The 57671-nt window shown below is 38.1% G+C and carries 55 protein-coding genes (2 of these 55 only partly in view); 46 read left to right on the top strand and 9 right to left on the bottom strand.

Going from position 1 to position 57671, the window contains the following annotated elements; all coding sequences use genetic code 11:
- Positions 1-582, bottom strand: the 5' portion of a protein-coding gene (locus H5126_RS06040) for an SDR family oxidoreductase (RefSeq protein ID WP_182719996.1). Its footprint begins 99 nt before the window's first position; only the first 582 of its 681 coding nucleotides appear in the window; its start codon is at positions 580-582; its stop codon lies off the left edge, out of view.
- 275 nt (positions 583-857) lie between these two features.
- On the opposite strand from H5126_RS06040, the gene H5126_RS06035 reads away from it, so the two are divergent.
- Positions 858-1712, top strand: a complete 855-nt coding sequence (locus H5126_RS06035) for a mechanosensitive ion channel family protein (RefSeq protein ID WP_101216298.1) — start codon at positions 858-860, stop codon at positions 1710-1712.
- 86 nt (positions 1713-1798) lie between these two features.
- Here H5126_RS06035 and astB read toward each other — a convergent pair whose 3' ends face one another.
- The 3 genes from astB to H5126_RS06020 form a co-directional block, all read right to left on the bottom strand.
- The gene (astB, locus tag H5126_RS06030) at positions 1799-3145 is read right to left on the bottom strand and encodes an N-succinylarginine dihydrolase (protein ID WP_182719995.1); all 1347 of its coding nucleotides are present in this window, start codon (positions 3143-3145) and stop codon (positions 1799-1801) included.
- A 638-nt stretch (positions 3146-3783) separates the two neighbouring features.
- Positions 3784-4890 (bottom strand): L-dopachrome tautomerase-related protein, encoded by a 1107-nt coding sequence (locus H5126_RS06025; RefSeq protein WP_154902981.1) that lies wholly within the window; start codon positions 4888-4890, stop codon positions 3784-3786.
- Positions 4891-4935: 45 nt separating this feature from the next.
- Positions 4936-5370 carry a MarR family winged helix-turn-helix transcriptional regulator gene (locus H5126_RS06020; protein ID WP_024595413.1) on the bottom strand — a complete coding sequence of 145 codons (435 nt, stop codon included), beginning with the start codon at positions 5368-5370 and terminating at the stop codon, positions 4936-4938.
- Between the two features lie 123 nt (positions 5371-5493).
- Here H5126_RS06020 and H5126_RS06015 point away from each other — a divergent pair, with 123 nt between their 5' ends.
- The 5 genes from H5126_RS06015 (at position 5494) to H5126_RS05995 (ending at position 10955) form a co-directional block, all read left to right on the top strand.
- Positions 5494-5922, top strand: coding sequence for an organic hydroperoxide resistance protein (locus H5126_RS06015; protein WP_182719994.1), 429 nt, complete (start codon positions 5494-5496; stop codon positions 5920-5922).
- A 175-nt stretch (positions 5923-6097) separates the two neighbouring features.
- A complete protein-coding gene (locus H5126_RS06010; RefSeq protein ID WP_182719993.1) occupies positions 6098-6454 on the top strand; it encodes a metalloregulator ArsR/SmtB family transcription factor in 357 nt (118 codons plus the stop codon).
- 20 nt (positions 6455-6474) lie between these two features.
- A complete protein-coding gene (locus H5126_RS06005; RefSeq protein ID WP_182719992.1) occupies positions 6475-7485 on the top strand; it encodes an ArsJ-associated glyceraldehyde-3-phosphate dehydrogenase in 1011 nt (336 codons plus the stop codon).
- A gap of 24 nt (positions 7486-7509) precedes the next feature.
- A complete protein-coding gene (gene arsJ / locus H5126_RS06000) occupies positions 7510-8727 on the top strand; it encodes an organoarsenical effux MFS transporter ArsJ (protein WP_182719991.1) in 1218 nt (405 codons plus the stop codon).
- A gap of 107 nt (positions 8728-8834) precedes the next feature.
- Positions 8835-10955 carry a methyl-accepting chemotaxis protein gene (locus tag H5126_RS05995; protein WP_182719990.1) on the top strand — a complete coding sequence of 707 codons (2121 nt, stop codon included), beginning with the start codon at positions 8835-8837 and terminating at the stop codon, positions 10953-10955.
- 104 nt (positions 10956-11059) lie between these two features.
- Here the strand turns inward: H5126_RS05995 and H5126_RS05990 are convergent, their stop codons facing one another.
- Positions 11060-11647, bottom strand: a complete 588-nt coding sequence (locus H5126_RS05990; RefSeq protein WP_004334521.1) for a TetR/AcrR family transcriptional regulator — start codon at positions 11645-11647, stop codon at positions 11060-11062.
- A gap of 112 nt (positions 11648-11759) precedes the next feature.
- Between H5126_RS05990 and H5126_RS05985 the strand changes: the two genes are divergently transcribed.
- On the top strand, positions 11760-12302 hold the full coding sequence (locus tag H5126_RS05985; protein ID WP_024595406.1) for a carboxymuconolactone decarboxylase family protein: 543 nt from the start codon (positions 11760-11762) through the stop codon (positions 12300-12302).
- Positions 12303-12364: 62 nt separating this feature from the next.
- Here H5126_RS05985 and H5126_RS05980 read toward each other — a convergent pair whose 3' ends face one another.
- The gene (locus H5126_RS05980) at positions 12365-12895 is read right to left on the bottom strand and encodes a hypothetical protein (protein WP_182719989.1); all 531 of its coding nucleotides are present in this window, start codon (positions 12893-12895) and stop codon (positions 12365-12367) included.
- A 51-nt stretch (positions 12896-12946) separates the two neighbouring features.
- Between H5126_RS05980 and H5126_RS05975 the strand changes: the two genes are divergently transcribed.
- Positions 12947-13318, top strand: coding sequence for a DUF1294 domain-containing protein (locus H5126_RS05975; RefSeq protein WP_182719988.1), 372 nt, complete (start codon positions 12947-12949; stop codon positions 13316-13318).
- 64 nt (positions 13319-13382) lie between these two features.
- Here H5126_RS05975 and H5126_RS05970 read toward each other — a convergent pair whose 3' ends face one another.
- Complete coding sequence (locus H5126_RS05970) at positions 13383-13739, bottom strand: PEGA domain-containing protein (RefSeq protein ID WP_182719987.1); 357 nt, start codon at positions 13737-13739, stop codon at positions 13383-13385.
- Between the two features lie 170 nt (positions 13740-13909).
- Positions 13910-15883 carry a serine/threonine-protein kinase gene (locus H5126_RS05965; RefSeq protein ID WP_182719986.1) on the bottom strand — a complete coding sequence of 658 codons (1974 nt, stop codon included), beginning with the start codon at positions 15881-15883 and terminating at the stop codon, positions 13910-13912.
- Positions 15884-16376: 493 nt separating this feature from the next.
- On the opposite strand from H5126_RS05965, the gene tagH reads away from it, so the two are divergent.
- The 33 genes from tagH (at position 16377) to H5126_RS05800 (ending at position 53377) form a co-directional block, all read left to right on the top strand.
- The gene (gene tagH, locus H5126_RS05960) at positions 16377-17687 is read left to right on the top strand and encodes a type VI secretion system-associated FHA domain protein TagH (RefSeq protein WP_182719985.1); all 1311 of its coding nucleotides are present in this window, start codon (positions 16377-16379) and stop codon (positions 17685-17687) included.
- 15 nt (positions 17688-17702) lie between these two features.
- Entirely contained in the window at positions 17703-18167 is a 465-nt protein-coding gene (tssJ, locus tag H5126_RS05955; protein WP_024595400.1) for a type VI secretion system lipoprotein TssJ, read from the top strand.
- 15 nt (positions 18168-18182) lie between these two features.
- Positions 18183-19511, top strand: a complete 1329-nt coding sequence (tssK, locus tag H5126_RS05950) for a type VI secretion system baseplate subunit TssK (protein ID WP_024595399.1) — start codon at positions 18183-18185, stop codon at positions 19509-19511.
- Positions 19512-19532: 21 nt separating this feature from the next.
- A complete protein-coding gene (gene tssL, locus H5126_RS05945; RefSeq protein ID WP_182719984.1) occupies positions 19533-20813 on the top strand; it encodes a type VI secretion system protein TssL, long form in 1281 nt (426 codons plus the stop codon).
- Between the two features lie 9 nt (positions 20814-20822).
- Positions 20823-24335, top strand: a complete 3513-nt coding sequence (tssM, locus tag H5126_RS05940) for a type VI secretion system membrane subunit TssM (protein ID WP_182719983.1) — start codon at positions 20823-20825, stop codon at positions 24333-24335.
- On the top strand, positions 24317-25045 hold the full coding sequence (gene tagF / locus H5126_RS05935) for a type VI secretion system-associated protein TagF (RefSeq protein WP_182671928.1): 729 nt from the start codon (positions 24317-24319) through the stop codon (positions 25043-25045). Before tssM ends, tagF begins: the two co-directional genes overlap by 19 nt.
- Positions 25038-25835, top strand: a complete 798-nt coding sequence (locus H5126_RS05930) for a PP2C family serine/threonine-protein phosphatase (RefSeq protein WP_024595081.1) — start codon at positions 25038-25040, stop codon at positions 25833-25835. The genes tagF and H5126_RS05930 overlap by 8 nt, the downstream gene beginning before the upstream one ends.
- Before the next feature lie 220 nt (positions 25836-26055).
- A complete protein-coding gene (gene tssA / locus H5126_RS05925; RefSeq protein WP_154902980.1) occupies positions 26056-27171 on the top strand; it encodes a type VI secretion system protein TssA in 1116 nt (371 codons plus the stop codon).
- Positions 27172-27187: 16 nt separating this feature from the next.
- Complete coding sequence (gene tssB, locus H5126_RS05920; RefSeq protein ID WP_024594566.1) at positions 27188-27691, top strand: type VI secretion system contractile sheath small subunit; 504 nt, start codon at positions 27188-27190, stop codon at positions 27689-27691.
- Entirely contained in the window at positions 27688-29178 is a 1491-nt protein-coding gene (gene tssC, locus H5126_RS05915) for a type VI secretion system contractile sheath large subunit (RefSeq protein WP_182711778.1), read from the top strand. Before tssB ends, tssC (H5126_RS05915) begins: the two co-directional genes overlap by 4 nt.
- 37 nt (positions 29179-29215) lie before the next feature.
- Positions 29216-30742: a type VI secretion system contractile sheath large subunit gene (tssC, locus tag H5126_RS05910; protein ID WP_182711777.1), complete on the top strand. Its 1527-nt coding sequence runs from the start codon at positions 29216-29218 to the stop codon at positions 30740-30742.
- Positions 30743-30744: 2 nt separating this feature from the next.
- Entirely contained in the window at positions 30745-31512 is a 768-nt protein-coding gene (locus H5126_RS05905) for a type VI secretion system accessory protein TagJ (RefSeq protein ID WP_182719982.1), read from the top strand.
- A gap of 17 nt (positions 31513-31529) precedes the next feature.
- The gene (gene tssE / locus H5126_RS05900) at positions 31530-32015 is read left to right on the top strand and encodes a type VI secretion system baseplate subunit TssE (protein ID WP_024594570.1); all 486 of its coding nucleotides are present in this window, start codon (positions 31530-31532) and stop codon (positions 32013-32015) included.
- The gene (gene tssF, locus H5126_RS05895) at positions 32012-33838 is read left to right on the top strand and encodes a type VI secretion system baseplate subunit TssF (RefSeq protein WP_182719981.1); all 1827 of its coding nucleotides are present in this window, start codon (positions 32012-32014) and stop codon (positions 33836-33838) included. The genes tssE and tssF overlap by 4 nt, the downstream gene beginning before the upstream one ends.
- A complete protein-coding gene (gene tssG / locus H5126_RS05890) occupies positions 33835-34824 on the top strand; it encodes a type VI secretion system baseplate subunit TssG (protein ID WP_024594572.1) in 990 nt (329 codons plus the stop codon). Before tssF ends, tssG begins: the two co-directional genes overlap by 4 nt.
- 22 nt (positions 34825-34846) lie before the next feature.
- Positions 34847-37450 carry a type VI secretion system ATPase TssH gene (gene tssH, locus H5126_RS05885; RefSeq protein WP_182716264.1) on the top strand — a complete coding sequence of 868 codons (2604 nt, stop codon included), beginning with the start codon at positions 34847-34849 and terminating at the stop codon, positions 37448-37450.
- Positions 37451-37700: 250 nt separating this feature from the next.
- Positions 37701-38180, top strand: coding sequence for a type VI secretion system tube protein Hcp (locus H5126_RS05880; protein ID WP_024594574.1), 480 nt, complete (start codon positions 37701-37703; stop codon positions 38178-38180).
- A 73-nt stretch (positions 38181-38253) separates the two neighbouring features.
- Positions 38254-40131: a type VI secretion system Vgr family protein gene (locus tag H5126_RS05875; RefSeq protein WP_182681464.1), complete on the top strand. Its 1878-nt coding sequence runs from the start codon at positions 38254-38256 to the stop codon at positions 40129-40131.
- A gap of 7 nt (positions 40132-40138) precedes the next feature.
- The gene (locus H5126_RS05870; protein ID WP_024595245.1) at positions 40139-40495 is read left to right on the top strand and encodes a hypothetical protein; all 357 of its coding nucleotides are present in this window, start codon (positions 40139-40141) and stop codon (positions 40493-40495) included.
- Positions 40496-40530: 35 nt separating this feature from the next.
- A complete protein-coding gene (locus tag H5126_RS05865; protein ID WP_024595244.1) occupies positions 40531-40821 on the top strand; it encodes a PAAR domain-containing protein in 291 nt (96 codons plus the stop codon).
- Positions 40822-40823: 2 nt separating this feature from the next.
- Positions 40824-41852 (top strand): hypothetical protein, encoded by a 1029-nt coding sequence (locus H5126_RS05860; RefSeq protein ID WP_024595243.1) that lies wholly within the window; start codon positions 40824-40826, stop codon positions 41850-41852.
- Complete coding sequence (locus tag H5126_RS05855) at positions 41849-42700, top strand: hypothetical protein (protein WP_182719980.1); 852 nt, start codon at positions 41849-41851, stop codon at positions 42698-42700. The genes H5126_RS05860 and H5126_RS05855 overlap by 4 nt, the downstream gene beginning before the upstream one ends.
- Complete coding sequence (locus tag H5126_RS05850; protein WP_182719979.1) at positions 42700-47409, top strand: RHS repeat-associated core domain-containing protein; 4710 nt, start codon at positions 42700-42702, stop codon at positions 47407-47409. Before H5126_RS05855 ends, H5126_RS05850 begins: the two co-directional genes overlap by 1 nt.
- 2 nt (positions 47410-47411) lie before the next feature.
- Positions 47412-47834, top strand: coding sequence for a hypothetical protein (locus H5126_RS05845; protein ID WP_182719978.1), 423 nt, complete (start codon positions 47412-47414; stop codon positions 47832-47834).
- Positions 47834-48253: a tol-pal system YbgF family protein gene (locus tag H5126_RS05840; RefSeq protein ID WP_182719977.1), complete on the top strand. Its 420-nt coding sequence runs from the start codon at positions 47834-47836 to the stop codon at positions 48251-48253. The genes H5126_RS05845 and H5126_RS05840 overlap by 1 nt, the downstream gene beginning before the upstream one ends.
- A 51-nt stretch (positions 48254-48304) precedes the next feature.
- Positions 48305-48661 carry a hypothetical protein gene (locus H5126_RS05835; RefSeq protein ID WP_182719976.1) on the top strand — a complete coding sequence of 119 codons (357 nt, stop codon included), beginning with the start codon at positions 48305-48307 and terminating at the stop codon, positions 48659-48661.
- Positions 48662-48670: 9 nt separating this feature from the next.
- The gene (locus H5126_RS05830; RefSeq protein ID WP_182719975.1) at positions 48671-48970 is read left to right on the top strand and encodes a hypothetical protein; all 300 of its coding nucleotides are present in this window, start codon (positions 48671-48673) and stop codon (positions 48968-48970) included.
- Positions 48971-48973: 3 nt separating this feature from the next.
- Entirely contained in the window at positions 48974-49747 is a 774-nt protein-coding gene (locus H5126_RS05825) for a ChaN family lipoprotein (RefSeq protein ID WP_182719974.1), read from the top strand.
- Positions 49741-50319: a hypothetical protein gene (locus H5126_RS05820; protein ID WP_182719973.1), complete on the top strand. Its 579-nt coding sequence runs from the start codon at positions 49741-49743 to the stop codon at positions 50317-50319. The genes H5126_RS05825 and H5126_RS05820 overlap by 7 nt, the downstream gene beginning before the upstream one ends.
- Positions 50320-50389: 70 nt before the next feature.
- Entirely contained in the window at positions 50390-50656 is a 267-nt protein-coding gene (locus H5126_RS05815; RefSeq protein ID WP_182719972.1) for a hypothetical protein, read from the top strand.
- 82 nt (positions 50657-50738) lie between these two features.
- On the top strand, positions 50739-51518 hold the full coding sequence (locus H5126_RS05810; protein WP_182719971.1) for a hypothetical protein: 780 nt from the start codon (positions 50739-50741) through the stop codon (positions 51516-51518).
- A gap of 237 nt (positions 51519-51755) precedes the next feature.
- The gene (locus tag H5126_RS05805) at positions 51756-52187 is read left to right on the top strand and encodes a DUF4198 domain-containing protein (protein WP_253188801.1); all 432 of its coding nucleotides are present in this window, start codon (positions 51756-51758) and stop codon (positions 52185-52187) included.
- A 23-nt stretch (positions 52188-52210) separates the two neighbouring features.
- On the top strand, positions 52211-53377 hold the full coding sequence (locus H5126_RS05800; RefSeq protein ID WP_182719970.1) for a lipase family protein: 1167 nt from the start codon (positions 52211-52213) through the stop codon (positions 53375-53377).
- A 14-nt stretch (positions 53378-53391) separates the two neighbouring features.
- On the opposite strand, the gene soxR is transcribed toward H5126_RS05800, so the two are convergent.
- On the bottom strand, positions 53392-53853 hold the full coding sequence (gene soxR, locus H5126_RS05795; RefSeq protein WP_182693756.1) for a redox-sensitive transcriptional activator SoxR: 462 nt from the start codon (positions 53851-53853) through the stop codon (positions 53392-53394).
- A gap of 77 nt (positions 53854-53930) precedes the next feature.
- Here soxR and H5126_RS05790 point away from each other — a divergent pair, with 77 nt between their 5' ends.
- The 5 genes from H5126_RS05790 to H5126_RS05770 form a co-directional block, all read left to right on the top strand.
- Positions 53931-54404 (top strand): flavodoxin family protein, encoded by a 474-nt coding sequence (locus tag H5126_RS05790; RefSeq protein ID WP_182674961.1) that lies wholly within the window; start codon positions 53931-53933, stop codon positions 54402-54404.
- A gap of 65 nt (positions 54405-54469) precedes the next feature.
- Positions 54470-54982 carry a DsrE family protein gene (locus tag H5126_RS05785; protein ID WP_024595603.1) on the top strand — a complete coding sequence of 171 codons (513 nt, stop codon included), beginning with the start codon at positions 54470-54472 and terminating at the stop codon, positions 54980-54982.
- Positions 54983-54990: 8 nt separating this feature from the next.
- A complete protein-coding gene (locus H5126_RS05780) occupies positions 54991-55626 on the top strand; it encodes an SGNH/GDSL hydrolase family protein (protein WP_182720007.1) in 636 nt (211 codons plus the stop codon).
- Positions 55627-55704: 78 nt separating this feature from the next.
- Complete coding sequence (locus H5126_RS05775; protein ID WP_182719969.1) at positions 55705-57243, top strand: EAL domain-containing protein; 1539 nt, start codon at positions 55705-55707, stop codon at positions 57241-57243.
- A 56-nt stretch (positions 57244-57299) separates the two neighbouring features.
- On the top strand, positions 57300-57671 hold the 5' portion of the coding sequence (locus H5126_RS05770) for a hypothetical protein (RefSeq protein ID WP_182719968.1). It continues 150 nt past the right edge of the window; only the first 372 of its 522 coding nucleotides appear in the window; the start codon lies at positions 57300-57302; its stop codon lies off the right edge, out of view.

Raw genomic sequence — 57671 nt, 5'->3', positions numbered from 1 at the left:
GTCAGGTCTTGCTTCATCAGTAAAAGGGGTATTTACAGCGCCAGGGGTGATGGTTGTACAACGCCCATCCCATTCACTAATTTCTTGTGCTAGGTTTTGAGAAAAACCGTAAGTAAACCATTTGCTTGCACCGTATATAGAGCCTTTAACAGCTCTGCGACCAGTTGCTGAGCTAGTAATAATAAAGTGTCCTTTGCTTTGGCGTAAATGCGCAAGCGTTAGTTTTGCAGTCCACAGTAGGGCTTTGATGTTTATGTCGATCATGGTGGACCACTCATTGGGGTCGCCTTTTTCAACTCCTAAAGTGTCTAGCCCTTTACCTGCATTAGCAAAGGCAACATCCAAACGACCAAATTTTTCAATGCCTTTAGCAACAACGTTTTCAAGCGCGGTAAAGTCTGTTGCATCTGCGGCTACGCTAATGGCGTTATCTGAGCCCAACGACTCTACTAATTCAGTTAATTTATCTTCGCGTCTAGCGGTAAGTATTACTTTATGACCATTGTTAACCAGCATTTTTGCGGTTGCTTCGCCAATACCACTTGAAGCGCCGGTTATGAGTACTATTTTCTCTTTTCCCATAGATAACCTCTTTTGTGAACATTGTAAGCTTAAAATAACCATACCAATAAACGATTAACCTATATTGAATAGGCGCTATAAATTAGCCGTAAATAGGCGGGCTTTACGTATCAAAAACCATAGTTTTAACGGTATTTTTAAAGTTGAAATAAGTGATTAAAAAAGATAGGTTTAAATTTTTTATTCTATATACTCGCGCCACTTCTTTTGAAGTCGGTTTTTATTAGATTTAACCATTATTTTGCTGAGTTTCAGCCACATTTATCGGAACAAACATGAAAGATAAGCTTTTAGCGTTTTGGCAAAGCCATTCAGAAACAATCATCACTTTAGGGTACAAAGTGATTTTAGCGTTGGTGATTTTAGTTGCGAGTGCCTTAATTGCACGCTCGGTTAAAAAAGCGATTAAAAACTCTAAATCTCCATTAAAAAGAGTAGATAGTACGCTACTCCCACTTTTATCGAGTATTGCTGGTTATTTAGTTTATATAATTGGCGGGCTATTTATTTTAGATATTTTTGGCGTTAATACGGCAAGCTTAATTGCGCTAATGGGCGCTGCGGGTTTAGCGATTGGTTTAGCCCTTAAAAATACGCTGAGCAATATTGCTGCGGGTATTATGCTGCTAATACTCAGACCTTTTAAAATAGGCGACTTTGTTGATGCCAGTGGCACGCTTGGTACTGTGAGTGAAATCAACCTGTTTACCACTATTTTTAAAACCACCGACGGTCTTTATATAGCATCGCCTAACGGCAAAGTATGGGGTGGCAATATTAAAAACTTTACCCGTAATGGCAAAAGACGGATGGACATAGTGGTGGGTATTTCGTATGCCGACTCTATTGATGTTGGCTTAAATGTACTTAAAGAATTAGCCGCATCAGAGAGCCGATTACTCGCAGAGCCTGCACCTAAAGTAATGGTGACATCAATAGGCGAAAGCGCAGTAAACATTCAATTACGTGCGTGGGCTGTTAATGGTGATTATTGGCAAACCGTGTGGGATTTAAATAAACGTGTTAAAGAAGCAATTGAAGGCGCTGGGCTGAGTATTCCGTTTCCGCAGCGTACGCTGCATTTATCGGAGTCGATGGCGTCGGCAATAACTGTTAACAAAGATGCTTAAATATGTATTAACATAAACATAAACACGAATAAAAATAGCGAGCCTTTGCTCGCTATTTTTGTATTAGCCTTTGTGCTGACGAGGTATTAACCTTCTAATTGAAAGTCGTACACTGAGCCTAAATTAAGTAGCTGCGTTAGCTCATCAAGTGCTTGGTAGCTTTCGGTGAGTAGGGCTGAATCTGCAAAGTCACTTGCGCCTAATTTGTCGCGGTAGTTACGTTTTGCCCAGTCACACAGTTGTGTGTATTTAGTATCGGTTAAAATAACCTCTGGGTTTACTGCAGCAAGTTCTTGCTCGTTAAGGGCTACACGTAAACGCAAGCAAGCTGGGCCGCCGCCATTTTGCATACTTTGGCGTAAATCAAAAAACTGCACTTGGTTTACTGGGTTATCAGCCATAATCATTTCTTCAATGTAGGCGTTAACCGCGCTGTTGCGTTTACACTCTTGTGGTGCCACTAACAGCATTGAACCATCTTCAAGGCTCACTAACTGGCTATTAAATAAGTAACTACTTACAGCATCGGAAATACTTACTTTGTCGGTAGGTACTTCAATAATGTAAAATTCTTTATTGCCTACATACGCTTCGCGAATATCTTGCAGTGCCAGAGCTTGGTTTAAAAATGCTTGCTGGTGGCACAGTAATACATTGGCGTTACCTACTGCAATTACATCATTATGAAACACACCTTGGTCTATTACGTCTGGGTTTTGCTGTAGTAAAATTTGGCTTGAATCTTTTAAGTTATGTAAACGACAAATTGCTTCTGAGGCTTCGAGTGTTTGCCTTGCAGGAAATTTAGCTGGTTTTGGTAATTGGCTGTTAAACGCGCTGGCACCAAATACAAACATTTCAAGGCCTTGCTCGCCGTGGCTGTCACAAAAACGAGTATGGTTTGCTGCACCTTCGTCGCCAAAAAAGCCTTGGTCGGGTAAATGGGTATGGTGCGCAAAGTATTTGTCGTTATTAAACATCGCTTTTAATAAGCGCGTAGTGGTTGCAGGCTCTAATGAACGATGAAACTTATTATTTAAATTAGCTGAAGTAAAATGTACTTTGCCGTCGGTTGTATCAGGAGATGGCGATACCGTAGCGGCATTGGCTGTCCACATTGCAGACGCTGAATAACACGCGCGTAATAAAATTGGGTCAGCTTTAAATGCTTTATGAATTACCTGTGCATCATTACCGGTAAAGCCTAAGCGGCGCAGTACGTTTAAGTCGGGGCGCGCATGAGGGGCAAATACACCTTGGGTTAGGCCTTTGTCGTGCATGGCTTTCATTTTTTCAAGGCCTTGAAGCACTGCCTCTTGAGGATTTGAAAAGCTTGCTGCGTTATTTAACGAAGCAACATTACCATACGATAAACCAGCGTAGTTGTGAGTAGGACCCACTAAGCCATCAAAATTAACTTCCAAAGCGTGCATACACGTTCCAACTAAAAATTTTCAATAGGATGCAACAATACAACGCATTAGGGCTGCTTGCAAAGTTATAAACGCAGTGTTTTTACTAATTTTTTCGACGTTTTTAAATGTGGAGTTTATTACAAGGAGGTTGTTTTTATATTGAACGATTAATTTGAAGTTTAATTAAAATGTACACATAAATTTCATAGTGTGCAAAAGCTTAGCCTAAAGTAGGTTTTTACATTTAAGCTTTATGCCAAGCCTTTACACAATACGATGTTACTTAACATAGACGCGCTCTTTGTCAGCGGTGGTATGGGTATTTGTTGGATCATTAACTTGCCAAACGCTAATGTCTAAACGCCATAAAAGGTAAAGGGTATGGTATAAGTTGAGCATGGTTTTTCCTTGGTATTTTCACTGAACACATCAGTTTATTGGAAGAAGTATGCCAACATTAACTTGAATATTTTATGAATATAAATCAGGTATTTAGTATTTAAGTGTAAATACATACTTAAGGATTAGCACCAAAGAGGTGAAGTATTTTTAAAATATGCACCAGTGTGGTGTGTTTTTAACAAAAAAGCCCTGCAACTATTAGGTCACTTAAATGTGCAAGGCTTTTTAAAAAATGTAGTCACTTAAAAAGAAAATTAGCGGCCTACTTTTCCTTTGACTAAAGGCTCGAACGACATTACTTTAAACTTACCGTGGCTTTGATTTTTGCCATTATTAAGTACAGGCGAATTATGTAAGTCGTCAACGGTAAAGTATATTTTATGATCGGGTCCGTAGCTAAAGCCATCAGGCCAGCTCAAACGTTCGTCTTTAAATAATACTTCGTAGTCGCCAGTGGGTTTAACTACGCCAATTGCGCCATTGGTTATGTCGGTTACATATACGTTACCGCCGCCATCAACAATAATACCATCTGAAATTGGCTTAGTGCCGTAACGCGTAACTTTGTCTTCAAGCGCTTTACCCGAAAGGCTCTCGTTATTTATATCGCTGGTGGCAATGCGGTAAACTGACGTGCCCGACATTGAGCCAAAGTAAAGCCAGTCTTCGTTAGGGTCAAGCGTAATAGGGTTGACACCTAAGCGGGCTGGTTGTCCGCCAAGGCTCATTATGCGCCCATCAATAACCATATCGATATTTTCGGCGGTGGTGTAATGGCTATTTTGTAACACTCTGCGTGCGACACCTGTTTTAAGGTTTACCGTAATAATAGCGGCTTGGCTGCCTTGGGCTGTGTCGGCAATGTATACAACGCCATGTTTATTATCGATGACTAAATCGTTTAAAAACGAGGTGTCGGTAATGGTTGGTTTAGCCAGATAAATGATTTTATGTAGTTGCTCTTTGTTTGTATCCCAACCTACTAAGCGCCCAGCGTGATCGGGCCCTGAGGTGTCGAGCATCCATAATACACCATCGCTTGATACGTTTATGCCAAGTACGTCGTAAAAACCTTTACCGTTATTGTACGCGTATGCCCACTCTTCATTAGGATAGGGCTTAGTTGTACCATCGCTTAAAAGCTCCATAATTTTTTGCTTTTGGCCAAAAAAGCCATGCACAGATAAAAACTTTCTGCCCGATGGGGTAATAGCAATGTTGCCCGGAGGGTGCTGCGCATCAAATGTGGCTACTGTTTTTAAATCAGCATTTTGATTATCGGTATTAGCAGATACGGCGTTGCTACCTAAAAGAGCCGTGCTACACGCCGCTGCTAATAGTAGTTTTTTAATATGAGTCATTTTTAAAACCTTTTAAAACACGTTTATTGTTTAAAAATTAAGAGCCTAATCGGCTAAGTCGTTTACTACTAAATCGAGCAGCTGCATCAACTGTTTCGCTTGTGTTGCATCTACACTATCAAATTTACATAAAATATTTTTAGGAATATCGGCTGCTTTTAACTTAAGTGATTGGCCATGCTTGGTTAGCTGAACTAGGCGTTTGCGTTTGTCGTGCTCATCTTTAATAACAGCCAGTAATGATTTGTCGCTCATTTTTTTGAGTATTTGGGTCATTGCACCGCCATCTATCGCGGTTTTATCTATTAGCTCTGCAATTGTTATTTCGTCTTGCTCCCACAGCGCCATCATTACTACGTATTGCGGATAAGTTAAATTTAGCTCGTTTAAAGGCTCGCGATACGCACGCGCAATGCTGTTAGATGCCATATATAACCGATGACATAACTGATTTTTTAACTTTAATTGCTCAAACGGCATAACGTTATCCTTTATTTCGATACATGGCATTTTAATTTGCATGCAAAGTATTTGCAATCTCTAATTACTTGTTCTATTATTTTGCATACAAACTAAATTAATTACTAAACTTTGGAGTTCATTATGAATGTATTACAAAACGTAGCTTATACAGCAAAAGCAACTGCAACTGGCGGCCGCGAAGGCGTAGCTAAATCTGATGATGGTCGTTTAGATGTAAATTTATCAACACCTAAAGGTTTAGGCGGAGACGACGGTCAAGGTACTAACCCTGAGCAATTATTTGCCGCAGGTTATGCCGCGTGTTTTATTGGCGCACTAAAATTTGTAGCAGGTAGCGAAAAAATAGATTTACCAAGCGACACACATATTGACTCACGAGTATCTATTGGCGCGATTGAAGGCGGTTTTGGTATTGCAGTAAAACTTGCTGTATCACTAGGTGATATGGATAAAGCTGCAGCGCAGGAGCTTGTAGATAAAGCGCACCAAGTATGTCCGTATTCAAACGCAACACGTGGCAATATTGAAGTAGAGCTTTCAGTTATTTAATTAATTGCTAAGTTAACTAATTCTGTAATAGCCCAGTGGTTTTGTCACTGGGCTTTTTTGTGCGTGGAGTTTAATAAAATGAGTCGTTAAATAAATATACAAAAAATCATATATTCACTATTCCATATGTTCTGTTTTTGTTTTATTGTATGTGCAATAAAACTGCGAGGACAATATGGAACAATTCAACCCACTTCAATTTTATAAATGCCTAGCGGACGATACGCGTTTAAAAGCAATGCTGCTCATTAGCCATCAAGAAGAGCTATGTGTATGCGAACTGGTTACTGCACTTGAGCTAAGCCAGCCTAAAGTGTCTCGCCATTTAGCGCAGTTAAGACAATGCGGATTGTTGAGCGGCCGTAAACAAAATCAATGGGTTTATTACAGTATTAATAAAGCCCTACCAGAGTGGGCTAAAAATGTATTAACGCAAACGCTTACTGCTAACCCTTCATTTTATGAAAACGATTTAACGCGCTTAAATGTTATGGGTAATCGCCCTGAACGTATTACTAGCTGCTGTAACTAACTTATTAAAGGTATTTAATTATGACTATTAAAGTAGGTATTAACGGTTTTGGCCGTATGGGACGTTTAACTCTGCGTGCAGCAGTTGATTGGCCAGAAATAGAGTTTATTAAAGTAAATGATGTAGCGGGCGATGCTAAAACCCACGCACATTTAATTGAGTTTGACTCAGTACACGGGCGCTTAGCACAACAGGTTTCTAGTGATGATAATAGCTTTAGTGTGGGTAAACACACGATTGCAGTTACCAACAACAAAACCATAAACGAAACTGATTGGTCTGATTGCGATGTAGTAATAGAAGCCAGCGGTAAAATGAAAACCACAGAGCTGTTAAATCAATATTTAGCGCAAGGTGTTAAGCGTGTTGTGGTAACCGCACCTGTAAAAGAAGACGGTATTTTAAATGTAGTAGTGGGTGTAAACGATGATCTTTATAACCCAAGTGAGCATAAAATTGTTACAGCCGCCTCGTGTACTACTAACTGTTTAGCGCCAATAGTAAAAGTACTGCAAGAAAAAGTGGGTATTAAGCACGGCTCAATGACAACGATTCACGACATTACTAATACCCAAACGATTATTGATGCCCCTCATAAAGATTTACGCCGTGCGCGTTCGTGCGGTACAAGTTTAATACCTACTACAACCGGTAGTGCAACTGCTATTACGCATATTTTTCCTGAGCTTAAAGGTAAATTAAACGGCCATGCCGTGCGTGTACCTCTTACTAACGCATCAATTACCGATTGTGTTTTTGAGCTCGAGCGAGGTGTTACACAAAGTGAAGTAAACACGTGGTTTAAAGACGCTGCAAATAACGAGCTACAAGGTATTTTAGGCTACGAAGAAAAGCCGCTTGTATCTATAGATTACAAAACAGATCCGCGCAGCTGCACTATTGATGCGCTTTCAACCATGGTAATTAACAACACTCAACTTAAACTATACGCTTGGTACGATAACGAGTGGGGTTATGCAAACCGTACTGCTGAGCTAATGCTTAAAGTTGCACAAAGTGATTTGGTTTAATCTCGTTTAAAAAGGTTTAACGCTATGTTTGCGCAGTTGGCTAACTTACCGAGCTCTATAAAACAATATTTAATAATTACTGGTAACTATTGGGCATTTACTTTAACTGATGGTGCGCTACGCATGTTGGTGGTGCTGTATTTTCATCAGTTAGGTTATGGCGCATTTGCGATAGCCATGTTGTTTTTGTTTTATGAAATATTTGGGGTGATCACCAATTTAGTAGGTGGTTGGCTTGGCGCGCATTTAGGGTTGAACAAAACCATGAATGTAGGGCTTGGGCTACAACTTGTCGCTTTAGCCATGCTTTGCGTGCCAGGGGATTGGCTAACCGTTGCCTATGTTATGGCAGCGCAAGCACTGAGTGGCATAGCAAAAGACTTAAATAAAATGAGTGCAAAGAGCGCCATTAAGTATTTAGTACCACAAGACGATGCAGGGCAAAGCCAATTATATAAATGGATTGCTATACTTACGGGCTCTAAAAATGCTTTAAAAGGGGTGGGCTTTTTTTTAGGCGGCTTATTACTAACTGTATTTGGTTTTGTAGGTGCACTAATAAGCCTAATTGCATTACTTAGTGTTGCGTGGGTTATTAGTTTATTTTTTTTAAAAGGCGATATTGGTAAAGCTAAAAACAAACCTAAGTTTAAAGAATTATTTTCTAAATCTCGTGCAATCAACTTACTTAGTGCTGCGCGTTTATGTTTGTTTGCGGCGCGCGATGTATGGTTTGTGGTTGCATTGCCGGTTTACTTAGCCGCTCAGTTCAACTGGGATCACTGGTGGGTAAGCGGCTTTATGGCTTTGTGGGTTATTGCTTATGGGCTGGTGCAATCGCAAGCTCCGCGCATAACTGGGCAAAGCGATTCAAATTCACACTCAGTCAAAAAAGCATATTGGTGGGTTGCTTTATTAAGTGGCGTAACCTGTATTTTAGCGTTGTTGATGCAATTGGATATAGCGGTACATTTTACGCTTGTAATAGGCTTACTTATTTTTGGTGGAGTATTTGCTGTAAATTCATCGCTGCATAGTTACTTAATAGTAAGTTTTGCTAAAAATGATGGGGTGTCACTAGACGTTGGCTTTTATTATATGGCCAATGCGATAGGGCGTTTGCTTGGTACGGTGCTTTCTGGTTGGGTTTTTCAAGTATATGGGCTTAGTGCGTGTTTATGGGTAAGTGTGTGTTTATTAGTTTTAGCCGCAATTACAACAGCACGGTTAGCTAAACTTTAAAAAACCCAACGTATTGTATTAAATTCAATTTGTTTAACGATATTCATAGCTTCGTTGGTTAGATCTACTAAACTGTATCAGTAGTTTTAATTTAAAGGGTGTAATGAATGCGAGAAATATCGTTAGCAAAAAAGTTACTCTGGCTTAGTGTCGGTAGTATATTTATAACTGTACTAGTGTTATCAGGCGTTTTGTGGTGGCAGTTATCATCAAGTAATAAGCAGTTAGCGACTAAATCTGAAGAGTACATTACTGTAGAAGTAGAAGAAAAGCTTAATGCTCATGCAGCTGGATACGGAGAAAAAATTGCAGGCTTTATTAATGAAGCTTACCGCATTCCTTATTCATTAGCGGCTTTATTAGGTGACGCAGCCAAAAGCGAAACCCTGAGCCGCGATACAGTAGTAAGTATTAACCGCTCGATGTTAGAGCAAAATACTCTGCTTTCTTCTATATATTCGCAATTTGAGCCTAATGCTTTTGATGGGCAAGATTCGAGCTTTAAACAAGGTTACAAACATTCGGTTAATGGTAATGGCACCTTAGAGGTGTATATTACTCGCGACCAAAACGGCGTAATTGAACAGCAAAAAGTAGCTAATGCTGCCGATAAATATATTACCTCTTTAAATGAATTTGGTATTCGTGAAGCGCATTGGTATTTGTGTGCAAAAGACACGCTTAAGCCTTGTATTATGGAACCGTATTTATACGAAATCCCATCGGGCGACTCAGTAATGCTAACTTCGTTAACTGTGCCTATTTTAAAGTCAGGTCAGTTTATTGGTTTAGCTGGCGTTGATTTAACGCTCCCAACTTTTCAGGGCTTAACCGAAAAGCTGTCGAGCGAGCTTTACAACGGCCAAGCAAAAGTAACACTTTTAAGTGATATAGGTTTAATTGTAGGCAGCAGTCACTATAAATCTAAATTAGGCCGCCCATTTAAAGAAGTGGTTAGTAGCAACACTTACAGCGAGCTTGTTAAATTTAAAGGTCAACATGGCCTCTTTAAAACGCCTCGCGAGTATTTAGTTAACTACCCAATTAATATAAAACTAGCTAACACTCAGTGGTCATTAATCATAGAAGTACCTACAGATCTAGCACTTGCAGGGCCTGAAGCGCTAGAAAAAAACATGCAAGAGACAGCAACATCACTCAGATTTATTATTTTAATAACAGGCTTAGTAATTGCTGTGGTTGCTTTTGTTATTATGAAATTAGTAATAGCAGGTGTAATAGCGCCGCTACAACAAATTCAACAGCGGGTTGATAACCTCGCAAGTTCTGAAGGTGATTTAACACATACATTGCATGTTGATAGTCACGCAGAGCTTATTGCATTAGCTGGTGGGTTTAATCGATTTTTAGCAAAGCTACGTGATTTAATTTCTGAGCTTAAAACGGTGTCTGATCAAACCAAGCAGCAAGGCGAAATAGCACAACACATAGCTATTGATACAAAGCACAATGTGCAATCTCAATTTCAAGAAATTGAAAGTGTGGTAACGGCTATGAACGAAATGAGCGCAACAGCACTTGAAGTCGCCAGAGCATCAGAGCAATCAGCCCAACAAGCCGATGAAATAAATAGCTTGGTAGTGAGCAGTGAGTCGAGCTTATCTTCAGCGATGACGCAAGTTAAAACGATGTCTGAAGAAATTAAAGAAGCTAACCAAGCCGTTGAAAAAGTTGCTTCGCGTAGTAAAGATATTACGCAAATATTAGATGTAATTCGTACTATTTCAGAACAAACAAATTTACTTGCACTTAACGCTGCTATTGAAGCTGCGCGCGCTGGTGAACATGGGCGCGGCTTTGCTGTTGTTGCCGATGAAGTACGTGCACTTGCTTCTAAAACGCGTTCATCAACAGATGACATAAGCCAGTTAATTGATAGCTTATTATCTGAAGTGGGTAATGCGTCTACCGTTATTGAAAAAGGCGTAGTACGTGCGCAAAATGCTGTTGATGAAACATCAGTAGCTTTTGATGCTCTGCACAGTGTTGTCGTTAAAGTTGATGAAATAACCAATCAAATTACACATATTGCAACCGCGGCTGAAGAACAAAGCTTAGTGACCGAAGAAATTAACCGTAATTTAACGCTTATATCTGATGCCGCCTCGCAACTTGCTGACTTATCTACACAAGCAGGGGATAGCAGCGAAGCGCTTAATGCACTCGTTGCCCAGCAAGATAATGAACTTAATAAGCTTAAAACGTAACTTACAAATTAAGTTTTAAGCACAAAAAAAATGGCCAGTTAATACTGGCCATTTTTATTTAGTAGAATAAATGTAACTTGTTGAGAATGCTCGATAACTGCTATTTATAACTTTTTAATCAACATAAACATTTGGTTGATCATTGGCTCAGCAAATTGCTCTACATTAGGACGATTAAAATAACCGCGTAAACCTGTAAATTGCACTTGAAAAAAGCGCGCATATTCAACAGCGGTCAACGTGTTACTTAACTCACCTTTGTTTATTGCTTGGTTAAATAATTGCGTTAAATAAGCTTCAAATTGAGCCGTTAAATCTAAGCTTAGCTCATACAGGTTTGAATCTTTTTCTGCAAACTCGCTGTTTGCTTTAACTAGCATACAAATAGCGCTTGGACTGCAATCTTTTGTTTTAATTACCACGTTTTCAACAAACGCACGTAATCCACCAAGTACTGTATCGGCACTTGATAAAAACCCTTCTATTTGGGTTTTCATTTGTACGGTGTAATCTTTCAGCGATTCGCAGTATAGGCCTTCTTTAGAGCCAAACGCAGAGTAAATACTACCTGGGCGCATATTAACGGCTTCTTGTAAGTCACGCGTTGAGGTTGCATGAAAACCTTTTTGCCAAAATAGCTGACTAGCAACGCGAACTACATTCTCGCGTTCAAATTTAACCTTATTAGCCATATCATTCTCAATCAATTTGAACATTTGCTCAATTTTAACTTGAACAGTCGCTCAAAATCAAATACTATGTGTCTCGAAGTTACTTAAAACTATTAATTATTAGGAGCTAACCATGGCCGAATTTACTTTATACACTCAAGAAAACGCACCAGAAGAAGCAAAACCGTTACTAGCTGATTCAGTAGCAGCATTTGGTATGCTTCCTAACTTACATGCAGTAATGGCTGAAGCACCAACATTACTTAAAGGTTACCAAGTACTGCATGAGTTGTTTCAAAAAACATCATTCAACGCAGAAGAGCTAACAGTAGTATGGCAATCAATTAACGTAGAGCACGACTGTCATTACTGTGTTCCTGCTCACAGTGGTATTGCAGCGGCAATGAAGGTTGATCAAGGTATTGTTGACGCACTTGTTAACAAAACACCACTTGAAAACCCTAAGCTAGAAACTCTTCGTGAAACTACACTTGCAATGACACGTGAACGTGGCGTGATCAGCGATGAGCAAATCGAAAAATTTTTTGCCGCAGGTTACGCTAAGCAGCAACTACTTGAAATTATTGTAGGCTTGTCTCAAAAAGTAATGAGCAACTACACTAATCACCTTGCTGATACACCAGTAGACGCTGCATTTAAAAAATACGTAAAATAAATACGGTTTTATAAATGACAAAAGGCAGCCTAGGCTGCCTTTTTTGTGTTTATAAATCACAGCTATTTAAATTTAACCGTTTTTATACTGCGTGTATAAATACGTTTTTCGGGCTTTGTCCACTCACCCTTTTTAAGGTAAGAGGTCGATACAATAAATTTATCGTCCTTTAGTTCACTCATCGATTTAACCTTTGTAATACCATCTTGGCTACCAGTTACATCTTCATAAGCTACAAATTGAGTGGGGCTGAGGACTTTCATAGTCCCTTTTGTATAAAACCCTGCTGTTGTGAAATAGTAAAATACCAAAGACTCTTTTTTACTGTCGTAAAAAATCATCGACTCGCCGCCATACTCACCTTCATTAATAGAGTGCTTGGTATGTATCGCTTTACCGTTTAAAGCACGCTCCCAACGGCCAACATCTTGTATTTTTTTAGCACCTTCAGGTACTTTAAAGTCAGCCTGCCAAGTTCCTAAATAGGGCTTAAATACGGCAAGGTCTTTATCAAGGTTGGTGGATGTATCGGATGCATAGCTACTAAATGTTAATAAGCATAAGACTAAGAATATCGCTTTAAAATATGTCATAATTTGGCTCTTGTTTTTGTAATACCAATGCCAAGTATAGGCGATAATTAATTGATAAAGAAAATATTAATCACATTCTCATTACTTTATTTAGCCGCCTTTTGGCAGGCTTACCTACTGCAATACTTACCTGTTTATATACCAATATATGTACCTGGTTATATAAGTGTATTAAGTGCTATCACTTTTTTAATGTACGCGTGGGATAAGCGACAAGCTAAGCGTTCTTCACATAAAAAAGTAAACCGCACGCCAGAGCGCACACTGCAACTACTTGCATTATTTGGAGGATGGCCGGGGGCATTACTTGCTCAACAATTACTTCGCCATAAATCGCAAAAGCGGCGTTTTATAGTGGTGTTGTGGTTATGTATTTTAATAAATGTAGGGGCTGTGGGGAGTTTATTATATTATTTGGTGTAGTTTAAAATTATGCCTTTAACACATGTGAAATGTTTAAAGGCATAATTAAAGTTTAGATACTGGACTAGTTAGCCGATTCAGTTGCTGCTACTTCATCTAAATTTACTGTTAAAATTGTCTTTTTATCGACTACAACCCACTTGCGGTAAGTTAAGTAACCTGGCTTGCTTACTTCAACGTCGTACTTACCTTCTTTAAGTTCAATGGCATCTTGGTACACAGGCGCAATGTTCATAATGCGTACGCGTGCATCACTAGGATTAGTGATTACAGTTAATGAAATAGGTGCTACAGCTTCGACAATTTCTTCTTGTACTTGAACTGCTTCTTCTTTTGCAAGTTGCTGCGTTTCATCTACAGACGATGTAGTTGAACAACCACTTAGTATTAGTAATGCCGCTAGTGCGCTTATCTTTTTCATAGGTACTCCATAAACTCATTTAAATAGTGATAATTACGAAAAATCTTGGAGGAGTTTATGCAAAATAATCGCTCAACCCGTCGTCCTTGACCTTCGTTTGTTAAAACAAAACGTTTGTTAATTTAATATATTTTTAGTTATTTGGTGATGCTCTCGCAATAAATCGTTTTTTAAAGCATTACATTATCAAGAGACTGAGTAATAGCTTCGCTTCTTTCAACTAGTTGCTCTGCTGTACGGTACATCTTTCTTTTCATTAACGTATTTGCCATAGTGATATAACGTCTAGATAATTCTTGTTTTAAAGAAACGAGTAATGAAAAGTCTTTAGGTAATGTTGCAGACTCGGTATTGATTAATTCTTCAAAATCTAATAAATCTCTGTACTCTTCAATCGTCTCTAGTTTTTGTGTATATCTATCAAATCTAGGACCGTAAAATACGACGGCATCTTCAGTAGGAAAATCAGCTGGTTCACCTAGGTTTACTTTCTTTTGGTAAAGCGTTAAAGCATCTATCGCCGACTCTCTTTTTAGAAGGTCTGCAAAGCCAAGTTCATTTTTTTGATTATTGGTGAAAATAGCTTTACCAACATTAAGTAAAGATTTTTGCGTGATAACATCATCTTCTTCAATCGCTTTATCTAAGGCAAGTTTATAGTTATCAAAATGCACTTCAGACGGGCGATAAACGTAGGTGCTATCGACTACACTTAAATCATTGATTAATTGTGGAATACTATTATTGTCCAGTTCACTATAGCGAGATTGCTCAAGTAACAAATCAATACGAGAAGTAATATCTGAAATTATTGATTGACGCTCTCTTAAAATGCTTTCGAGTTGTACCGATAGCTTTTCTGAATCTGGGTAATACTCCAAGGCTTTACTATAAACATTAATTGTTTCATCAAAGTCTTTAAACTTGTTAGCGCTTGTATTGATTTGATTCGCTCTGTAATCAAAACTTTGTAGAATATTAGCTTGATTAGATCTTAATAATCCCTGTTTTAATACCTCGTATTGGGGTGGGATTTCTGCAAGCTTGTTTAGAATCTCCGGCCCATCCCAAGACATCCATGTTTCTACTTGTTGGTTAATTGCTTTTGCATTATCTAATTTTGCTTCAAGCTGCTTTATATTATTTGTATTTGATAGATAGTACTGACTAGCCAAAAGGGCTAACACAACAGTACTGGCTGCAAGTGCTATTGCCGGTTTAAAGTTACTTTGAAGCTTATCTAAAACAGGCTTTAACGAATCAGTTCTTTTTGCTGCATCTAAAGAAATTGCTTTATTAAGTGTGCCCCATAACCATAAAGGGCAGTTACTAGGACGTTTTGCCGATGTATCTTTAGGGAGTGTGTCTGCTGCAACACGATTATATGGATGCTTGCTACTTAATAACTCTAGGGCAATACACGCATAAGAAAAAACGTCATCTTTAACGGATGCTGCAGCACCTTTTAATTGTTCAGGACTTGCATAGGTTGGCGTATAACCTCCTACAGTGCCTAGGCTTGATTCACTATTAACTGCATAGGCATCTTCAATGGTTTTGTGTTTAGCAATACCAAAGTCAAGTACCTTGAGGCTACCATTTGAATCGAAGATTATATTCGATGGCTTTAAATCGTTATGAATGACGCCACGAGAATGGGCATAAATTAAAGCATCGGCAAGTTGATTAAGAATCACGCTCGCTTTTTTGAAAACCATTCCAGAGGGTTTGTTGCGTTTAATTATTTGCTCTAGCGTTTCGCCTTCTACTAATTCCATGGTTACGTAATGTAAACCGTTATCAGAACCTGCAGAATATACTTTTACAATATTTGGATGGGAGAGCTGTTGTGTTTTAGTTGTTTCATCCTTAAGAAGTGAAATAGCTTCTTCAGAATGAGAAAACTCTTCTAATAATACTTTAATCGCTACGAAAACTTCAGGACGACTCGCACTCTCTAAAAATAAATCTCTGGCTCGGTAAATGTAACACATACCACCTTGGCCAATAAGTTCTTCAACTAAGTAGCGATCCGAAACTTTTTTACCAATAAGGTTTAATTTATTTATTGCTTTTGACGTGCGAAGATTTGAGTCAAGCGAAGCTATCTGCGTTTTATCATTAGAACTGTTGACACCGCTCATTATAAATCCTTTTATTGTGTATATTAAAATAATCGCAAAGGTGAGTTTTTTATTTTTATCAATTCTCCCTTTGATAAGCGTTGTATTTTTACAAAAATTAGCCAACTTAGCAATGTTTCTAAAGCAGAACTTTCGTACAAAACTTTAAAAAATTAAGGGCTTTTATATTAATTATTGAAATATCGTTTATTTACTGTTTATTTTTATAAACAGTGTAAGCCTACAGGCATTGTTTTGTAACACTTCTAGGGGCTTAAAATGAATAAAATGTAATGCTAATTATTAAATAGCAATTTTTTAAATGGGAACATACAAAATATTTTTTGTAAGCTTTGAAAGGGCTTTTTTATAGAGGTTTTGTTTAATTTAATTTATTTAAATTTGAGCTTTTGTATGGTTGAGTATATTTTTATATATTAATTTCAATGTTGACAATAGTTTCTCTTCTACTTTATCCTAATGAGAATGTAGATTTATGGGACTAACTTATCAAATGGAACTGATACTAAACATCACTAGTTATCATAGACTCTCTCCAGAAATTGAAGCAACTAAAACAGTAAAAGACTCTCTAATATTTGGCCGTTCAGAAGCATGTGATTGGCATTTTCCTGATCCTGAAAAAATCATTTCTAGTAAGCACGGACGCATAGTTAAAGAGGGCGACTCTTTTTATGTTTACGATACATCTACAAATGGTACTTTTGTAAATTTTGGTGTAGCTCCATTAGGTCAAGGCAATAAACAACGCTTGTCAAATAGTGATACGATCACTGTGGGTGATTTTCAGATAGAGGTAAAATTAGCGACTAATGAAAAAACACCTGACACCGATTATGGTAATTCAAGCGCTGCAGCTAGTATTAGCAAAGAGCCAGAAAGCTCTTATCAGCATCCTACGGAGCATTTTTCTGAGCCAGAACAGTACTTTAATGAATCAATAATGGATGAGTCTATGCCTGCAGTTTCTATGACTCAGGCCAGTGACCTTAATTCAGCTAACCAAATACCGGAAAACTGGGATGAGCTTGCTCACTTAATGAACCCAGAAGCTGTAACTCAACAAGCACCCGTTGTAAGTAAGCCACAACAAAAGCCAGCTGTTGAGCAGCAAACTTCAGTTAATACACCAGTATTAGATACGCCTGTAACTAAACCTCAAGCAGTAAAACCTGTTCATAAACCAGTAGTGCAAAAAAATCCAACATCGCTTAGTGAAGATACCGCTTTAACTGATGCTTTTTTAAACGGGCTGGGGGTTAAAGCTGAGTTACAAAATTCATTAAACTCACAAGAACTTTGGTTTGAAATGGGCCAAGGGTTAAATCTATTACTGACCGAGTTGATGGAGTCTCTTCGCCAAAGAGCGCTTGTAAAAAACCAATTGCGTTTAAACCAAACGATGTTTCAAACTCAACAAAATAACCCAATTAAGTTTTCGGCAGATATTGATGACGTTATTCAGAATTTATTCATCAGAAATAGTGCAAGCTTCCTGTCGTCTCAAGAATCAATCAAAGAAAGCTTTGTTGATACGCGAAGACATGAACATGCTTTATTAGCAGGAGCTGACGGCGTATTAAAAGGGATGTTAGAGCAAGTTTCTCCCCAACATATAAATCAACAAATAAATGATAATTCTAACGTATTAAAAATCATCCCTGGTCAAACAGAGGCTAAGTGCTGGAAGCTATACAAAAATTTATATGATGAGTTATCTCATGATGTAAATAGTAAGGGAGCTATGGCGTTGTCAGATGATTTCTTAAAAGCATACAACGATAGAATTAAAGAATCGTTCTAGAAAGGAAAGTAGATAATGAACAAATTTAAGCTCTTTTTAATGAGTTTCAGTTTACTGTTTTTAGCCATGGGTTGTTCAACTGTTAATAAGTTTGTGCCTCCTTCTACGGATCTAAAAATTAATGTGTCTAAAAATGTAAATCCAGACACGTCAGATAGACCTTCACCGGTAGTAATGAAAATTTTTGAGCTTAGCTCGAGAACAATTTTTGATACTCAGGATTTCTTTAGCCTGTATGAAACACCTGAAAAACTATTAGGCCCGGACTTATTAAAAAAAGATGAATTAGAATTACAGCCAAACTCTGTTCAAAAATATAAAATGAGCTTAAACCGCAATACACGATATGTTGGTGTTGTTGTCGCGTACAGAAATATCGATCAAGCACGATGGAGAGCTGTAATCGAAGTTGACCCAACTGGCTATGACGATATAGATGTAAATGTTGAAGCAATTGCTACATACATGAGAGAGCAGTAAAAAAGGATTTGTACAATGAGTGATAACACTCGTGTTGCCTGGACCGAAGGAATGTTCTTAAGGCCGCAACACTTTCAGCAGTCAGATAAGCATTTTTCGCATTTAATTAAGCAAATTTGTAATGGGAATTTAGCAGATCCTTGGGGCATACTTGATATAAGTATCGATACTCAGCTATTAAGCTCAGGCCAATTTGCTATTGAGTCATTGTCAGCTATTACCCCTGATTTGCTACCTATCGATATGCCTCAATCTACCTCTTTGCCTGAGCCTTTAGTGGTGGGCAAAGATGTTTATGATGAAATAATTTATTTAGCGGTTCCTGCACTAAAAGCCAGTGGTATTAATATTTCATCTTTAGATGAGGATATTGTTACGCGTTATAAACTAAACGACTTATCTGTAAGTGATGACTCTTTAGGTGCACAAGCTCAAGAAATTATTCAAGTAGCTAAGGTATTTAGTAAGCTAGTATTGTCATCAGACGACCATGCAGGCTATATATTATTGCCACTTGCACGCATTGTTGAAGTTAGCAGTGAAGGTCAAATTAAGCTCGATCCAAAGTATATACCAGCATCGTTAAAAGTCGGTCAGTGTAAGCCATTACTTGGTTTAGTGAGAGAGATTGGCTCAATGATCAAGCAGCGCTCAGAGAGTATTGCTGTTAGATTGTGCCAAGGTTATGCGGGAAGTACCTCTGTAGCTGATTTTATTATGCTGCAAACATTAAACAAGTATGACGCTGTTTTTGAAAACTTATTATCAGTTAATAATCTTCATCCAAGCGTTCTTTATACTCGTCTAATAGAGCTTGCTGGTGAGTTATCTACTTTTAGTACAGTAAACAAAAGAGTGCCTAAATTACCTAAGTACGATCATAAAAACTTAGGCCCGGTATTTAGTGAAGTAATAAACTTTTTATACCAATCTTTAAGTCATGTAATTGAGCAAACTGCTACGGAAATAAAGTTAGAGCAAAGCAAGTTTGGTATTTCTTTTGGTGCGCTCAAAGACAAATCAGTACTTAGCTCAGGTCAATTTGTATTGGCTATTAAAGCCAGTGTTCCTCACGAGGAGCTTCGTAAGATATTACCTTCTCAAATTAAAATTGGTAGTGTTGAGACAATCCGAGATTTAGTAAATAATCAAATCCCAGGTATTACAATCAGTAACTTACCAACGGCACCGCGTCAAATTCCTTACCATGCAGGTTTTCATTATTTTGAATTAAATAAACATGGCGAGCATTGGGCAAAACTTCATTCAAGTGGTGGTATTGCTATTCACTTGTCAGGAAATTACCCCGAGTTACAACTAAGCCTGTGGGCAATAAGAACTTAACTTTTAAAAGGAAGAGTTTCAATGGACGAAACCATTATAAAACCACGTCCTGGTCGATTAGGGCGTGATGCCTCAAATAATCCTCAAGTAGATAATGATCCAGACAAAACAGTCATGTCTGTTGAGCCTGTTGCAAGTAGTATTCCTAGTAATGCAAAGGTTTCTATATTTAGAAACCCATTAATGGAAGCCGCAACAGACTGTTTCTCTTTGGTTATTTCAATTAGAAAATCAGTTGAGATGACTAACTTAGCTGCGTTAAAGCATCGATGTGTAGAGGCTATCAAACGTTTTGAAGTCGAACTACGTAATCAAAATTTACCAAAAGATGTAATCAAAAACTCTCGTTATTGTTTATGTGCAATTTTAGATGAATCAGTTTTAAACTCTAAATGGAGTTCTATGGAATGGGCTGACGAAAGCTTGCTTTCGACATTTCATAAAGAAACTTTTGGCGGTGAGTACTTTTATACTTTACTCGATAATGCATTGGCCCAGCCTGAGCAACACAAAGCCTTTTTAGAGCTGCAATACCACTGTTTAAATTTAGGTTTTAAAGGTAAGTACAGACTAGATACTGTGGGTGACAATAAAGTAGAAGAATACCGCTCACAAATGTATCACTTATTAAATCAATTAGATGGGCCAATCAATAATAAGCTTTCTCCTAACTGGAAACAAAGAGTAGCCGCTGGCGTAGAATTAAGAAATCAGGTGCCATTGTGGGTTATTTTTTCTGTTTTAGGCTTACTTTTACTTACCGTTTATTTATTTATAAATATGAAGCTAAATGATGATGTTATGGCTGTTAGTGACAAGCTTGCTATCATTCATCCTGTAGCTGAAGACCAAGCAGTAGATAAAAAAGATCAGCATTTACTTGTACTAGAGCAGCTATTACAAACTGAGATTCAAATGGGGATTGTGACGATAAAGAAAAATATCGATAGGATCAGAATCTCTATTAATAGTGAGAGCCTTTTTAATCAAGGTGACTCTAAATTATTACCTTCATTTCAGCCTATTTTAGAAAAACTAGCGTTAAGCCTTGAAGGAACTAAAGGACGTATTTTAATAACCGGCCATACAGATGACACACCAATTAGAACTGATAAGTACCCTTCTAATTGGCACCTTTCTTTAGCGCGCGCAACTCAAGTTGCAAACTCTATGGCTAAAAGTACAAACCTCAGTGGGCGTTTATGGCCCGAAGGTAAGGGCGCAGCAGAGCCTATTGCCAGTAATTCAGATTCAGCTTCTCGGTCATTAAACCGACGAATTGAAATCGATTTATTATTTTAAGAGGCTGAAATGAGTTTTTCACAAAAAATAAAAAAAGTGACCTACGCACTTACATCTCGTACGGCAATGCTAATTATCGGCTTTTTAGCTTTATCATTATTAATTTGGTTTGGCGGCCCATTAATCGCGATAGCTGACTATGTACCACTACAAAGTATTGCAGCAAGACTGTTTACTATTATATTGGTTTTATTGGTTTTCTCTGTGTCTAAAATTTATCGTCTTGTGCAACAAAGCAAACGAGACGAAAAAATGGCTGATGAGTTAATTGATAGTAATAACGATACAAATAGCTCTGAAGTAAATGAAGAAATTACTACGCTTAAAACGCGAATGAACGAAGCTATCGATCTTTTAAAAGACGTAAAGCTGTTCAAAGGTAAAAATATTTACCAGTTGCCATGGTACATAATGATAGGCCCACCAGGGGCTGGTAAAACTACCGTTATTCATAACTCAGGACTTGATTACCCGCTAAAAGACAAGCTAGGTGTTGACTTGGTTCATGGGGTTGGCGGTACTCGTAATTGTGATTGGTGGTTTACCAATAAAGCAGTTTTAATTGATACAGCTGGGCGCTACACAACGCAAAGCAGCCATGCAAAGCATGATTCACGTGCATGGGAAGGCTTTTTAGGATTACTTCGTAAGTACCGTCCACTTAGGCCTATTAATGGTGTAATGATCAGTATGGGTATTTCTGAGCTTATGAGCCAGACCAAAACTGAGAGAAACCTACATGCTCGCGCTATCAAACAGCGCTTACAAGAGCTGCAAAGCCAATTAGGTATGACCTTTCCTGTTTACGTTATTTTTTCTAAAGTTGATTTAATTGAAGGTTTTAGAGAGTTTTTTGGCGAATTAACAGAAGAAGAGTGTGAGCAGGTTTGGGGCGTAACCTTTGAACTTGATTTAGATAAAGACACACAAGTAGATGCTTTCAACAAAGAATTTCACTCATTAATCTCTAAATTAACTGAAATGTTAAATCGTAGATTAATTAATGAAAGAAACGAAGAAATTCGCGCTAAGATATTTGAATTCCCTAGGCAGCTTCGTGTTTTACAAGGTGTAGGAGATGCTTTTTTAAAAGAAATATTCACTCCTAATGCATACGAAGAACTACCAATGTTTCGTGGTGTTTACCTCACAAGTGCAACGCAAGAAGGTACGCCATCTAGTTTTTTAAACGAAGCAAACGCAGGCGAATCTGGATACATTAACCAATCTAAAAGCTTTTTTATAAAGAATGTATTAGAAGGTGTAATTTTTCCAGAGCAAAACTTAGCAAGTACTAACAAACATCATGACAAGCAAAATAAATGGCTTCGTGTTGGTAGCATAACGCTTGCATGCATAGCTTTACTTGGTTTTTCAACATCGTGGTACTTTAGTTTTGCTTGGAATAGTAACTTAATTTCAGAGACTGAAGATGCGATTGCAACGTACCAAGAACTTGATACAGCCTCATTTGACCGTAATAACTTACTAGTACTAAACGATAGATTAAAGGCTCTTAGAAACTTACCTGCAAGCAACCCTGAACTTGTTAATACACAAGAGTCTAAATCAATTGGGTTTGATAAACTAAATGAAATAAAAATGGCTTCTACACAAGCCTACGACCGTTCATTACAAACGTATTTAGAACCGTTTATTGCAAGTACCTTAATTAAAGAAATGGAAGCTCATCCTGAGCACTTAAGTTATTTATACGAAACACTTAAGTGTTACCTCATGTTGTTTCAGCCTGAATACTTTGAACGTGAAGATATAACGGTTTGGTTTAACGCTTATTTAGAGCGTAACTTACCAGGCGATAAAAATATGCAAACCAGAGTAGAGCTGATGGAGCATGTAGCTACATTACTTGAAAATGGTGTAAGCCAAATTGAAATTGATAATCAAGCAGTGCGTGTTGCGCGAGCTGAGCTAACTAAGCTACCAATTGCTGAGCGAGCATATCAACGATTACAAGCCGACTTCCTAGATAGTAGTATTCCGCCATTTAGGCTTACAGACATTATTAGTTTTGAAAGTGCGCAAAAATTTACTTTTAGAAATGACGGTGAGCTTACGCGAAGTATCCCTGGCTTATATACATTTAATGGTTTTCACGGCATTTTTAATGTTGAGAAAAGTAAAATGCTTGGCAATTTAATGGCAAGTAGCTGGGTGTATGGTGAAGAGGCAACGGGCACTTACGATATTTCTAAAGATGAGATTGAGAAGAAACTAGAGCAGCGATACTTTCAAGATTATATCTATTATTGGCAATCATTTATTGATGATCTGAGCCTGAATCAATATAGCTCTCCGGCTGAGGGAGTTAATATTACTGATGCCTTAGCAGGCTCTGAAGCGCCTATTAAAAATATTATCACTGCAGTACAAAAAAATGTGCAGCTAACTAAATTACCAGTATCTGATAACCAAAAGGCTGCAGGTAAAGTTGCAGCAAATGCTGCTGAAATAGCTATGCAAACCAAAGCTAATCGTATCAAGCGATTTTTACCTGACGAAGCCCCTAAATTTGATATTAAATTACCGGGTCACCAAGTTGAAGAAGCCTTTGAAGATGTAATAAAAATTGATGCTCAACAATTAGATAATATTCAGAAAAACCTAAGAGAGTTAAACGTTTACTTAACCAAACTTGATAGAGGCGATCAGTTAAAGTCGTCAATTAAAGACCAAATTAGCGGTAAAAGTAAGCCTAGCTTTATTCGTCAGCTTGAGTTTCAAAGTCGAGATTTACCTTACCCGTTTAATAGTTGGCTGTTAGATATAAGTAGAGATACTAGTAACATAACTAAAAATAGTGCCAACAGACATTTAAACGAGATGTGGAAAAGTAAGGTGCTACGCGAATATAACGCTGCAATTGTTGGCCGTTATCCGTTTTCTCCATACGCAGATAAAGAAGTGAATATGAAAGATTTCACTCGATTTTTCGGCCCAGGTGGAACAATTGATAGCTTTTTCACCAACTATATTGCGCCAAGTGTAGATATGAGTTCAACGCCATGGAAATTTGAAAAAGATATAGGTATTAGCCGAGATACATTAGCGATGTTTGAACTGGCAAATCAAATTCAAACAGTCTTTTTTGATGGCGGAAGTGCAACACCAAGAATTGAGTTTGGCTTAAAACCATTAGAATTAGACCGTACCATCTCTAGCTTTATGCTCGAAATTGACGGTCAGTCAATGACTTACAGGCATGGTCCACTTAGAGTAACAAATTTTGTATGGCCTGGAGCAAGTGGCCAGAGTAAAACACGAGTTGTATTTACTCCTCCAAATGGTGGTCGTTCTATAAATACAACTTACCAAGGTGAATGGTCGCTATATCGCATGTTAGACGAGTTAAGTGCTAAAAGAGCAAAAACACGTGAAGACTTAGAGTTACATTTTTCACTCATGGGAAACAATGCGAAAGTCGAGTTATTGCCTAAATCAATCAGGCATCCATTTTGGAATAAAAGTGTAGAGAAGTTTTCATGTCCGACCCGATTATAAATATTGGTTATCTTGGCAAAGTACCTAGTTTAGGTGATTTTGTACAAGATAGCGTTTCGAAAGAATTTTCAGAGCATTGGGAGCAATGGCTGCAAGCAGCCATTGCAGTGAGTAAAGAACAGCTAGGTGAAGTATGGCAAGATAATTACTTAATTGGACCAGTATGGCACTTTGCATTATCGCCAAACATTGTTGGTGACAAAGGCGTTATGGGGACTTTATTACCGAGTATGGACGCAGTAGGTAGGCACTATCCCTTCACAGTTGCTAGCACATTAGAATTTGCACCTATTGATGTTTTAAACTCAGGTGTGTTTTCTTTAGAGTATGAAGACACTGTATTAAAAGTGCTTGATAGTTCGGTTGATTTATTTTCTTGGCGTAAAGAGGTTGCTAAGTCCCTAAGCTCTATAGCAGGAGTTAAAAAGCAGGTTAGTTTTTTAAATTCTGTAGATAAAAATAAAAGTGCAGAAGCATTTGAGTTCTCAGGTGATGAGTTATCAAGTCAAGTCCTCCAAGATGCAATGCATGCTCTTTTGTTAAAAAAACACGGTGATTACAGCGTTTGGTGGACACATGGATCTTATAATATAAAACCTATGGTACTCATAACGCCTGGCTTGCCTGCGGTAAATCAAGTTGCAGCAATGTTAGATGGAAGGTGGAAACACTGGGAATGGAACTTTACACAGGTAAAAAATAGTGATTAGCAAGTTTAGTACAAGTTATGCAATTACCCACCGAGGCGCTGTGAGGCAGCTTAACGAAGATGCGCATGTAGAGATAAATAACCATAACTTATGGGTTGTCGCAGATGGGATGGGAGGTCACGAAGCAGGTGAAGTTGCCAGTCAGCTTGTTGTAGATGTAATAAGAGCAAAAGTTGAAGAGCTACCACTTGAGAAGCTTGAAGTATCTCACATAGTTGAAGCCATTGAAGATGCGAATAGGCAATTAAACGAATATAGTGCCCAATATTTAGGTAGCAAAACCGCAGGAAGTACAGTTACTGCCTTATTTCTTAAAAATAATAAGTACTATGTTTTGTGGGTTGGTGATAGCCGAGCTTATATGCTTCGAGATGGTCAACTTAAGCAGATATCGAGAGATCACAGTCAAGTAAACGATTTAATTGATGAAGGTATTATTTCAGTAGAAGAAGCCAAGACACACCCATTATCAAATGTAATCACAAGAGCTGTGGGTGTAACTGCGGATGTAAAAGTAGACGTTATTCAAAATGAAGTAAAAACGGGCGATATATTTTTACTTTGTTCAGATGGGCTCACCGGTGAGTTGTCTGATGAAGACATATGTTTATCACTAGAGCCTAGTAGCATTATTGATTCTGGTATGGCGCTTATGCATTCATCATTAGTTAGAGGTGCAAGAGATAATGTGACCTGTATTTTAATTAAGTACGATGAAGGATACGCTGGTCATAAATCAGAAACATTCAACATTCAAGATGAAGCTACTATCCCGCTTTTTTCTAAATAACGATTTTAAGTTAAAAAAATTGGTTTGTATTTTATATTTGAGTTTTTACTTTAATTACATCTATTAATTAATAAGTATATTAAATTTTAATTGTTTATATAAAGGCAATAATTAAGGTTTAAACTCAATTGTAACTAGGCTTGTAATTTATTATAAAGAATGTAATATGAAATCCGCTCCGCTTTATTGGAGTTTTATGGATAATTATTAGGACGACGGAATGTTTTTATTTGAAGAGTATATTTCCCCTATTTCAGACACCGAGGTTGCAGGTATTGATCCTCGCTCAGATGTCTCGCCTACGTCGACTTATTACGCCTTAAAAGATTTAAGAAACCAGCTTCGCGCAGCAGAAAGAAATGCATTAGTGGATGAAGAAGGTATTTCCTCACTAGCAAGAGATTGGCTTCCTTTATTAGAGCAATGTAGCAAAGCAATAAAAACACAAAGCAAAGATATCGAATATTTAGCTTGGTTTATTGAAGCACTTTGTCGAATTCATGGCTTCAAAGGCTTAGCTTTTGGTTTTAAAGTTGCTCATAACTTGCTCGACAATTATTTTGATGAATTATACCCGTCACTCGATGACGATGATGAAGTGTCAGACAAAGTATCTGCATTGGTTGGCCTTAATGGTTCAGCAGGCGAAGGTACATTAATAATCCCGATAAAAAGTATCTATCTGACCGATAGCGCCAGTATGGAGTCATATTCTTTTTGGGAATATCAGCAAGGCTATGATATTTCTCGTTTAACAGATGAGAAAAGAGAGAAAAAGCTTAATTTAGGTGCTGTTGACTATGAGCTTATTGAAAGAAGTGCTGCAGAAACAAGTACTGAATTCTTTGTTACTTTAAAACAAGACATTGAAAACGCGATTGAGCAATTTGCTTTATTAAGCGAAGTATTGGATAGAGTAACTGGACAGCCACAGCCAACATCAAATATAAAACAAGCATTAGCAGTTAGTCTTGCTGCTGTTGAGCATGTTGCTGCAGATAAGCTTGAAGCTGCTGATAAGGCAAAAGCTGCATTAAACGAAGTGCAAGAAGTGGTTCAAAGTGAAGACGACGACGGTCAAAGTGTTACAGAGCAAGTTGTAAAAGTTAATCACGAAATTAACTCAAGAGAAAGTGCGATTAATAAACTCAAAGAAATCGCTACTTTTTTTAGAAAAACAGAGCCGCACTCACCTATGTCGTACACCATAGAACAAGTAATTCGATGGAGCGAATTGTCGCTGCCTGAATTATTAAATGAATTAATTACAGATAGTGATGCTAGAACTGGGTACTTTAAGTTGTCTGGCATTAAAATCAGCGAAACTGAAACATAAGTAAAAGGAGTTCTCTATGAGTATCCATGATAAATTAAAACGAGTTCGTAAGCCTCGCGTACACATCACTTATGATGTGGAAACTGAAGGCACTGCAGTAAAAAAAGAATTACCATTTGTTGTTGGTGTTATGGGCGACTTCTCTGGTGATAACACAGAAGCATTAAAACCACTTAAAGATAGACGATTTGTGCAAATAGATCGTGAAAACTTTAATGACGTTTTAAAGCGCATGAGCCCTTCACTAAAATTATTAGTTGATAATACGCTTAATGATGATGGTTCTGAATTTGAAGTAAAACTTAACTTTAAATCGATTGATGACTTTGAACCAGCAGCTGTTGTAAATCAGGTTGAGCCATTACGTAAATTAATGGAAACACGTAACAAGTTACGCGATTTAATGACTAAGATTGACCGCTCAGAAGAATTAGAAAACGTGCTTGAAGAAGTACTAAGCAACACAGCAAGCTTAGATACAATCGCAAAAGAGCTTAAAATAGAGGAGACTGAAAAATGAGTACAGAGCAACTAAGTACTGAATTAGAGTCTACCTCAGAAGCAACGTCTTCACTATTAGAGCAAGCTATTGGCGCAACTAAGCAAACCGATGCAAGCCGTGCAGAAGAGTTACTTAAAACACTGACAGAAGAAGCCTTAAAAGGGACTGTTCAGTGGAACAAAAACATGACAGTGACGTTTAATGAAGCAATTCAATTAATCGATCAAAAGATCTCAAAACAGCTAAGTGTAGTAATGCACAGCGAAGAGTTTCAAAAGTTAGAAGGCTCTTGGCGTGGATTGCACCATTTAGTAATGAATTCTGAGACAAGCTCTACACTTAAAATTCGTATGCTAAATATGAAGAAAAAAGAACTTCATAAAGATTTGAGCAAAGCTGTTGAGTTTGACCAAAGCCAAACATTCAAAAAAATCTATGAGTCTGAGTTTGGTACTCCAGGTGGCGAACCATACGGTACTATCGTTGGTGACTTTGAGTTTACTAACCACCCTGAAGATGTTGAAACATTAAGTCTAATGTCTAATGTTGCAGCCGCTGGTTTCTGTCCATTTATTTCAGCTTCATCGCCATCATTATTTGGTTTTGATAACTGGGAAGAGCTAACCAAACCACGTGATTTAGAAAAAGTATTTGAATCTCTAGAGTACACTAAGTGGCGTTCATTCAGAGACAGCGATGATTCGCGTTTTGTTTCATTAACTATGCCTCGTTTCTTATCTCGCCTACCTTATGGTGCGGCTTCTAAACCAGTTGAAGAATTTAACTATGAAGAGTTTGAAGTTGAACCAAAAGATGGCCGTTCAGTAAGTACTGATAACAGTGATTACTGTTGGAGTAATGCAGCCTACGCTATGGCAACAAATATGACCAAAGCATTTGCTCAATACGGTTTCTGTACTGCAATACGTGGTGCTGAAGGCGGCGGTAAAGTAGAAGGTCTTCCTACGCATATCTTCACAAGTGATGATGGCGATCCAGATCTTAAATGCCCAACTGAAATTGGCATTACAGATCGTCGTGAAGCTGAATTAAGCAAGTTAGGTTTCTTGCCTCTTTGTCATTACAAAAATACAGATTATGCAGTATTTTTTGGTGGACAAAGCTGTCAAAAACCACAAATTTATTCCACTCCAGATGCCACAGCTAATGCGGCAATATCTGCACGTCTACCTTACCTTATGGCAACGTCTCGCTTTGCTCATTACCTAAAAGTAATGGCGCGTGATAAAATTGGTAGCTTTATGGAAGCTGAAGACGTTGAGTCTTGGTTAAACCGCTGGATCCTTTCGTATGTAAATGCGACTGAGGGTGGTGGTCAAGAGATCAGAGCACGTTATCCTCTAGCAGATGCAAAAGTATCAGTTAAGGAAATTCCAGGTCAACCAGGTGCATATAATGCAGTTGCATGGTTACGACCTTGGCTACAAATGGAAGAGCTTACTTCTTCTTTACGCCTTGTAGCTAAAATTCCAGAGATCGGTTAATTAAACTGATCTTTAGCGTTAAGGATAATGCAGTAGAATGAATCACGAAGAGTTTTCATTTATAAATCAAGACTTCGCTTTTGTACAAAAAGCGCAGTCTAGAATAAGTGATAATGAGGCTTTACTCGATAGGTTTTTAAACGAAAAAAACCTAGATAAAGCCTTGTTGTTATGGCTTGAAGGTTCTTCAGATTCACCTATATCTTGGACTAAAGAATCACTTGGTCCTTATTTACAGCGCGTAATTGTTGAACTCGATCAACTCATTTCAGAACAATTAAACCTAATAATTCATAATGATAGATTTCAAAAGCTAGAAGCCAGTTGGCGTAATCTTTGGTGGCTGATACTTCAAAGCGAACAATACGACAAAGAAAATAAAGTAAAAATAAAAGTATTGAACTGCGATTGGGCAACACTCTCTAAAGATGTAAACAAAGCTATTGATTTTGACCAAAGCCTATTTTTTCAACTACTTTATCAAAGTGAGTTTGATAGCGCAGGTGGCGAGCCATTTGGTGTAGTAGTAGGTGATTATGAAATTAGTAACATGTGCTCAGCAGGCACAATTTATAATGACATAGACACAATAAAAGAAATATCTAGAACCGCTGCCGCTGCTTTCTCTCCATTTATTTGCTCAGCTTCTCCTAACTTATTTGGTGCAGATAACTTTTCTGATTTAGGCTATTACGCAGACTTATTTGACCAGTTTGAACAACCCGAATACGCTAAATGGCAGAGCTTTCGAGCGATGGAAGAATCTCGTTTTATTGGGCTTACGCTTCCTCATGTATTAGTTAGACCGCCATATAGCAATGATGGAAAACGTCATCAAGATTTTTACTTTAAAGAACAAATTAAAGACCCTGAAAGCGATATGCTTTGGGGCAATGCAGCATATCAATTTGTATCTACCTTAATAAGAGCATATTGCGATAGTGGCTGGTTTGGGCACATTCGCGGTATTGAGCCGGGTAAAATTTCAAAGGGTCTGGTTACAGGGCTTGCGAGAGACAGTTTTGCAAACGACACTTATCAAAAAGAAGCAAAGCCACCACTAAACTTATTAGTAACAAGCAAATTTGAAAAGCAATTTTCTGAACTTGGCTTTATTCCAGCATCATCAGTGACTAATACAGAACACATTGTTTTTTATAGTAATGCATCGGTTCAAAAAACCAAAAATTATGAATCAAGCGCCGCTAATATTAATGCGCGCTTATCTTCAATGCTGCAATATATTTTGTGTGTATCTCGTTTTGCTCACTATTTAAAGCTATTAGCTCGAGACCGTGTCGGCTCTTATAACACGGCACAAGCTTGTGAGCGAGACCTACAAGCGTGGATAAATAATTATACAACGGCTTCAGATTCCTCCTCCGAGCATATAAGAAGTAAGTACCCGTTAAGTAATGCCAGAATAAAAGTCAGTGAAAATAAAGCCAATCCAGGGCATTACTTTTCTGTTTTACAATTACAGCCACATTTTCAATTAGATCAGATGATCTCCAGTATTAAATTAATTACAGAGCTCAGTCCTCATCATAAAATAAAGGAATAGTCATGAAAAAAATACATAGCTTAATTCGCGAGGGGAAACTTACTGATACATTATCTTGTTGTGCTACAGAGCTTCAAGATGAGCCATTAAACTTTGATATCAGAAGTATTTACGCCGAATTACTTTGCATAAATGGTGAACTTGAAAAAGCCGATAAACAGCTAGATTTCATGGTACAAAAAAATCCAGAATTTGCAGTAGGTGCAGTAAATTTAAGGCACTTAATTCGTGCTCAGCAATCTCGTGTAGATTTTTATCAAGGTAAAGGCATTCCTAAGTTATTTCATGATGCGAATGAGTTAGACACACTATTTTTGAAAATGCATGTTGCTCTGTTAGAAGGCTCAACTGACGAAGCAGCTCAATTAGCTCAAGAGATGGAGTCTTTAAGAGTTAGCACAGACGAGGCATCAACAAGAGATCTTGATGATTGCTTAAACCCGTACCTAGAGGTTTTAGGTACTAATGGTGAGTTTTATCTAGCAAACTTTAACGAAATTGAATCGTTAAAAATGGAGCCTGTAGAATCTTTATTAGAAAGTATTTGGTTACGTGTTGAAATTACAATTAAAGATGGTCCATCAGGTACAGCTCATTTACCACTTGTTTATATTAACTCTGAATCGGAGCTTGAAAAGCTAGGTCAAGTGTCTGACTGGGTTGAGTTAAAAGATGAATTTATTATCGGTAAGGGCATGAAAATGCTGTTTGTTGATGATGAGGCTATCACCATCCCAAATTTAAAAATAAGCTCACTTGAAACAGCATAATTTAAGCTTAAGCAATCATGATAGAGCATAAACAGCAGCTTCAAGCATCCATTATAGATAGGCTCATTGACGATGAGCCCGACTTCCAGGATGCGCCATCACGTACCGAAGGCATCACTATTAGTGAGCTTAGAAAAAACGTGCGCAGAGATATTGAAGCTTTGCTAAATGCTCGAATTCAATGGCATACATGGCCAACTCAATACACCGAGCTGGCTACTTCATGTTTGTCTTATGGTTTACCTGACTTTTCGAGTATGTCTGTAAGCTCTCACGAAGGGCGCGCATTACTGTGCGAAACCGTCAGAAATACAATTTTAAAGTTTGAGCCACGGTTTCTTGAAGTAGAAGTGTTTACAGATGAAGAAGTACCTTTAAACAGAGTATTAAATTTAAGAATAAATGCGCTTTTATACGCCGACCCTGAGCCAGAGTTTATTAGTTTTGATTCAGAAGTAGAGCCCGTGAACTTGGGTATGAAAATTATTGAGGCATCATTATGAACGATGAGTTATTGAAGTATTACAATCGTGAATTAGCATTTGTGCGTCATTTAGGTAAAGACTTTGCTGAAAAATATCCAAAAGTTGCAGGGCGTTTAAAGTTAAGTGAAGATCATATTGAAGACCCTCATGTCTCAAGATTAATAGAATCTTTTGCATTTTTAACTGCCAATATAAGGCAAAAGCTCGACGATAGTTTCCCGGAGTTAACGGATGCTTTGCTAGGGCAAATGCTACCAGATTACCAAGCGCCAATCCCATCAATGTCAGTTGTTAAGCTCGAAGCTGAGAACTTATCTACGGCAGGGGTGGTTATACCAAAGGCAAGTGAAGTAGAAACTAACGTTGACTCAATGAAGCAATGTAAATTTCAAACGTGTTATGAAACCTACCTTTGGCCTGTTGAAATAACAAATGTGCAATTTGATAATAGCCCATTTGTAGCGCCTAAGCCTCGCTGGCAAGAAAAAGCAAAATCTATTTTCAAAATAGAATTAACAGGTGAGTATAAAGGGGTTTCGCTTGCAGAAACTGGCCTTGAAAAATTACGGATTTTTATCAATGGCCAATGGCATCATACACTTAAAGTTTACGAACTACTGTTCAAACATAGTATTGGTATTGCTATAGACAATGGCGATGAAGGTATTAGATATCTGTCAAAAAACCAATTAAAAGCAGTGGGCTTTGATTCTAACGAGGCTGTGGTTCCTTATTCGCAGCGCTCATCTGCCGGATATCGTTTGCTCGTCGAAAATTTTACTTTTCCTGAGAAGTTTAGGTTTTTTGAGCTTGAAGGCATTCTTTCATCACTGCCTAAGCAATCTAATAAATGTAGTATTTATATTTACCTAGATACTGAATCTGCTGAGCTTGAAAAGCAAGTAGATAAAGATATGTTCTTATTAGGCTGTACACCAATAATAAACTTATTTGAACAAGAGCTTGAGCCAATACGACCTGAGATCAGTGAATATGAATATCAGTTAACACCGCGTTATATGGACTCGGAAATATCAGAAGTAATTGGTATATCGGAAGTTATTGCATTTGATCATAAAGGCAATAAACAAATTGTTTCGCCTTTTTATGGTCAAACACATCCTAAATATCATGGACATGATGATTTGTTTTGGCATATTCGTCGAGAAACTGCTTCTTGGGCTGGCGGTTATGTAGAGTCAGGAACCGAAACATTTTTATCGTTAGTTGATGCTACTTTTGAAAATAGTGCGATGGAATATGGTGACGGAAACTCTGTACTTACTGTGCGCGCAAATTGTAGTAATCGCAACCTACCAGCAAGCATGCCATTTGGTGATGACGAACTTGGTTTATTAATGCCTGAGCGCGGCGATGTAATTAAAAAAATTAGATGTTTAACGCCATTTACTCATGCAGTGAGACCTGTATTAGCTGATGCAACACGGTGGCAGTTAGTTAATCATTTAACGCTTGATACCTTTAGTGGTGAAGACGCATGTAATAAGCTTAAAGAAGTTTTGCGTTTATACGATTTTAGAGCATCACCACAAACTAAAGGCATGATAGATAATATTTATAGAGTGGTAATAGAGCCTTCAACTGCCCGTGTGATTCAAAAAGGTAAAGTAAGCTTTGCAACAGGCAGCGAAATTGAAATTACATTTGCTAACGATGATTTTTCTGGCAGCGGCATGTTCTTCTTTGCATCAATACTTGATCACTTTTTTGCTCAATTTGCAGCAATAAATAGCTACACGCGTTTAAGTTTAAGGCTTAAAGAGCAAGAACAAATTTATTATCAATGGCCTGCAAGAGTGGGTGACTGTCCGTTATTATGATAAAGCAAATAATCTCACAAGCTTCTCAAATTGACTTTTACAAAGCTGTTTTCATAATTGAAAATCAGCTAAAAAAGCGTGGCTTAGATTATCGACATGTCGGTTACGACAGTAATCCAAAGCAAGAGTTGATTAAGTTTACAGCTACCCAAAAGTTTGGTTATCCAGGTAATGCAATTACCAAATTAGAAGAAACTGGTTTTGAAGACGGTATGCATAAAGTAACTATGCAGGTTTCTTTTATGGGGCTGACGGGTTGTTCAGGCGCTTTACCCCAGTTTTATAGTGAACTTGTGATGCAGCGTTTACGCTATAAAGATACAACCATGCGTGACTTTTACGACATGTTTAATCATCGTTTAGTCTCACTGTATTACCGCGCTTGGAAAAAATATAAGCCTTCACTTAATCACGTTAATAAAGAAAAAAACAAAGACCCATACACACAAATACTCGGTTTATTAAGTGGTGGCTATAACGAGCACCAACTGCATTTTTCAGGTTTATATAGCCGTAAAATTAGAAATGCATTTGATTTAAAAAATGTACTTTCGTCATACCTAGGTTGTGATGTATCAATCAAACAAATGGTTGGCCAATGGCACGAGTTAAAAGAGCAAGAACAAACCCGTTTAGCCAGCCAGGCATTATATGAAGGCCAGCACGCCCGTTTAGGTGTTGATACCATGATTGGAAATAAAGTATGGGACGTATCTTCTAATATCGAAATCCACATAAAATCAGATGATCCAGATAAAGCAAAACAACTTTTGCCCAAAGGTCCGCTTTTCGAAATAGCTAATCAAATAACAAAAGACTATGTAGGAAATGCTATTAACTTTCGCTTGGTCATTGAGTCAAATTTTCAAAATTTAGGTGCCGCTAAACTTTCAAAAAATGAGTGTCAGTTAGGCGCTAATAGCTTCTTATCTGTACAAGATAACAAATTAAAATCTAACCCTACTAAGTTATCGTTTAAGGGATAATTAAAATTAAAAGGAAAAAAGTATGTCTTCGATGACACTGAATAAACTAGTTGAAAAACTGAGTCCTGATTGCAGAAAAAGCCTAGAAGGTGCTGTTGCTATATGTAATAGTCGCAGTCATTTCACGGTTGAACTTGAGCATTGGTTACTTGCAATGATTGAGCAGCAATTAGATGATGTTAGACTAATTTTTGGCTCGTTCGATATAGATATTGATAAAGTTCAACAGGATTTAAATCAATCATTAGAGTCGTTTAAAACGGGTAGTGAGTCATCTCCTAGTTTGTCAGTGCATGTTACGAGTCTTCTTAAGCAATCTTGGTTAAGTACCAGCATTGAGTTTACAGATAATCAAATTCGTAGTGCATACGTTATTTATACCCTTACTAAAGACGATACATTATCTAGCTTAGTAACACGTTGTAGTAAGTTATTTAATAAAATAGAGCCTGGTCAATTGCTTCATGCATGGCCTGAAATAGTTGCGCAATCTCAAGAGCGCAACCATTCAGTACAAAATGCGTCAACTCAAGCAAATGTTGGTTCTAAAACTCCAAGTTTAGATCAATTTACTGTTGATTTAACTGCCCAAGCACTCGCTGGAAAAATAGACCCTATTCTTGGTCGTGATTTCGAAATTCGTCAAATGGTTGATATTTTAACCAGACGCCGCCAAAACAACCCAATTTTAACTGGTGAAGCGGGCGTAGGTAAAACAGCTGTTGTTGAAGGGCTAGCATTAAGAATTGCTCAAAAAGACGTACCTGCTGTATTACAAAATGTAAAAATTCACAGCTTAGATTTAGCACTATTACAAGCTGGTGCAGGTATGAAAGGGGAATTTGAAAATCGCCTTAAATCGCTTATCAATGAAGTAAAAAATGCGGTAAATCCGGTTATTTTATTTATTGATGAAGCACATACCATGATTGGTAGCGGTGGTGCAGCGGGTCAAAATGATGCGGCAAATCTATTAAAGCCTGCTTTAGCGCGTGGTGAATTACGCACAATAGCTGCAACTACTTGGGCTGAATACAAAAAGTTTTTTGAGAAAGACGCCGCATTAACACGCCGATTCCAAGTTGTAAAAGTTGAAGAGCCAACCCCTGAAAAAGCGGTGGCAATGTTACGAGGCTTAGTGCCTGTAATGGAAAAACACCACAAAGTGTTTATATCTGAGCAAGCACTTGAAGGCGCGGTGCATTTATCACATCGTTACATTACTGCAAGGCAGCTCCCAGACAAAGCCGTTGCATTACTAGATACAGCTTGTGCACGTGTTGCAATGAGCCAAGCATCTACTCCAAATACTATAGAGCAGCTTGTAAATCGCTTAAGCGAAATAGAAACACAAGTAAAAATGCTTAACAGAGAGCAAAAAACGGGCTTAGATCATTCACAGCAACTAGACACATTAAAAGCAGAGCTAATTACAATTGAAGAGCGATTAGCGCCGTTAAATGAGCAATTTAGTACTGAAAAAGAAATTGTGGCTGAGCTTAATCTAGCTTTAGAGCTTATTAACTCTCAAGATGAAGAGTCATCACAAGAGATACTCGATAAGCTAAGACTTAGTAAAGAGAAGCTAGCCTCTTTTGAACATAATATGGTTCATTGGCAGGTTAACGAAGAGCTTATAGCGCAAGTTATTTCAGATTGGACAGGGATACCTGTTGGCAAAATGCATGAAGATGAAATACATGGCATTTTAAATTTAGCACAGCAAATGAAGCAACGAGTTGTAGGGCAAGACCACTCTCTTGATTTAATAGCTAAAGTTGTTCAAACATCTCGTGCTCAGCTAGCAGATGAAAGCCGTCCTAACGGTATATTTATGTTAGCAGGGCCAAGCGGTGTGGGTAAAACAGAAACTGCACTTTCGCTAGCCCAAGAAGTGTATGGTAGTGAAGAAAACGTCACGGTAATTAACATGTCAGAGTTTAAAGAAGAACATAAAGTTTCTTTATTACTTGGCTCTCCTCCAGGGTATGTAGGTTACGGTGAAGGAGGAATATTAACCGAGGCAGTAAGAAGAAAGCCATATAGTGTTGTACTTTTGGATGAGATGGAAAAAGCACACCCAGGCGTACAAGATATTTTTTATCAAGTGTTTGATAAAGGTACAATTAAAGACGGTGAAGGCCGCGATATCGACTTTAAAAACACAATCATTATTATGACCTCAAACGTGGGCACAGATACCACAATGAGCTTGTTTGAAGACGAAGAAAGTAAACCAAGCATCAAAGGTTTATTAAAGGCATTACAAGATGATTTACTTGCTTCATTTAAACCGGCATTTTTAGGTCGTATTAATGTAATACCTTACATTCCGTTAAGTGACGATATTCTTACTGAAATTGCCGCTATTCAAATAAATAAAATAATTAAACGTGTTAAAAAACACTACAATGCCGAGTTAATTTATAATGACGATGTAATTGAATATATTATTGCTAATTGCCAAAATGCAGGCTCAGGTGCACGTAATATTCACACTATACTTCAAAATAGAGTGCTGCCATTGTTGTCTGAGGTTTTACTTTCTAGCATGATTGACGACAAAGAAATTAATAGTATATCGCTATTAGTAAAAGATAATGAATTTGAACTAGAGCTGAATTAAAGGTTAATTAAAGTTAATTTGAAATAACTTGTTATTAAGGTTGTTTCTTTAGTTTGAGGGCATTATAATTTTGGTGCCTGATATCACTACATGGAATTTTTGAGACATTGTCTTCATCTAAGGAAAGGAATCAGAAGGCCTTTTCATTGCTGTATTAAAGATAATGGTTTCAAAGGAATTTTGGTATATACCAAAGTAAAGAATCCAGTATTAATGGATAACATTGTTTAATAAAAAGGAGCATTATCAAATGCAAGCAAATACATATTTAAAATACGGTTCAATCAAAGGCGAAACTACTGCTGAGTCTTTCAAAGATTTAATTACAGTTTTATCTCTTGATTGGAATGTAAGTCGCGAAATTAGCTCAGCTACTGGTACAGCGATGGACCGTGAGTCAAGCTCTACTCGCCTTGGTGACGTAACAATCACTAAACTTCAAGATAAAGCATCTCCGGATCTTTTCAAAGAAGCGACAATCGGTAAAGGTTTACCAGCTGTTTTCCATATCACTAAGCAAGGTGATAAGGTTGAAGAAATCATGAAAATCGAACTTACAGATGCAATGATTTCTAGCTACTCAGTTTCAGTACAAAATGATCGTCCAATCGAAACAATCACTATCAGCTACACAGAAATGATGATGACTGTTACTCCAACAGACGACAAAAATAACATTACTGCTCCTCTTGTATACGGTTACAGCGGTGTTAAAGGTCAACAAATGTAATATTTGTTACCTTATAATGGCTCTGGGCATTGCTCAGAGCTTTTTTTGATCTTTAGGACGGGAAAAGCAAGGAATGCAAAAAGCAACACAAGATAAAAACGTAATTCAAATTAGCACCCCTGTTGGTAAAGATGCCCTCTATTTAACTCGCTTTGTTGCCCAAGAGGCAATGTCTGATTTGTTTGTTATGTCGGCCAATATGTACACTATTGGTAAACAAATCGCGCACGAAGACTTAGTGGGTAAACCTGTATCTATTAAAGTAAAAAATGCAGATGGCGGTGGTGAGCGTTACTACCACGGCATTGTTAGTCATTTGGTTTCAAATGGCAGCCGTACGGCTGATGTTGACGAGCAAAAAAATTATATAGATTATCAAGCGACGATAGTTCCATTCGCAGCTTCAATGCGCAATCGTAAAAATAGCCGCATTTTTCAAAAGAAAACAATTAAAGAAATTTTTGCTGATTTATTTGGCCAACACAATGTTGCCTTTAGCGATAAAACCAGTAAAACCTACCCTAAATATGAATATTGTGTTCAGTATCAAGAGTCTGATTTTGATTTTATTCAGCGCTTATTCCAACAAGAAGGTATATTTTACTTTTTTGAACACTCAAACAGTAACCATACGCTTGTATTAGCTGATGATATTACGGCTTACGAAGTATGTAATGAAGGCAAAGTTGTATTTTCAACTGGCCATTTAAGCGAATCACACGTATCGCGCTGGCAAGGTGGCTTAAGCATTGCCCCTGGTAGTTTTAAACGTGTTGGTTACGACTTTAAACAGCCATCTCGATACCCTGATGGCGAGCAAGCAAACCCTGAGCTTCCTACTCAATCGGTCTCTGAAATTTTTGAATACACGGGCGAGCAAGAGTGCCATCCGCGCGCTGCTAATCTAGCGTCTGTGCAGCTAGAGTCACTGCAAAGAGACATGAAGCTTTCTAGTGGGCGCAGTGATTGCCGCTCATTTACTGTAGGTAAGTTATTTAGTTTTAAAAAGCACGAAGACCCACGTCTTGAAGGTAAAACATTTGTTATTACCTCTATGATGACTTCAATTACAGTACCCAACCAATCAGGTTCGCAGCAGTCATCGGTAGAAGAAGTTTATTCAAATCACTTTGAATGTGTCCCGAAAGAAATCCCTTACAGAGCACAAATAAATAAGAAAAAGCCTGTAATAAACGGGGTCCAAACGGCAATCGTAACTGGCGACAGCGCTGATGAAATTATGATTGACCAATATGGTCGCGTAAAAGTGCAATTTGATTGGGACAGAGAAGGCAAAAAAGATTCTAAAAGTTCGTGTTGGATCCGCGTTGCCCAAAACTGGGCTGGTAAAAAGTGGGGGGCTTTTTTCTTCCCTCGCGTTGGCCAAGAAGTACTTGTGGATTTTATAAATGGCGACCCAGATCAACCTATAATAAGTGGGGCTGTGTATAACGCAGACTTAATGCCTCCGTATGCATTACCAGCAGAAAAAACGCAAAGCGGCATAAAAACGCGTTCTACAAAAGAAGGCGGAGCAGATAATTTTAACGAGCTTAGGTTTGAAGATAAAAAAGGCAGTGAGCTGGTTTATCTTCAAGCAGAAAAAGACAAGCAGCTCTATGTTAAAAACGATCAAAACGATAAGACAGATCACGACCACAACATTGAAATTGGCAACGACAGAAAAACAGATATTGCTAACAACGACACCCTTAATGTTGCTAAAAATCGTATTGCCGAAATGGGTGAAAACGATACTTTAAAAGTAGGTAAAACATTAAATATAGAAGCGGGTGATGAAATAGTTATTAAAACAGGCTCTGCACAAATTAAAATGAGCAGTAATGGTAATATAACTATTGAAGGCACTAATATAAATATTAAAGGTAGTAATGTTAAAGTTGACGGCAGTGCTATTACTTTATCAGCTGGAATGATTAAATTAAATTAGTGCAAATATGGAAATAATAAATAGCTTTCATTCAGGACTTAGAAACGGCATTAATAATAACGGATATGTTGTATATTGCCGTTATGGGCTTGCGCATTTAATATGTTTGCCAATTAATAGGCCAGACGATCCATTGCTAAATCCAGCATTAAGTCACCTAAAAGCAATGAATGGTTATTACGCTAGTCAGTTTTTAAATAATTTACACCCTGTATTAAATAGTGAAGATGTTGTGTCGGGATTATACCAATATGCTATGCAAAGCCCTGTTGCACTTTCAGATTATTCTCAAAGTGAATTAATAGAGTGTTTATCTCTATTAGTGGCGCACAGCAAGTTATTAATTATCCCTTTATTTGATTAGTTTTATTTAAAAATATAAACAGACAAGGAGTCTTTATGGGCAAGCCCGCAGCTACAATTGGTCACATGCATGTGTGTCCCAAAACAACCGGCACAGTGCCGCATGTAGGCGGCCCTGTAGTTATTGGTTCAACTAATGTCTTAATTGGTGGAATGCCTGCTGCGCGCAAAGGCGACATGATGGTGTGTATTGGCCCACCAGATAGTATTAAATCGGGTTCTGGCTCGGTTAAAATTAACGGTAAGCCTGCAGCTAGAATGGGCGATGACAGCTCCCACGGCGGTAAAATTGTTGTTGGCAACCCTACAGTATTAATAGGTGGCTAACCTTGCTATCTACATACCTAAGTAATCATAAAGCGCAACTGCTAGCAATTAGTGAAGCACAATATTGCCCTTTTACATGCGTAGGTTTTATTAAAACGCTTAAAACAAAGCTATTAGAAGCATGTTGGTTAACGGCTAAGAAAAATAACGTCCCACAAAAATTTAGCCAGCCAGATTTAGTGCAATTAATCACTTTTTTACAAAGTGACCCCAATATTGATTCCACTGCACAAGCATGCGTTGAGGTAATGGCTAATTTGCCTCAAAACATTAACTTAGCGTTTATTAACGCTTTAATGAACGAGCCTACCTTACATAGCCTAACTAAATTAATTATTTATAAAGTTCTGTTACAGCAACACAGCTTGAATTTAATCGCTTATATTGACTTAAAAACTTTGTGCTTTGCATTAACCACTGACAAAGAGTCACTTGAGCATTTACAGCCAGCGTTGGAGCAAAATTTATTAATAAGTAGCCAAGCCAAAAATACCGAAGTAATAAATACGTTTAAACACTTATGCAATGCTGGGCTTATTAATTCTCCGTTAATGTCGCTTTTTTTATTATCACTCAGTTGGGAACAGGTGAATGTAGTTGGCAACCATGCAAGCAACACTTTAACGGTTGACCAAACTATGCAGGTATTACTGCAAAGTAGCTTTGCAAAATTAATTCCATTAGCTAATACTTTTTTAAATAAAGTTGAAGAACCACATACCATTATTGCTTTAATAAGGCGCTTGCTCGGCGATAAGCTTGATTTATTAGTGAGCTTTGAAACACAACTGCAAGCATGGCAAGGTGATGAGTTATCGTGTAGTGAATTTAAGCGTCAGTTACACACTAACTGGCCAAAGTTTGAGGGCGAGCTTTCATCTTCGCGCTTAATAGCAGGTAAAGCGCTAAATACTAAGTTAAATGCTATAGAAATGTCTGCTATGGATAGCTATAGCCAAGCTGTATTTAACTTATATAACTACTACCAACACGCTACTGCTAAAAAGTTAGCTGCGGAGGCCGTGTTGTGAGTGCTTTTAATATTAATATGGAGTGTTTTTTAGCGCCATTTTCTCAAGACATAGATGAGCTTTTATACGGCGAAGAGTCTGCATCAAATGAGTTTAAAGAATGGCAATCGTGGAATGCATGCATTTACGATTGCATATTAAAAGCAAAAGAATTATTTGCAAAAGTTGAAGACTTACAAGCACCTTTAGTTTGGTTGCTTCCTGCGCTTGAATACCAAGGCGAGCTTAAGCAACTTTTGGCAAATAGTTTAAAACAGTTATTTCCACAGCATGTAAGTCATATTTTGTTTTATGGTGCTACAGGCGCTAATACAATGATCGAACTTGTGCAAAAAAATCAGTGGAAAAAGGTTAACGTACTTGCAGTAGACGCAACATACAAAGCAAATATAAATGGTGAATATGCCTATCGAGGTGTTGGTGGTGCATTTGCAACTGTTACAGCAGGTAAAACGGGTTGGATGCAACAAAGCCACGAACTGGCTCCATCTGTAGATTTTATAAAGCATAACCAATTAAGTGGGATTTTTTCTAACATTGCGCTTAATAGTAAAAAACGAATAGATTTTATATGTGCGCCAGGTAATGGCGTAAACCACGAAAGCGATGTGTGGTTAACAAATTTACAATTGCTCAGTAATTTAATTAGTGAGCATACACATTATGAATTACCTAATTACAAATTAGGTAAAATTGGTGCGCTTGAAGGACTCGTCAATTTATATCAATTGACCTCAAGCCCGGCTATTGTAAATCACTTTAAACATGCGTTAGTGATTTCTCAAGAACAATCAAAATACCAGGCCGCAGCATCATACTTATGGATAAGTGAGGAAGTACACAACTAATGCAAAGTAATACAGTTGTTTTACAAGGATCAAGTTACCCCATTTGCCTCGTTGCTGGTAAAGGCCAAACGCCCTCTGGCTATGCACCTGCAGTAGCAAACACGGCACAAAGTGCTAAACAGCAAATAGCTGAAATTGGTGGTGCGCTAACTGGTGACGCTGCCAAACGTCTTGATGTAATTAATTTATTAAATAGTGCTGGCGTTAACTGCCCACGCAGCGCATCAGCTCGCGAAACCGCAAGCGTACTTACCCAAGCTTTAATAGCTGGCGCAGTAACGTGTTTCCACCAAAAAGCAAAGTCGGCCATTCAAGTAAGCGATAATACTAATAGTGGCTCAGCGGGCAAAAAGTCGAACAAAAAATCAAGCTCAACCGCATCAGGTAAAAGCGCATCGCAAGCACCCGCTAAAAACACTGGCGGTGCAAGTAATAACACCGCAAGCGAAGAGCCCATTACAAACCAAGAATGCCGTTCAGATCCGGTTTCAATGCTCTCTGGCGAAGAAATCCTCCCGCTTATCGACTTTACCCTAGCAGGGAGTCGCCAATTAATATGGCGACGTTTGTATCGCTCATCTCATGCTGATGTATGCACAACAATGGGTAATGGTTGGCGCCACGACTTTATGGCAAGCCTTACAGAGCATTACTTGCCGCCGCCAAAAGTGGGCCCTAAGCAAAAAGGCACCTACTGGTTAGAGTACCAAGACGAGCATGGCGCTAAACATAAATTTGAAAAGGTAAAACCTGGCCAATCGAGCTATCAATTAAGTAGTAACCTTGCGCTACATTACCAAACAAATGGTAAGCAAGTACTTGTAACGCCAGATGACCAACACCTTACCTTTAAACCAGGCGAAAGCGCGTGGTTGCTTGAAAAAATAATTAACGAAAAAGGCCAAAGCATCGCGTTTTATTACGATGCGAAAGAGCGCCTACACCGCATAGAAGTAAACAAAGTACGTGGCTGCATTATTAGCTACAACGCGCAAGGTTTATTAAGCAAAATAGCAGCGTACTACACCGATAAAAACAACAAACAGCAATTGCTATCGCCATTACTAGCAAGCTATGAGTACGACGAAAACAAAAACCTTGTTCAGTCAACTAATCAGCAAAACGAAACTGAGCGTTACGCCTATAACGCCGCTAATTTATTAACAAAGCGTACCCGAGCCAGTGGCTTTAGCCATCATTTTGAGTGGGATAGCTACTCACCCAGCGCAAAATGTATAAAGCAGTGGGGCGATAACAATACATATACCTACCAGTTTGAATATAACTCAGAGGCTGGTGAAACAATTTGTATAGACTCTCGCGGCCACAAAGAGCACTTTGTACATAACGCACAAGGTAAACTGGTAAAACATACCGACCCTAACGGCAATGTTTGGCAATATACATACAATGCACAAGGCCAAAAGCTCAGTGAAATAAAGCCCGATAGCAGCATAACGCGCTATACCTACACACCTTTCGGCCAATTAGAAACAATAACACAGCCAGATGGTAACCAAACCCATTTTGCCTACAACCAACTTGGGCAACGTGTATTAACTACCTTACCTGATGGCCAAACCATTACGCGTAAATACAGTGTGGCTGGCTTATTACAAAGCGAAACCTTTGGCGATGGCCGCACCACGTTATACAGCTACGATAAGCTTGGCCAGTTAACCCAGCATATAAATAAAAACGGCCAAATCACTAAGTTTATTTGGAACGAACAAGGTGAGCTTTTAGCAAAACACCACAACGATGAGCTAATACGTTACAGCTACGACAGCTTAGGCCGCGTAAATGCCACACTTAATAACGCAGGGTTACTCACTCAATATAAATACAATGAGCACGGCCAGCTTACGCAAACAATTGCCTTTGATGAAAAAGAGCCTGAAAATAAACAGCATCAATATTTTAGCTACGACGAAGCAGGGCGATTAGTTAGCTCGCAAAACAGCAAAGGCGATACCACAGAGCAACACTTTGAAGGGCTAAGCCAACCGCATTGTGTTATTCAGCCCGATGGCAGCGCACTGCATTTAACGTATGACAAAGAGCGGAACTTAACAGCCATCGAGCGAAGCGACGGTCACGTATACCGCATAAGTTACGACGCTAACGAAAATCCAACACAAATAACCGGGTTTGATGGCACGCTACAGCAATATAAATACGATGCCTGTAACCGTTTAGCCTCAGTAACGCAAAGCAACAAACGCCACGTAAAAATAGAGCGCGACAGCCTAGGCCGTGTAACTGCGCAGCATGCAAGCCTTGCAAGCGACTCACATATCGTTAATAACGCCAATTACTACAGCTACACAAAGCAAGGTAAAATTGCGCGTGCACATAATGCGCAATCAACACTTAAACAAACGTTTGATAAAGGCGGCAGGCTACTGTGCGCCGAGCAAGTTAATAACCAGCAACAAGCGCATACCTTAAAATACAGTTACGACGAATACGGCAGAAGGCAAACCCTTACCCTGCCAGATTCAACTACGCTTAAATACAGCTACAACCAGTTTGGCCAGCTAAGCGGCATTAATTTACTACAAACCAATAGCAAAGAGGCTGAACTTGCGAAGGCGCTTGTAACCTTAAGTTACGACAGCCAAGGTAATATTAAAACCCAGCACTTTGGTAACAGCATAACCCTTACTCAGCAGTTTGATGTATTTAACCGCTTAACACAGCAGCAGTTAATCCATCCTGCGCAAGCGCTATTTGATACCTGTACGTATAATTACGACAGTGTAAACCAGCTTATTGCCCGCAAAAATGAAGGCGTAAGCAGCCAAAATATCAATTTTGAATACAACAGCTTAGGCCAGTTAATACAACAAACACTGGCAAGCTCACGTGCTGATACAACCACGCACTACCAGTGGGATAGCTTTGGTAACCCGCAAAGTCAGACTGTTCAATCAAACACAAGCGATGCAGACCTTAGAGATATAGGCGAGCAGGGTATAGAACCTGATACTGCCAGTAACGAGCATACAGCCAGCTCTTCTATTGATTTAACACGCGCCACGCATAGCGAATACAATGAGTTAGTACCAAATAGTAGTGAAAGTAGTAGTAAAAACAGTATCAACGCTGACTCAGTAGTAAACAATGAAGGCACTAACAACACCACAATAAACAGTGCCACCGACGCCGACCGCCTAACACACTTTGGCGACAGCGACTTTTACTACGATGAGTTTGGTAACCAAATACGCGAAACCGGCAAAGGCATTAAAACCCGCCGTGAATACAACGCGTTTAATCAGTTAAGCTGTTTTAACAACAACGGCACGCTCACCCAATACGACTACGACTCATTAGGGCGTCGTATAGCCAAGCACACCGAGCACGGTAAAATTGACTTCATTTGGGATAACGACCAGTTAATCGGCGAATGCCAACACGGTGAATATACCTGGTATATCAACCTGCCAAATCAATTTCACCCAGTCGCGCTAATTAAAAAAGGTGAGCTGTATTATTACCACCTAGACCAACTTAACACCCCGCGTTTTGTAACCAACAACAAAGCACGAGTAGTATGGGAAAACAAAGCCGATGTGTATGGTTATGAAGAGCCAGAGGTAAGCACTAAAAACAGCTTCACTCAGCCAATACGCTTTCAGGGGCAGTACTTAGACGAAGAGAGCGGCTTACATTACAACCGTTATCGCTATTACAGCCCCAAACAACAACGCTTTATAAACCAAGATCCAATTGGCTTAGTGGGCGGCATAAACCATTACCAATATGCGCCGAACCCGGTGAATTGGGTGGATCCGTTTGGGTTGACATGTAAAGACGGTCAGAAGAAAAATGTATTTGCAGGACATGGTTCGATAGATGTTACAAAGCCTGCGACCGTTCCGATGGGAACTAGCTTAACAGTTTATTCATGGGACGGGGCTACAATTACCGATGACTTAGGTAGTAAAATTGAAGATGGTACTGTTTCTAGTGGTGTTTTCAAAAAAGTATACACTGAAGGCGATGTAATCCCAGGGTATATGCTGCATCCAAATTGTGGAAGTTTAAATATATCATCCAATTCAATTCAGGTTACTGAAAGTAAGCATATATCTGAACTGCTCGCTGAGAATATGGGTGAATACCACTGGGCTGCTTGTACTTATATTGATGGGCATGAAAATTCGAATATTATTCATGATGAAGAAGGCATATTTAAAGAAGAGTCAGGTCAGTACTCGCAGCTAAAAGATGGTAAATGGCAGAGCTTAGAGGATGAAGGAGGTAACGATAATACTAGAAATCCAAATAGGCTCTCTGATAATCTAAGAAATGCAGTACCTGCAAGCCTCCCTAAAGCTAAGAAAAAACGTAAAAAATCATTACGTCTGAAGTACCTAGGTCGTACACCGGGTAAAAAATCGCGAACAGGCAAAGAAGTAATTAATAGAATGAAAGCGCAAGGTAAAATAAGGTCTTCTTTTAAAGGTACTGAATTTCAAGCTAGTAATGGAAAGTGGTACCCTTTATCCGAAGCTGATATGGCACATGAGCCAATGGATGCGGTAAAATACTGGAATACGACTGGGCGTAAACATGGTCCAAAATCTAAACAAGTTCGAAAATGGATGTTAGATTCAAATAATTATACTCTAGATCATTACAGTTCTAATCGCTCAGCTGGAGCTAAGCTGAAAGAGCGCTATAAACCACCACTAGGATAGATATGAAAAACTTACCTGTAAATTTGAGAGATGAAATTGATGCACTCTATATCGCGGCCTATGAAGCATTAGAAAAAAAAGATCTTAATACGGCGAAAGAGCAAGCAGAAAAAGCATGGGAGTTATTACCTGAGCCTAAATTCGACTGGGACGTAACTCTCAGCTTTGTATCTGGAATCTGCGAAATGTATAAGGAGTTAGGCTTTTATGAAAATTCTCATAAGATAGTGGATGAACTCTTGAACTCAGATCATCTAGATGACTATGATGATGGACCTATATTCTTAAAGGGAGCCATTTATTTTGAGCAAGGTGAGCTAGAGCTAGCAAAAATGTGGTTTGATAAAGCGAATACAATATCTAAAGGGCGCTGCTTTGTTAGTCAGCCGAAGAAGTATAAAACTTTCTATAGTGAGTATAAATAATGGATATTCATGATCAAATAGAGCGGTATTGCGAACAAGGTAATGACTTGTTCGATGAAGATGATTTTTTAGGCGCTATAGCCATTTGGCAAAAAGCGCTTGATTTAATCATTGACCCTGATGAAGATTGGAATGAAGTACTATGGCTCAAAGTTTCGATTGGTGATAGTTTTTACATGATTGATGAATATGAAAAGTCTTTAGACTCTTTATTGGACGCCTTAAATTATCCTGAAGCAAATGAAAATGCATTTATCCACTTTAGAATAGGGCAATGTTATTACCAACTTGGGGATAAAGATAGTAGTAAAAATTCACTGTTAAAAGCTTATATGCTTGCAGGTAAAGAGATTTTTGATGAACATGAAGAAGAAGGGTTGTTTTTTTATGATTTTCTGTCTTCAGAAGTGAACTTATAGGCAAAGTGAGCTGTGCTTAGTGCATGGCTCGGTATTAACAAGGAGCTGTGAGTGATTTCACATAAGCCAAATGATCGTAAAATCAATTTAGATTTAATGAGTACTGAGTTTAAATCAAATTCAGAGAAAGAAACTTTTTTGAAGTGGTTTTTGGATGCTCTAGACAAGGCAGAGGTAATTAATAAAAGACGCCATATAGCAATTTGCCCTATATGTAATGAAAAAAACTTTTTATTACATAAGGAAAATAAAGTCATATCCAAGTATGAGTACAGAATACCCGATGGAGAAATAAATTTTATTGTGGACTCATCCATTCTGCACCTGGTTTCTGTTCACTCCTTAGTGCCGGATCGGTCGCTGATTAAAGCCCTAGAAAATTTGTATTGCAAGTCACCTGAAAGTTAGCTGTTCATTATGGTATGTATTAATATCACAAATTTAACACTCCAAGACGTTGCTTCTTTTACACTAAAGAACAACCCCAGCAAGCAATTTAAAGAAAAGTGGGGTGATGACTACGTAAGTCGCGCAATGCAATTATGGAGCGGAGTTAAGGAATGTTATTTAAAAAGTGAAGAGTGTAACTTCACTGCACAAGAGCTTTTATTTGCAATGAGCTATGAATATGCAGTTGCTCCATACAGCTCTGAAAATAATGACGCTATTGCATTTTATAGATGGTGTTTTGAAAATTTAAATGAAAAACAAGGATAGGTAATGAATAAAATAAACACGGATGTAAATTATAAAAGAATTGCCGGTAATGCACGCTTAGTGATGCTTGGTGAATCAAGCCATAGCACTGCCGGATATAAATATGAAGCAATAAAGGCAATCAAACAGCTAAAAGCTGCTGGTTTCACGCATTTTGCGATCGAAATGCTACCAAGAGCTATGCAGGAGAAAATAGACTTTTATCAGCGCACAGGTAAAGGTTTTAATGTTATACAGCAGTATTTTAATAAGTATTGGACCCATGGTTATTTAACACCTCATGCTTATGGAGAACTTGTTAAGGCTGCGCGCGATATTGGAATGAAAATAGTCGCGCTCGACGTGTTAGTTGAAACAATGGATATAATGGATAGTGTATGTTCTTCAGAGAAGGGTATAGGAGGCGATTGCTTTGATACTCACACTTATAGAAACGCACTTTGGGCTGTTAATTTAGCTACTATATTAAACCGTTCAAGTCAGAATAGAGTTGTTGCTTTTATGCATCGTTTTCATGCTGTACTAAATGCAGCAGACCAGCCTGGTGTTGATGTATTTCTTAAAGATCATAATATTTTCAATGTACGCTTTATCGACTTTATTGGAGGACTTAGTTGCATAAGTGATAGACGTTGCTCAGGTGACTCAAATCAGGATAAATCCCTAAAAGAGCTTTATTTTTATCGAGAAGGCTACCCGTACGAATCATCTGTTAAATCCTTTCAAGTGCATATACCTGAAAAACGTGTAAATAGTGATGGTTCACTACAATGGTAAAAATAATATCATTAATTATCTTTACTTGGGGTTTTGTATTTTCTTCTGTTTCGAGAGCATCGCTTTTTCCTAATATAGATATTAATTCTCCAAACCTAACTGTAGAAAAAGCCGCAAAGCAATGCCAAAAAAGCTTAATGCATGCACCTGAACAATTAGAAGCATGGTGTGAAAAAGCATATAGTCTTGGTGATTGGGAGGCTTTGTATTACATAGGCGTGCACACTGGAGATGGTACTCGTTATTTAGAGGAAATTAACTCTCGTATTGCAAATAACGAGTATAGTGCTTTAAAAAAACTTGCTTGGATTTACCGAAGTGGCCACTTTGTAAAAAAGGATTTAAGAGAATCTGCACGATTATATGAATTGTATTTACTGCATGATAATGAAATAAACTTTCAAACTGTTTCGGCACATTTTGAACTATCCACTATTTACCAAAGACTTGGTATGTGGAATAAAGTGATTACCCATACTGATTACGTTATAAATTATGCAAACAGAGCTGATTGGGAGCATCGCGCTAAATATATACAAAAGCAAGCCAAAGCCTCGTTAGCTGAAAATTAAACTTTAAATGTATTTACCTAGAAATATAAAGGAGCTATGAACGCCTAAGCTAAGGCGCTATAGAAATGATATGGAACAACAAAGCCAACAAACACTAACTAACCTTGTTTACGATATATATGAAGACCCAGCTTTAATAGAAGAGCATCAAGTGCTTATAAACCCTTTGCTGTGCGATTTAGTTGCTAGTGCGCCAGCTGGGTTTGAGGGCATGGCGACGATGATTAATACTCATATTTCTAATGGGTTTAAATTCAAAAATCCTAAAATACAAAAATTTGAACTTGAGTCGGGGCTTTTAAAACTTAAAACATACTTTCAAAAAATAAACCTATAACCCCCATCATAATTACACACTCAATTTTTAATATTAATGCAGCACTAGTGCTGCATTAATTTTTTCTCATCAAGGATGATCTATGAGCCTTATTACCACGAGTATTTTAATGCTGTTTTTACAGCCTTTATTTGTATATTTAGCTCTTTTTAAAGAGTCAGATCGGAGTACTCCAAGCCGTTCATTAGATAACGAAGATGCTATGTATCTATTTATAGCGCCTGGTTTAGCCGTATTTTATTCTGATAACTTTTGGCAAGCGGTACTTTATTTAGGAAGTGTATGCCTGTTAGGTTTAATGCTTGCCATTATTGTAAAAAGCAAAGCTAAAAAGCGATTAACAAGAGATGACGCTATCGGGTTTACTATTGCCAGTTTTTTATTTTTTGGGATTATAAAATTAATTATTGGTGGGTTAGGATATTTTTTTAGCGAAAATGCCGCGAATGCTTCAGCGCCTGTCATAGTTGAACAAACTTATTCATCAACTACAGGTGAGCTTTTAAACTGGGGCTATTTGTATTATCAGTTTTGGCCAACGCTATACTTTTTACTCTTTATGTTAGCAACATTAGTTATAAAAATGATTGAGAGCCGGTTTAATAAACATTCATTTTCAGGCTCGCTCTTAATATTGGGCGCAGTTTTGACAGGTGTATCACCGTTATTTGGGGATGCTTTTATTTTAGGCGTTATCGCTAACTTTTTTATATTTTTTGTTGTGTGCACGGCATGTATAGAAATTGATAAAAGGAGCGATCCTTCAGCTGGTGCTATTAATTTTATATATGGTTTTTTGCTTGTGGGCGGTATCGCGTTTAGTAGTATTGGTAAATTAATATATACGCTATTTTATAATTAAATTAGGATTGTTTTTTGATTAAAAAACATGCAGTATAATTGTACCTAATTAGTATGTTCCCCTACTTTTTTTAATATAAATATGGTTGGTGTAATTAATTGGCCATAAACATTAAGTAGCTTATAGCTAGGTCTTGGGAGAGTGTTTGCTTTGTTTTTATCGCGTTTAAAAATTTTTGTGTTGGTAATAGTCTCTATTGCCGTTGTTTTTTTTACTACATCACAGGCTTGTGCGGATATGTTTGGCTTTTTTAATAAACAAGAATTTTATTTATCGGCTCCAGTAAAGGGGCAGTTATTAGATAATGGGCAGCCAGTTGCAAACACTAAAGTAATGCGCTCACTCACGTATGGCGATGAATACGTTGACGAAACCACAACAGACGAACACGGTTATTTTACTTTTACAGAAAAAACAATAAAGACAGGTAAGCCCTCTAATATGTTTGATAACGACTCGTTGGTTCAGCATATTTATTTAGAAAACGGCACGCCAGAAGGAATTGTTTTATGGTACACGCTTGTTTCAATTCATGAAAAAAGTGACACACTTAAAGAGCTTCTTGCACACTTGAAGTGCGATATTTCTAAAGAGCCGCAAACATACGATATTCCAATTAAAGAAGATACCAGCCACGCTTTTGCGATTTACACATCATGTAAACTTTAACTATTAATTTAAAGGGAACTTATATGAATACTTTGACGCCAACCCAAGCGGTACAGTTAGCTAACCTTGCTTATAAAGCAAAAAGCATTAAAACCACTAACTTACTTCATCGTTCACTTCATGCATCTTTGCGCGACAATTTTAACTTTTCAGTTAACCCTGGCGCAGTACAAGGTGTAACGGGCGGTTTTTTCTCCCATTTATTTAATTTAAGTACGGGTTTTGCTTTAGTAGGGCATGGGCTTGGCGATTATCAGGGGGATTCAGTTATAACAATTCGAGGTACTAACTCGCTAAGAGATGGCTTAACTGATGGCCATTTTGGTTTAAGTGGAGGCTCAAATGGCAGTATGGTGCATGCTGGGTTTAATAAGACCTTTTACAGTATGAAGCCCGCGTTACAGGAGTTTGTTGAAGCTAATATTAAAGATAAAGTAACCGATTGTATTCATTTAGTTGGCCACAGCTTAGGTGGTGCGTTAGCGACGCTTTCTGCCGATTGGATTAGAGCTGAATATTCAATACCTGTAAAGCTATATACGTTTGGCTCACCGCGCGTTGGGCTTGAAAACTTCTCTCGGGCTGCTACATCGAGAATTGATAAAATTTATCGCTGTACTCATGGTGCAGACCCAGTTGCTAAGGTACCTTTGTGGCCGTTCTCGCATGCGCCTTATAGCGGTCAAGAAATACGCTTAGATAATGGGCAAGGTTTAAAAGGTGCTGCCCATACTCTCAATGGTACGCCTGGCTATATAAACACAGCCAATAGTAATAATTGGAACAACTTAACCATTCAAGCTAATCATTTTTTGAGTACCCCTGTACGTTTGAAGTTTGAAGATAGAAATCAAGCCTCTTTTACTTCCCTCTGGGCTGATAAACTAGGGGCTGCGTTAGTCACACTTTTAAAAGATTCCGGCTATTACAGTGCAGTTGCTGCCCAAGCTGCTATTGGTACTGGGCTCACTTTCTACGATATGTTGGCGCGTACTTTAGATAAAATAGCTAAAGCGTCAGCCTCGTTTGCAACACAAACCTTAGGTTTACTAGGGCATATGTTAGTGTTTGCAGGCAAAGTAATCAGTAAAGCGGTGGAGCTAACATATAGTTTTATAAAATCGGTATTCGATTCAACCCTAGGCGCTCTATACCGAGCGGCGAGAGAGGGGCTAAGCGGCTTAGATTAACTTTAATCTAGCCCTCAATCTCGCTCTAACAAAATAGCACCACTTTGGTTTTCGCCTAAGTGGTCATTTTTGTTATAAATAGGGCATTTACTCATAGATAAGCACCCACAGCCAATACATCCATCAACGCGATCGCGCAAACGATGCATATACACTATCCGCTCGTCCAGCTGTGCTTGCCATTGCTTTGAAAGGGCTGCCCAGTCTTTTTGCGTGGGTGTGCGCTGATCAGGTAATGTGGCCAGTGTTTGTTTAATTTCATCAAGGGTTATTCCCATTGCTTGTGCGGCTTTTATTACCGCTATGCGGCGCAGTACATCTTTTTTATAGCGGCGTTGATTGCCGCCATTTCGCCAGCTACGTATTAGTCCTTTTGTTTCGTAAAAATGTAGGGTTGATACTTTTACGCCGCTACGCTTTGCTACATAACCCACGGTTAAGTTGGCCTCAGTTAGTTTTTTTTGATCTATTGGCATTATTTTTAATTTCCGATTGACCTCAATATAGCTTGAGGTTTTAAGCTTCTTGTAACATTAAAAAAGGAGCTAACTAAATGCAACAAAAACTTGAGCGTAGCACTGTTATTATTTATTCAAGCGCACGCAAAAATGGTAATACACAGGCGCACGTTAATGGATTTGCAGAGCAAAATAATGTGCGTGTAATATGCTTAGATGATTATAAAATTGCGCCGTACTGCTATAACAAAAACTATAAAAATGATGATTTTTACGCTGTGTTTGAAGCACTTTTAAAATATGATCATTGGGTGTTCGCGTCTCCTGTTTATTGGTACAGCACCACGGTACAAATGAAATTATTTATCGATAGAATAACCGATTATATGGACGATGAAGCATTAAAACCTAAGCTTCGTAGTTTACGTAGTAAGCATTTTTCAGTGCTTTCTAATGCGTCATCAAGTGAAGCCCCCGCCTGTTTTGTAGAGCAGTTTAAAAATACGTTTAGTTATTTAGGTATGCAGTTTATTAACCACAGCCATAAAAGTACCCAAAAGGTTGCTTAAATTGCAGCCTTTTTTGGTTGTCTCTGGTAGTTTAGTAATAATCTTAAAAAACACAGGATTGTTTTATGAAATATTTACTATTGTTAGTGCTGCTTTTTAGCCCTTTAATATATGCAACAGAGCAACCAATTAAGGGATATGGTAATTATTACAATGTACCCGAGCATGATGAAATTAATGACGCTACGGTATTTAAAATAGCATTTGATGTTGCTGATGGCGCTGAAAAAGGCGCGCAAAATAATTCAATAAATTCGCTAGCGCGTTTTATTAACATGCATGTGGCGCATGGCGTAAAGCCTGAAAACATACAACTTGCATTAGTTGTGCACGGTAGCGCAAGTGTTGATGTGTTAGCTAATAGCGAATATAAAAAACGCTTTAACGCTGACAATAAAAACCAAGCATTAATTGAGCAGCTACTAGCAAATAACACTAAAGTGTATGTTTGCGGGCAATCTGCTACTCACTTTAAAGTAACGCCAGCGCTTTTAATTGAGGGTGTAAAAATGTCGCTTTCGGCTATGACCGCTCACGCACAACTTCAACAGCAAGGCTATACGCTCAATCCATTTTAATGACTCAAATAATAAAAAATATTCTCTGCTTTGGGGATTCAAATACATGGGGCTTAAACCCTGTAACGGGTAAACGCTTTGATGAAAATACCCGTTGGACATCACTTTTAAATAAAAACTTAGGGTGTGGTTTTAACGTAATAGAGGCAGGGCAACCTAATCGCACGTTAGTGCATAATCCCCCGTTTGACGGTGTGCTTAATGGTGTTAGCTATTTAAAGCCTTATTTGGATAAGCATGATCTCGACTTTATTATTATAGCTCTTGGTACAAACGATCTTAAAAAACGTTTTAATTTAACACCTAGTTTAATAGCAGATGGCTTGAATGATTTAATTAACTCAATACACATTTATTATCAGCAGGGTAGTACTTTAAAATCTCCTAAGATTATTATTGCTAGCCCACCTAAAATAAGAATTACCGAGCAGTATTCACGTATTTATGAAGAGGCTGATACAAAAGTAACAAAGCTCTCTAGTGCATTTAAAAGCGTTGCAGCTAATAATAAGTGCGCTTTTATTGATTTTAACTCGTTCATTAACATAACAGATGGTGATGGGATTCATTTTGATGATATCCAACATTTGGCAATAGGCTTTAAAATAGCGCAATTGGTTCAAAACTCACTCAATAATTGTTAAATCTATCTGTGTGAATTTAATGCGACTTATGCAATCATCTAATAAAGTAGTGATATAAATTAACAACTTCGAGATGCTATGAAAAAGTACCAACAAAAATCTATTATAGCCGTTCTAACCGGAGTGTTAGTTTTTATAACTGGCTGTATAATTTTACTCAATTTTGCAGCGCAGCAATTAACAGCACAAACAAAGTCAGATGCTGAGTATATTCTCACTCATGTAGAAGGTGCAATTGCAGAGCGGCGTCGAATACTTACCCCATTAAATAAGCTTGCGTTTAAACAGTGTGACAACACAACTCTTCTTGAGATGCGCCGAGCTTTATTTGACGCAAAATATGTAATTGATATAGGTTTTTTTAAAGATAATCAGCTAGTTTGTACTACGGGTGCAGGCTTATTAAGTAAACCAATTAACGACAAACAGCCTGACTTTATTCGAGATGATGAACAGGTGAGGGTTCGTTTTGAGCCAGAGCTTTATCTATTATTATTTAGTGAGCGCCCTATGGAGGTAATTATAGTCAGACAAGGGGACTATAATTTAATTATGCAGAGTACTCCCTTTACCAACATTGGCATTACTGTGCCAGATTGGGAAGTTGTTTATAAAACACCAAATACTTTGCATCATTTAGCAGGTAAAGAGGATCTCTACCTTCAAGTAAAAAACAATGTTTTCTTTCCTTACGAAACTAATTTAGTTTGCAGTTCTGCAAGTAGCCAATATTGTGTGGTAGTGCACTTACCTTGGAGTCTGTTTTTTTCTAATAACCACTTATTACTAATAATTTCGTTAATTTTAACCTGTTTAGCGGGAATATCGAGTGCGTTAATAGTTGATGCAAGAATTGCTGCACGTCGCTCTATTAATCAGCGTATTCGTAAAGGACTCAAAAAGGGATCATTTTATTGGACTTACCAGCCTATTATTTGTTTGCAAAGTGGCAAGCTGATTGGTTGCGAGGTACTTGCACGTTTTGAAGATAAGTACGGTGTTTTATTTCCAGATGAGTTTATTCCGGTTATTAGAAAAAACAATTTAACCTGGACTTTTACTGAGGCCATGATTGCCACCACAATCAAAGAGTTAACTTCTATAGAGGTATTGCCTGAAGGCTTTAAAGTGTCGCTTAATATATTTCCGTGTGATGTAGAGCTGGGTAACGTGTCGTTGCTGCCACAAATTACAGAGCTTACCAATTCACGCTTTATTATTTGTTTAGAGATAACTGAAGACGAATACCTTGATACAAGCATCGCGCATGCTCATTTTAGAACCTTGGTTGAATCGGGATTTAACTTATCATTAGATGACTTTGGTACGGGTTATTCGAATTTAAGAAATTTACAAAATTTGAGCTTTCATCAACTTAAAATTGATCGTACGTTTGTTCAAGATATAACAACTGAGGGCTTAAAAGCCTCTATGATCCCAAATATTATGGAACTTGTGCATAAGTTTAATTATACCTGTGTAGCAGAAGGAATTGAAACCACTGAGCAAGAAGCCATTTTAAAAACAGCGGGTGTGCATTACGGACAAGGCTGGAAGTACGGTAAGCCCATGACTGCGTCTAAATTTAAAAATTATATAACTAGTCAGCATTTTTAGATCTCAGCTGCCATACTAAACGTATCGGTATGAAATTTATAAATATTAGGTTTATTATGATCAAATTAACATTAAGTGCTTTTGCACTTTTACTACTTAGCGCATGTACAACACAGTACCCAAACCAGCAATTAACAGGTAAGCAGTTCCCAAGCATTAGTGGCGAAAGCTTAGAGCAAAGTATGGTAACTATACCTAGTGATTTTCAAGCAGATAAAACACTACTGCTCATTGGGTACAAGCAAGACAGCCAGTTTGATATAGACCGTTGGTTAATTGGTTTAGATATGGCGGGCGTAACGCTCCCTACATACGAACTACCAACCATTGCCGGCATGGCACCACGTATGTTTAGCACATTTATAGACAGCGGTATGCGCAAAGGCATCCCTAAAGAATTATGGGGTGGGGTAATCACTATTTATAAA

Origin of the sequence: Pseudoalteromonas sp. SG45-3 (assembly GCF_014164075.1) — a bacterium.
Lineage (GTDB): Bacteria > Pseudomonadota > Gammaproteobacteria > Enterobacterales > Alteromonadaceae > Pseudoalteromonas > Pseudoalteromonas distincta.
This window is presented reverse-complemented; position numbering and strand designations above follow the sequence as displayed.

Coding starts and splice junctions, on each gene's coding strand:
- H5126_RS05990 (WP_004334521.1), bottom strand. CDS start 11,647: ATGGCTAATAAGGTTAAATTTGAACGCGAGAATGTAGTTCGCGTTGCT.
- H5126_RS05820 (WP_182719973.1), top strand. CDS start 49,741: ATGGTAAAAATAATATCATTAATTATCTTTACTTGGGGTTTTGTATTT.
- H5126_RS05815 (WP_182719972.1), top strand. CDS start 50,390: ATGGAACAACAAAGCCAACAAACACTAACTAACCTTGTTTACGATATA.
- H5126_RS05850 (WP_182719979.1), top strand. CDS start 42,700: ATGCAAAGTAATACAGTTGTTTTACAAGGATCAAGTTACCCCATTTGC.
- H5126_RS06025 (WP_154902981.1), bottom strand. CDS start 4,890: ATGACTCATATTAAAAAACTACTATTAGCAGCGGCGTGTAGCACGGCT.
- tssJ (WP_024595400.1), top strand. CDS start 17,703: ATGAACAAATTTAAGCTCTTTTTAATGAGTTTCAGTTTACTGTTTTTA.
- tssC (WP_182711777.1), top strand. CDS start 29,216: ATGAATCACGAAGAGTTTTCATTTATAAATCAAGACTTCGCTTTTGTA.
- H5126_RS05775 (WP_182719969.1), top strand. CDS start 55,705: ATGAAAAAGTACCAACAAAAATCTATTATAGCCGTTCTAACCGGAGTG.
- tssM (WP_182719983.1), top strand. CDS start 20,823: ATGAGTTTTTCACAAAAAATAAAAAAAGTGACCTACGCACTTACATCT.
- H5126_RS05970 (WP_182719987.1), bottom strand. CDS start 13,739: ATGAAAAAGATAAGCGCACTAGCGGCATTACTAATACTAAGTGGTTGT.
- H5126_RS05825 (WP_182719974.1), top strand. CDS start 48,974: ATGAATAAAATAAACACGGATGTAAATTATAAAAGAATTGCCGGTAAT.
- tssL (WP_182719984.1), top strand. CDS start 19,533: ATGGACGAAACCATTATAAAACCACGTCCTGGTCGATTAGGGCGTGAT.
- H5126_RS06010 (WP_182719993.1), top strand. CDS start 6,098: ATGGAACAATTCAACCCACTTCAATTTTATAAATGCCTAGCGGACGAT.
- H5126_RS05805 (WP_253188801.1), top strand. CDS start 51,756: ATGTTTGGCTTTTTTAATAAACAAGAATTTTATTTATCGGCTCCAGTA.
- H5126_RS05965 (WP_182719986.1), bottom strand. CDS start 15,883: ATGAGCGGTGTCAACAGTTCTAATGATAAAACGCAGATAGCTTCGCTT.
- H5126_RS06015 (WP_182719994.1), top strand. CDS start 5,494: ATGAATGTATTACAAAACGTAGCTTATACAGCAAAAGCAACTGCAACT.
- astB (WP_182719995.1), bottom strand. CDS start 3,145: ATGCACGCTTTGGAAGTTAATTTTGATGGCTTAGTGGGTCCTACTCAC.
- tagH (WP_182719985.1), top strand. CDS start 16,377: ATGGAACTGATACTAAACATCACTAGTTATCATAGACTCTCTCCAGAA.
- H5126_RS05870 (WP_024595245.1), top strand. CDS start 40,139: ATGGAAATAATAAATAGCTTTCATTCAGGACTTAGAAACGGCATTAAT.
- H5126_RS05980 (WP_182719989.1), bottom strand. CDS start 12,895: ATGACATATTTTAAAGCGATATTCTTAGTCTTATGCTTATTAACATTT.
- H5126_RS06020 (WP_024595413.1), bottom strand. CDS start 5,370: ATGCCGTTTGAGCAATTAAAGTTAAAAAATCAGTTATGTCATCGGTTA.
- tssC (WP_182711778.1), top strand. CDS start 27,688: ATGAGTACAGAGCAACTAAGTACTGAATTAGAGTCTACCTCAGAAGCA.
- arsJ (WP_182719991.1), top strand. CDS start 7,510: ATGTTTGCGCAGTTGGCTAACTTACCGAGCTCTATAAAACAATATTTA.
- H5126_RS05875 (WP_182681464.1), top strand. CDS start 38,254: ATGCAAAAAGCAACACAAGATAAAAACGTAATTCAAATTAGCACCCCT.
- H5126_RS05905 (WP_182719982.1), top strand. CDS start 30,745: ATGAAAAAAATACATAGCTTAATTCGCGAGGGGAAACTTACTGATACA.
- tssA (WP_154902980.1), top strand. CDS start 26,056: ATGTTTTTATTTGAAGAGTATATTTCCCCTATTTCAGACACCGAGGTT.
- H5126_RS05995 (WP_182719990.1), top strand. CDS start 8,835: ATGCGAGAAATATCGTTAGCAAAAAAGTTACTCTGGCTTAGTGTCGGT.
- tssH (WP_182716264.1), top strand. CDS start 34,847: ATGTCTTCGATGACACTGAATAAACTAGTTGAAAAACTGAGTCCTGAT.
- H5126_RS05800 (WP_182719970.1), top strand. CDS start 52,211: ATGAATACTTTGACGCCAACCCAAGCGGTACAGTTAGCTAACCTTGCT.
- soxR (WP_182693756.1), bottom strand. CDS start 53,853: ATGCCAATAGATCAAAAAAAACTAACTGAGGCCAACTTAACCGTGGGT.
- H5126_RS05785 (WP_024595603.1), top strand. CDS start 54,470: ATGAAATATTTACTATTGTTAGTGCTGCTTTTTAGCCCTTTAATATAT.
- H5126_RS05865 (WP_024595244.1), top strand. CDS start 40,531: ATGGGCAAGCCCGCAGCTACAATTGGTCACATGCATGTGTGTCCCAAA.
- tagF (WP_182671928.1), top strand. CDS start 24,317: ATGTCCGACCCGATTATAAATATTGGTTATCTTGGCAAAGTACCTAGT.
- H5126_RS05790 (WP_182674961.1), top strand. CDS start 53,931: ATGCAACAAAAACTTGAGCGTAGCACTGTTATTATTTATTCAAGCGCA.
- tssK (WP_024595399.1), top strand. CDS start 18,183: ATGAGTGATAACACTCGTGTTGCCTGGACCGAAGGAATGTTCTTAAGG.
- H5126_RS05845 (WP_182719978.1), top strand. CDS start 47,412: ATGAAAAACTTACCTGTAAATTTGAGAGATGAAATTGATGCACTCTAT.
- tssG (WP_024594572.1), top strand. CDS start 33,835: ATGATAAAGCAAATAATCTCACAAGCTTCTCAAATTGACTTTTACAAA.
- H5126_RS05840 (WP_182719977.1), top strand. CDS start 47,834: ATGGATATTCATGATCAAATAGAGCGGTATTGCGAACAAGGTAATGAC.
- tssE (WP_024594570.1), top strand. CDS start 31,530: ATGATAGAGCATAAACAGCAGCTTCAAGCATCCATTATAGATAGGCTC.
- H5126_RS05830 (WP_182719975.1), top strand. CDS start 48,671: ATGGTATGTATTAATATCACAAATTTAACACTCCAAGACGTTGCTTCT.
- H5126_RS05985 (WP_024595406.1), top strand. CDS start 11,760: ATGGCCGAATTTACTTTATACACTCAAGAAAACGCACCAGAAGAAGCA.
- H5126_RS06035 (WP_101216298.1), top strand. CDS start 858: ATGAAAGATAAGCTTTTAGCGTTTTGGCAAAGCCATTCAGAAACAATC.
- tssF (WP_182719981.1), top strand. CDS start 32,012: ATGAACGATGAGTTATTGAAGTATTACAATCGTGAATTAGCATTTGTG.
- tssB (WP_024594566.1), top strand. CDS start 27,188: ATGAGTATCCATGATAAATTAAAACGAGTTCGTAAGCCTCGCGTACAC.
- H5126_RS06005 (WP_182719992.1), top strand. CDS start 6,475: ATGACTATTAAAGTAGGTATTAACGGTTTTGGCCGTATGGGACGTTTA.
- H5126_RS05880 (WP_024594574.1), top strand. CDS start 37,701: ATGCAAGCAAATACATATTTAAAATACGGTTCAATCAAAGGCGAAACT.
- H5126_RS05810 (WP_182719971.1), top strand. CDS start 50,739: ATGAGCCTTATTACCACGAGTATTTTAATGCTGTTTTTACAGCCTTTA.